The sequence below is a fragment of the Mesorhizobium sp. J18 genome (genome assembly GCF_007829525.1).
In the GTDB taxonomy this organism is placed as follows: domain Bacteria; phylum Pseudomonadota; class Alphaproteobacteria; order Rhizobiales; family Rhizobiaceae; genus VLJP01.
Genome location: NZ_VLJP01000045.1, coordinates 1 through 57671, shown reverse-complemented (window position 1 = coordinate 57671; position 57671 = coordinate 1). Strand labels below are relative to the sequence as shown.

Sequence of the window (57671 nt, the reverse complement as noted above, 5' to 3'; positions counted from 1 at the left end):
GCGGGGACAGGGGCATATCTTGTCCTGCTCGACGAGAAGCTCAATCAGCTTATGAATACGCGAGTGCCGCTCGGGGAGGAGCTCCCGGCGATCTCGGATCCAGGCTCCGCAAGTCATGCCTTCAAGACGCGCGGAACGGTCATTTCGGACATCGTGTATGACGAGACGGCGGAAAACTGGGTTTTCAACGTCATTCTCCCGCTAGGCACGGAAAACGGCCCGCCAAGGCTGCTGATCATGACGCGGAATGCGGAGGATCTCTCTCGTGCCCTGTCGGAGCAGAATTTGCGCGGTGGCTGGAACGCGTCGATCATCGATTCGAAAGGCGACGTTGTCGCATCGACCTTCATGTCCTCCAATATCGGCAAGCCGTTCTTCCTGCTGCCCGTCGATGGCCAGTCGCGGACCGGCTTCGGCGAGGCGAATTCCGGGGCCGACAAGCAGAGCTACGAAACGATCATCAAGGAATCGAACTACAGCGGCTGGAAGGCGGTGCTTTGGGCGCCGACGGCCAAGGTCGAGGCGCCCATGCGCCGTTCTCTTCGCGCGCTAGTTCTGGGAGGCCTGATCGTGCTCGCAATCGGTGCGGGAGCTGCGTGGCTGCTCGGCAGGCAGGTCGCCAAGCCGGTACGTCGTCTCGCGCGCGACGCCCGGCGCCTCGGTGCCGGCGAGCCGGTGACGGCAATGCCGTATCAGATTGCGGAGGTGGCGACAGTGTCCTCCGCCTTGGCCGAGGCCGCGGTCGACAGGAAGCGCGCGGAGAACGAGATCCGTCTGCTGATGCGCGAGGTGGCCCACCGCGCGAAGAATCAGCTTACGGTCGTTGCCTCCATTGCCAAGCAGTCGGCGCGCAATGCCCGCAGCTTCACGGCATTCCAGGACTCTTTCCAGAAGCGGATTCATGGTCTGGCGCGGTCGACGGACCTCCTGATCGCCGGCGGGGCGGCCGGGGTCGAGCTGCGGGAACTGCTTACCGCCCAAGTCGAACCCTTCAAGCCGGATGATCCCAAGCGGATGGAACTCTCGGGTCCGGCATTCCGCCTTTCGAACCAGGCGGCACAGACCATCGGCCTCGCAGTCCATGAACTCGCCACCAACGCCTCCAAATATGGCGCTTTCGCCAGTCACGAGGGCAGGCTTTCCCTTTCCTGGCGCATCAAGGACGATGTTCTGGAGATCATTTGGCGCGAATATGTCCCACGGCTCGGCAGGCGAAGCCGGAAACGAGGCTTCGGAACGGAGATCATCGAGCGCATGCTGGGCGGAATGCTCGACGCCGAAATCTCGCGCATATTCCATCGCAACGGCCTGGAATGCGTCATATCCATTCCGATCGGGCGTCTTCTGCCCGACGGACCGGAGCAGGGTGCTGCCTTGCGTGAATACTGAGCCTCGGCACTGCCGACATATTTATGCTGGCAATTGTCCACCGTTTCCATTATATGCGCGGCAGCATTGCGCTTGGCGCCATGCAATCCAGGCCCCCGCTGGACGACATCCCGGCCGTGGGCGTCCCATTTCCTCCACATGAGAAAGGAATGTCCGATGTCGATTACGGCAGAGCGCAAGCAGGAACTTTTGAAGGAATTCGCAACGGCCAAGGACGATACCGGTTCTCCGGAAGTCCAGGTCGCAATTCTTTCAGAGCGCATCAAAAATCTGACCGAGCATTTCAAGGACCACAAGAAGGACAATCACTCCCGTCGAGGTCTGCTCAAGCTCGTCTCGCAGCGCCGTCGCCTCCTTGACTATCTCAAGGGAAAGGATGAAGGCCGCTACCAGACGCTGATCGAGAAGCTCGGATTGCGTCGCTAGCATTTCGACCGGCGGGTCCAGCAAGGGCCCGCCGGTTGATCATTGGGCCGATGCCTGACGCGCCGGCCCACCGGTTCCGGGTAAGGAAAAGGGTTCAGTTCCGGAACCATTAATGGACAGGTCATGGGGCAGGATTGCAGGACGCTTGCGGCCGGCCACGCCCCCGGCAGATTGGTCAAGCCTCCTGTTGTCTTGCCCATGGCTCGTCCGCCAAACGAAGCTGGAGCGAAGGCGTTTCCGGCGTCACGGGATGTGGCGCGGGCCTTCGCCAAAGAAGGACAAGACATGTTCAAGCACCACAAAGTAGAGATCGAATGGGGCGGTCGTCCGCTCATCCTCGAAACGGGCAAGATAGCCCGCCAGGCAGACGGCGCCGTCCTGGCCACCTATGGCGAGAGCGTCGTGCTCGCGACAGTCGTTTCCGCCAAGGAACCGAAGCCGGGCATCGACTTCTTCCCCCTGACCGTCAACTATCAGGAAAAGACTTTCGCGGCCGGCAAGATCCCCGGCGGCTATTTCAAGCGCGAAGGCAGGCCGAGCGAAAAGGAGACCCTGGTCTCCCGCCTGATCGACCGCCCGATCCGTCCGCTTTTCGCCGATGGCTACAAGAATGACACTCAGGTCATCGTCACCGTCCTGCAGCACGACCTGGAGAACGACCCGGACATCCTGTCCATGGTCGCCGCCTCCGCGGCGCTGACGCTTTCGGGCGTTCCCTTCATGGGACCGATCGGCGGCGCCCGTGTCGGCTATATCGGCGGCGAATATGTGCTCAACCCGCATATAGACGAGATGCCGGAATCGAAGCTCGACCTGGTGGTCGCCGGCACGTCCGAGGCCGTGCTGATGGTCGAATCGGAAGCCCAGCAGCTCTCCGAAGAGATCATGCTCGGCGCAGTCATGTTCGGCCACAAGAGCTTCCAGCCAGTCATTGACGCCATCATCAAGCTCGCCGAGGTGGCGGCCAAGGAGCCGCGCGATCACCAGCCGGAAGACTATTCCGAACTCGAAGCCGAGATGCTCAAGCTCATCGAGGCCGACCTTCGCGCCGCCTACAAGAACACCGTCAAGCAGGAACGCTACGCGGCGGTCGATGAGGCCAAGGCCAAGGTGAAGGCGCATTTCCTGCCGGAGGGCGAGGAGAATCCGCGCTGGAACGCCGAGCAGGTCGCTGCGGTGTTCAAATCCCTGCAGGCGAAGATCGTCCGCTGGAACATCCTCGACACAGGCAGCCGCATCGACGGCCGCGACCTCGCGACCGTCCGCCCGATCGTGGCCGAAGTGGGCGTCCTGCCGCGCACGCATGGTTCCGCGCTGTTCACGCGCGGCGAGACCCAGGCGCTTGTGGTGGCGACGCTCGGAACCGGCGAGGACGAGCAGTACATCGACTCGCTCACCGGCACCTATAAGGAAACCTTCATGCTGCACTACAACTTCCCGCCCTATTCGGTCGGGGAGACGGGCCGCATGGGATCGCCGGGTCGCCGCGAGATCGGCCATGGCAAGCTTGCCTGGCGCGCCGTCCACCCGATGATGCCTGCGTCGGAGCAGTTTCCCTATACGCTTCGCGTGGTCTCCGAGATCACCGAGTCGAATGGCTCCTCGTCAATGGCGACCGTCTGCGGCACCTCGCTGGCGCTGATGGATGCCGGCGTTCCGCTCGCCAAGCCGGTCGCTGGCATCGCCATGGGCCTCATCAAGGAAGGCGAGCGTTTCGCGGTGCTTTCCGATATCCTCGGTGACGAGGACCATCTCGGCGATATGGATTTCAAGGTCGCAGGAACGGATAGCGGCATCACCTCGCTGCAGATGGACATCAAGATCGATGGTATCACCGAAGAGATCATGAAGGTCGCGCTGGAGCAGGCAAAGGACGGCCGCCTGCACATCCTCGGCGAAATGAGCAAGGCCATTTCCCAGAGCCGCGGCGAGCTCGGCGAGTTCGCCCCGCGCATCGAGGTCATGCACATCCCGACCGACAAGATCCGCGACGTGATCGGCACCGGAGGCAAAGTCATCCGCGAGATCGTGGAAAAGACCGGTGCCAAGATCAATATCGAGGACGACGGCACGGTGAAGATTGCTTCGTCCAACGCGAAGGAGATCGAGGCTGCCCGAAAGTGGATTCACACGATCGTGGCGGAACCGGAAGTGGGCGAGATCTATGAAGGCACGGTCGTCAAGACCGCCGATTTCGGTGCCTTCGTCAATTTCTTCGGTCCCCGGGACGGTCTGGTGCACATTTCCCAGCTCGCGCCCGAGCGCGTCCAGAAGACGACGGATGTCGTCAAGGAAGGCGACAAGGTCTGGGTCAAGCTCATGGGATTTGACGAGCGCGGCAAGGTTCGCCTCTCCATGAAGGTTGTAGACCAGGAGACCGGCAAGGAAATCGTGCACGAGAAGAAGCGCGAAGATGCCGAGGAAGAGGCGGAAGCCTGATCCGGGAGCATCGGGAGCCGGCCCCAAAAGAGCGGGCCCGGTTCGAAGAGAACAGATGATGAGGGCGCGGCCAAGGCCGCGCCCTTTTTCATTCCAAGCTTCGCAGAGCTATGCCGCGAATGGATAATCGATCAGCCCTTGCGCGCCGCCGCCATAGAAGGTTTCCTTCCGCGGCTCATTGAGCGGGAGCCCTTCCTTGAAGCGGCGCACCAGATCGGGATTGGCGATGAAAAGCTTGCCGAAGGCGACCATATCGGCATGACCGCTCGAAACTGCTTCCTCGGCGAGCTTCTGGTCGTAACCGTTGTTCACCATCCATGCGCCGGTTCCGCCCGCGTTTCGGTAGGCGGACTTGAAGGCCGCATAGTCGAACGGTTTTTCACCCTGCTGGAAGGCACGATCGCCACCCGTGGCGCCTTCGATGACATGAATATAGGCCAAACCGTAGGTGCCAAGCCCTGCCGCGACGTGCTCGAACAATGGCTGCGGGTCGGGATCGGAGGCATCATTGGCGGGCGTCACCGGCGAAAGCCGGATACCGACTCGGCCGCCACCTATTTCGTCGACGACCGCCTCGACGACCTCGAAAAGAAAACGCGTGCGATTCTCGATCGAGCCGCCATACTGATCCGTGCGGTGATTGCTGCCGGAGCGCAGGAACTGGTCGATCAGATAGCCGTTGGCGGCATGGAGTTCGATGCCGTCGAAGCCGGCCTCTTTCACCGCGGCGCGGGCGGCACGCCGATAGTCCTCAACGATGTCGGGGATTTCGCTGGCCTCGAGCGCGCGCGGCTCGGATGTCTCTGCGAAGGTGCCGGTGCCATCGGCGTTGACGAGATAAGTCTTCGATTTCGCCCGGATTGCCGAAGGGGCGACGGGTTTGCTTCCTCCGGGCTGCAGGCTTTCATGCGAAACACGCCCGACATGCCAGAGCTGGGTGACGATCTTGCCGCCCTCTGCGTGAACCGCATCGGTGACCTTGCGCCAGGCTGCGAGCTGTTCGGGCGCATAGAGACCAGGTACGTCGGCATAGCCCTGACCCTGTGGGCTGATGGCGGTTCCTTCCGTAATGATCAGACCTGCCGTGGCGCGTTGCGTATAGTAGGTTACGGAAAGCTCGGTCGGCACCGCATTGGGAGAACGGTTTCGGGTGAGAGGCGCCATGGCGAAGCGGTTGGCCACTTCGATATCGCCAATCCTGAAAGGGTCGAAAAGGGTAGTCATCAAAAAGCCTTTCACGTTGAGGGAGGAAGTCAGATGTCGTCCAGAGAGGAGCGGAAGGCAGCGATCGTGGCTTCGTCGCGCTTGTAGAAGACCCACTGCCCGACGCGCCTGCTGGTCAAGAGGCCTGCTTCCGTGAGCACGGCAAGATGGGCGGACACGGTCGATTGGGACAGCTTGCACTTCTCGAACTGGCCGGCACACACGCCCATTTCGAGGGGGTGCTCCTGTTCCTTGAAATGCTTCTCCGGCTCCTTGAGCCAGGCGAGCATGTCACGACGCACCGGATGCGCCAAAGCTTTGAGGATCGCGTCCTTGTCCATGGCCCCTCACATTGAAGCATTCCGATATATAAATCGCCAAGTAACGATATGAAGGGATATTGCGATCGTTTTCACTTTTGGCCTCGAAATTCCATTCCCTGCGCGCGGCGTCCTTCCCGCGAAGAACCCGCTTTGCCCGCTTGATTTCCGGCACATGAGCGAGAATGAAGCAGGCAATCGGCTCCAGACAGGGGGAAGTTCGTGACCGAAGGATATGCGAGAACGCTCTTTTATCCGTTCGAAGCCGGCATGCTGCCGCTTCCGGAACCGGCGGAGCGCGCCCTCGTCTTCAATCCTCCGCCCGGATTCCGTCCGCCACCAGGCTTTGTAGCCGACCTTGCCCTGGTTCAGGATTTCCGGCCGTATTTCCTCGATCTGGAAAGAGCGGGCTACCGGGTAGCACCGGAAGCCGGCGGTGACGGCTACGACCTGGTGCTAGTGCTGTGCGGGCGTCATCGCGGACAGAATGAGCGCTGGATCGGCGACGCTTTGCGGCGGGTGAAAGCCGGCGGGAGAGTGCTCGTCGCCGGCGGCAAGACGGAAGGGATCGCAAGCCTTCGCAAGCGTCTCGGCGCATTGCTGGAAATCGAAGGCCATGCCTCGAAGCACCATGGCGTCGTCATCTGGCTACAGCGACAGGAGGGACCCATAGATCTTTCGGTGCCGAAAACTGCGGATACGGGACTTGTCGGGGGAGCTTACGAGACGGCGCCCGGCATGTTCTCGCATGACCGGATCGATCCGGGTTCCCGGTTGCTCCTGGAGAACCTGCCGCTCGACATTGCGGGTCATGTGGCGGATTTCGGGGCCGGCTGGGGGTATCTGTCTGCCGAGGCGGCGGCACGTTTTACCGGCATAAAGGCCATCGACCTTTACGAGGCGCACTACGCTTCGCTCGAAGCGGCAAGGCGCAATGTTGCTGCGCGGCATCCCGATCTGCCGGCGCGTTATTTCTGGCACGATCTCCTGGCGGAACCGCTGAGCGAGCGCTACGACGCGATCGTCATGAATCCGCCCTTCCATCAGGGGCGGGCGGCCGCGCCGGATATCGGCAAAAACTTCATCAAGGCTGCTGCGGGAGCCCTGAGCCGGGGCGGACGGCTTTTCCTCGTCGCCAATAGCGGCCTTCCTTATGAGGAAACTTTGGCGGCCAGCTTCTCCGCCTATGGCGAAACCGTCCGGAACGCCGGTTTCAAGATCCTGTGGGGGAGGAAATAGCCAGGAGCCGTCATTTAAAGATGAACGCCCCTAATCCTGCCCCTCACCTGTGCGCTTCAACTCGTCCAGGACCGGCATGGAAACGATATTGTAGCCAGAATCCACATAGTGGATCTCGCCGGTCACTCCCGACGACAGGTCGGAGAGGAGGTAGAGAGCCGATCCGCCGATCTCGTCTATGGTGACGGTGCGGCGCAACGGCGAATTACGCTGCTGGTAGGAAAACATGTAGCGCGCATCGGAAATGCCTGCTCCGGCCAGTGTGCGCACGGGGCCCGCCGAAATGGCGTTCACCCTTATGCCACGTGGCCCGTAGTCGTTCGCCAGATAGCGCACGCTGGCCTCGAGCGCCGCCTTGGCAACACCCATGACATTGTAATTCGGCATGACGCGGACCGAGCCGGCATAGGTCATGGTGATCATGGAGCCGCCCTTGTCCATCAAGGCAGCGGCCTTGCGGGCGACTTCCGTGAAGGAATAGCAGGAGATCACCATGGTGCGGATGAAGTTTTCGCGCGTGGTATCCGCATATGGTCCCTTCAGTTCGTTGCGATCGGAGAAGCCGATAGCGTGGACGACGAAGTCGACCGATCCCCAGGCATCCTTGAGCGCATCGAACACGGCATCTATCGAGGCGCTGTCCTCGACGTCGCAAGGCAGGACAAGCGATGCGCCGACCTGATCCGCAAGCGGCTTCACGCGGCGCCCGAAGGCCTCGCCCTGATAGGTGAAGGCCAGTTCGGCGCCCTGGTCCGCCAGCTTCTTCGAGATGCCCCAGGCGATCGAATGGTCATTGGCGACCCCCATCACGAGGCCGCGCTTGCCCTTCATCAATCCATCCATGCGTAGAATATCCTATGCCGAATAACGCTGGAAGACGAGCGTCGCGTTTGTGCCGCCGAAACCGAAAGAGTTGGAAAGGACGGTGTCGATCCTGGCGTTGTCGATGCGCTTGCGCACGATGGGCACGCCCTCGAATTCGGGATCGAGTTCGTTGATATGGGCGCTCTCGCCGATAAAGCCTTCCTGCATCATCAGGATCGAGTAGATCGATTCCTGCACGCCGGCCGCGCCGAGCGAATGGCCGGTCAGCGATTTGGTCGATTGGATATGCGGGATTTTTTCGCCGAAGACTTCGCGGATAGCGCCGATTTCCTTGGAATCCCCGACCGGTGTCGAGGTGCCATGAGTGTTGATGTAATCGACGTCGCCATCGACCGTGGCCAGCGCCTGCCGCATGCAGCGCACCGCGCCTTCTCCGGACGGGGCGACCATATCGTAGCCGTCCGAGGTCGCGCCGTAGCCGACGATCTCGGCATAGATCTTTGCGCCGCGAGCCTTGGCATGTTCGAGCTCTTCGAGAACCAGCACGCCTGCACCGCCGGCGATGACAAAGCCATCGCGGTCGACGTCATAGGCGCGCGAGGCCTTTTCCGGCTGGTCGTTGAACTTGGAGGACATTGCACCCATTGCGTCGAACAGGTTCGACATGGTCCAGTCCAGATCCTCGTGTCCTCCAGCGAAGATCATGTCCTGCTTGCCCCACTGGATGAGCTCGTAGGCATTGCCGATGCAATGCGCCGAGGTGGAGCAGGCCGACGAGATGGAATAGTTCACGCCGTGGATCTTGAACCAGGTGGCGAGCGTCGCCGAGGCGGTGGAGGACATGGCCTTCGGCACGGCGAAGGGGCCGATGCGCTTCGGTGAGCCTTTTTCCCGGGTGGTGTCTGCGGCTTCCACGATCGTTCGCGTCGAAGGACCGCCGGACCCCATGATGATGCCCGTGCGCTCGTTGGTAATGTCCGCCTCGCCAAGACCGGCATCGGCGATGGCCTGTTCCATGGCCACGTGATTCCAGGCTCCGCCCTTGGATAGGAAGCGGAGAGCGCGGCGGTCGACGATCTCGGTCGGGTCGAGAGTCGGTGCTCCCCAGACCTGGCAGCGGAAGCCGTTATCGGCGAAATCCTGAGCGAAGCTGATGCCCGATCTGGCATCGCGCAGCGAAGCGGCGACTTCCTGCGCATTGTTTCCGATGGAGGATACGATGCCGATGCCGGTGACTACGACGCGTCTCATATAGCACTCCTGGGCCGGCGGATGCCGGCGATCCGTATTGGATTATCGATGGTCCTCAAGCCGCTTCCTGCTTCGCCAGGCCCACCCGGAGGTCGGAAGCCTTGTAGATGGGCTCGCCGTCCGCCTTCAGCCAGCCGTCGGCGATGCCGAGAACGAGTCTGCCACGCATGACGCGCTTGAAATCGACACCATATTCCACTTTCTTGACAGAAGGGGTGACCATGCCCTTGAATTTTACCTCGCCGGTCGACAGGGCCATGCCTTTGCCGGGCTCGCCCAGCCAGCCAAGGAAGAAGCCGGTCATCTGCCACATGGCATCAAGACCGAGGCAGCCCGGCATGACCGGATTGCCGATGAAATGGCAGGCGAAGAACCACAGATCCGGCTTTACATCCAGTTCGGCGCGAATGAAGCCTTTGCCGAATTCCCCGCCTTCGGCGCTGATTTCCGTGATGCGATCGAACATGAGCATCGGCGGATAAGGCAGTTGTGCATTCCCCGGGCCGAATAGCTCGCCGCGGGCGCATGCCAGAAGGTCCTCGTAGTCATAGCTGGATTTTGCTTGCGCCATATATTCCAATCCCGTTCACCGCCCCTCACGGCCGGTTCGTTTTTCCGAGCCCTCCCTATCACAGCTTGTTTCTTCGTGGAAACCGCTTGAATGCCGTTATCCCATATACGGTAGAGAGGGCGCAGGTCCCTGTTTTGAGCTGCTATTGATCGGTATGGCGCGAAAGAATATATGTCAAAGGAAGTCTATGCGCATCGAGCGCGGCAAAAAACACGTTCGAAAACGGATCAGGAACAGCTTAATTGAAGGCTGCGACCCATAACAGGCAACCATCAAACCTTGAAAAGCGCGTACGCGCTGCCGGTCTGCGACCGACCCGTCAAAGGGTGGTGCTGGCAGAGCTGCTCTATGCGGCGGGCGATAGGCATATTTCGGCCGAAGAGCTGCATGAGGAGGCGCTCGCCGCCGGGTACCGCGTTTCGCTAGCTACCGTCTACAACACCCTGCACCAGTTCACCGAAGCGGGGATGCTGCGAATCCTCCCGGTGGAAGGCGCCAAGACCTATTTCGACACCAACACCTCGGACCACCATCACTTCTTCCTGGAGCATGAGAACCGGCTCGTGGACATCATCGACGGTCAGGTGACGGTCAACAATCTGCCCGAACCGCCGGAGGGGATGGAAATCGCCAATGTCGATATCGTTGTGAGGCTGAAGCCACGCGGTTCAGGCTAGAACGGCAGCAACCGGCCGTCAGCCGCATTTAGGTTCTGCCTTAATCCTCGATCGTTTCTCCGGGATAGGCTCCCCAAATGAGCGACTGGCTGATCCAGCCCGCATGGCCGCCGAATTCCATTTCACACCAGTCGCCGTTGCACATCCTGATTGAGCCGATCGCACCCGGTTCCAATTTCGCTACCGTCCGGGAGCCTTCCTTCGGTTCCGACAACAATAGCATTGGGGCATCCTTGCCTTTGAACCAGGGAGCGGCGATGCCTGTCCGCCGGCCCGACAGGAGCGCCTGGTTGATCCAGCCTTCGGCTCCGTCGGGGTCGCGCACCTTGCGCCAGTTGTCATATTCCTGGATGACCTCCATCGGCAGTCCGGATTTGAGATACATCCAGTCGACGGCGTAGTTGACGCCGGGGCCGACGCGCATGTTCACGCGCCCGGATTTCAGGCTGACGAAGCGCGGCAACGGAAGCCCGCTTGGGCCGCGGGTCACGCCGGCGGCAGGATTGGCCAGTACTTCGGGAACGGCCGTGAGCGCCAGCATGGCGGCTCCGGCAAACAATGCGGCCAGCATCCGGCGGCGTGGCGCAAAAGGCGGCATTCTCGCGACTCCTGCCAGTATTCTCTCAGACCCTTGAATTGGGCCGGACAGCCCGTATTCCTTTTCTTCGCGCGCCGGTCTTGATACACAGGGCCGGGCGCCGATATCGGTTTGAACTATCGCCTGTCTTGGTTAAAGAGGTCTCAACAGGGACCGGATTCGAGGGAACTATGGCCGGCAGGAAGAAGCCTCTCGTCGTCATCACCCGTAAATTGCCGGACCAGATCGAGACGCGTATGCGCGAGCTTTTCGACGCACGCCTCAACCTGGACGACAGGCCCATGACACAGCCGGAGCTTGTCGCCGCGGTCAAGGAAGCCGATGTCCTCGTCCCGACGATCACCGACAAGATCGACGCCGCGCTGATCGAGCAGGCAGGCGGAAACCTCAAACTGATCGCCAATTTCGGCAATGGCGTCGAGCATATCGACGTGGCCGCTGCGGCCAAGCGAGGCATCACGGTCACCAATACGCCGAACGTCCTGACAGAGGACACGGCCGACATGACCATGGCGCTGATGCTGGCCGTCCCCCGGCGCCTCACCGAGGGGGCGAATGTGCTGCGCGGGGACGGGAAATGGGCAGGCTGGTCGCCCACCTGGATGCTCGGCCGACGCATCTGGGGAAAGCGGCTCGGCATCATCGGCATGGGGCGCATCGGGACCGCGGTCGCGCGCCGGGCGAAGGCTTTCGGCCTTTCGATCCACTATCACAACAGGCATCGCGTAAGCCCCGCGATAGAGGATGAACTGGAAGCCACTTATTGGGACAGCCTCGACCAGATGCTGGCGCGCATGGACATCATCTCGGTCAACTGCCCCTCGACCCCGGCCACATTCCACCTGCTTTCGGCGCGGCGGCTGGCCCTGCTGCAGCCGTCCGCCTATCTCGTCAATACGGCGCGCGGCGACATTGTCGACGAGGATGCGCTGATCCGCATGATCGAGACGGGAAAGCTTGCCGGTGCGGGTCTCGACGTATTCGAACACGAACCGGCGGTCAGCCCGAAGCTGGTGAAACTTGCCGAAAAGGGCAAGGTCGTCATCCTGCCGCATATGGGGTCGGCGACGATCGAAGGCCGCGTCGATATGGGCGAAAAGGTGCTGATCAATATCCGCACCTATTTCGACGGCCATCGTCCGCCGGACCGGGTGCTGCCGAACCGGATCTGAGGCATGGCTGCTTTAGAGCCGTTCATCTTCAAATGGAATCGTTTGAACGCCGGGATTTCATGTCCCGGCTAGGAGCGCTGGGCTAACGGTATGAGTACCGTTAGCCGCGCGCGACGCCGTCGGGGGCGCGAAAGACCAGATTGAAACGATTACGGTTGGTTCTTCAATATCAATGCTTCGGTTCCATTGCGGCTTGGCGGTCTTCTGCGCGCCGGCAATGTCGAAATCCTCGCACGATATTCATATCGCGCTGCGGTGTTCTCCTCGCCGGCGCGCAAAATCCCTGCCATCAAACCGCTTCCATCTAAAGATGAACGACTCTAGGCCGCGGCCCGGATCCCCGTTTGCGGGGAGACTTCGAGGCGTTTGCCGGAGAAGGCTGCATGGATGGCTCGGTCGAGCTTCAGTGCCGCCGGCGCTGGCCAGCCCATTTCCCGCGCCACGATCAGACCGAGAAGCAGGATCGCATCCGGTTCGTGCATGACGATCGCGGCAGGCGCGAGACCGGCACGGACCAGTTCCAGAAGCACGGCCGAAGCTGAGGATGAGCCGATTGTGCCGGGCAGGAAAAGCACGCGCCCGGCAATATTCTCGCCATGCTGCGGATGCTTGGGATCGGCGATCCGTCCTGTTTTTGGATCCACGCCGCCCCAGAAGCTGATGGGCGCGGTCAGGACCAGCGCCTCGCCGGCTGCGGCCGGACCCTCGACCAGAATTTCGCACGGGACCGTCACGCGGCATCTTCCATGAAGATAGGCCGGCCGGCGACGGCGCTCTCGACGCATTCCGCCAGGGAGCCGTAAAGCACCGAATAGCCGGTATTGGCGGGCGCATAATGGGCGAATTTGCCGGAATTCGTCATCAGCACGCCCTTGATGTCGGGCATGATCGGCGTGACGACGACACAGGTATCGGCAACGATAACGATTCCGGCATTTTCCAACGGTTTGCGCCGTCCATTGCGGTCCAATACTGAAAGCACATGCCGGCCTGTGCAGGCATATAGCGGCACGGCGAGCTGTCGGCCCGCCAGCAGCCGCTCCAGCCGGGTAAATTCCTCCAGCGACAGATGCGGGCTGCCGATGGCGACGGCATCGATTGCGGTCGGCCTTTCGACCGTCGAAAGCCGTGCCCTGGCTTCGGCCACCATTGCCGGCGTGACGACGATGCGGCACCTGGAGGCTGCCTCATGGAATTCGCCGGCATTCAGCCGCGCTTCCGGCGTGACGCCGGCGATATGGAAAAGCCCCACCGCTCCCGACGATGCGGCTGCGGCACCGAATGCCTTGAGAGCATCCTCGCCGGGATCGGCATCGATACCGGTCACCAGGCCGACAACATTGCCGATCTCGCGGCCATAGAGACTGCCGAGAACCGGCCATGCGATCTCGGTTGCGAGGAAAGAGCGCGGCAAGGCTGCGACATCGAAGGTAATCGAAGGCAAACGGTTTTCCGGTTTGTGCAGGCCGTAATCCGGCGCCTGCCCGGTGATTGCGCAGGCGATGTCGAGGAAATCTCCGTACCGGTTGGTACGCGCGCCGAGGATCGAGTTGCAGAAGACGACCGCATTGGATTCTCCCCACGCCACATCCGTACCGAATGCGGGCCGGTGCCCGACCTGATAGGGTGCGCAGGTCCATGTCGTCTCGCAGCCAAGCGCCCGATAGGCTTCCATCATGCGCCGCGCCATGGAGCGCTGCGGATCGGCCAGGCGGATTTGCGAGCAGCCGGTTAGATCGAGCGCGCCGACATTGAGGGTCGAGCGTATTGCGACCCTTGCGCCGCCCTTGACCAGTCTTTCGGCGAACAGCGTACCGGAATCGCCGTGATAGAGCGCGCCGTCGATATGGGCGGAAGCGATCGGAATAAGCCTCTCGGCTCCCATCAGACGCGCGGCTTCGGCGACGATGCGCATGGCGATTGCCGTGCCCGAGCCGTCGCGGCCCGATGCGATTGCCTGCTCCTCGGCTGTCAGCCGCACAGTCATCCGCGGTGCTTCCGGGCACTATAGCGCATGGTCTCGAACCGGGCCGAAAGAGCGTCGTAGAGAAGGATACGGCCGACCAGCGGCTCTCCGATGCCGGTGATCAGCTTGATTGCCTCCATGGCTTGCAGGGTGCCGATGACGCCTGTCAGCGCGCCGAGAATGCCGGCTTCGGCGCAGGAAGGCACGACTCCTTCCGGTGGAGCTTCGGGGAACAGGTCGCGATAGCTTGGCTGCGATGTTCCGTCGGGCCCGCTTTCATAGGGTTTGAGGACCGTGACCGATCCGTCGAAACGGCCGACGGCACCGGTCACAAGCGGCCGCGCTTCCGCCGCACAGGCGTCGGCGACCGCGTAGCGGGTCGCAAAATTGTCCGAACCGTCAACCACGAGGTCATAACGGGCCACCAGTGGGCCTGCATTTTCCCGGTCGAGCCGCAAATGATGCGGCTCCACCGTCACATGAGGATTGAGCCTTTCGATGGAGTTTCGCACGCTGTCGATCTTCAACATGCCGACCGAAGCCGTATCATGGATGATCTGACGCTGGAGGTTTGAAAGGGACACGGTATCGTCGTCGATGATACCGAGCGTGCCGATGCCTGCCGCTGCCAGATATTGCAGGACCGGCGCGCCGAGCCCGCCGGCACCGATAACCAGCACGCGGGCCCGCTTCAGCTTCTGCTGCCCCGCTCCGCCGATTTCAGGCAGCACGATATGGCGTGCATAGCGTTCCAATTCGTCGGCGGAGAGAGCGGCGAGGGATTCATGTTTGTTCATGGAGCAAAGATAAGGCGTGGCGGCGGATTTGTCAGTCCGGTGTGGGCAGGACGGTGCCGGACGAAACCGTCAGGAACTGCGCCCTGCCTAGCAGGCTGGAAAAGAGCGACGCCTCCGTCCCGGTCATGAAGGCCTGGCAGTTCAGCTCCTCGAGAATGTCGAAGAGGGCGGCCCGCCTTTCGGCATCGAAATGGGCGGCGATCTCATCGAGCAGCAGAACCGGGGCAGAACCGGTCAGTTCACCCGTGAGCCTGGCGTGAGCAAGCACGATACCCACAAGCAGAGCCTTCTGTTCGCCCGTCGAGCAGCTTGCGGCAGGCATGTCTTTCGGCCGGTGGCTCACCAGCAACTCGCTGCGATGCGGCCCTTCCAGAGTGCGTCCCGCGGCACGGTCGCGCCCGCGCCCAGCGCGCAATGCGGCACGAAAGTCCTCCTCCATATCGACCGCCGCGCGCGTGCCGACTGCCACCTCCAGCGGCCCCTCCACCGCCAAATCCGCCTTCGGGAAAGGGCTGTTGGCCAGACGGTCGGTCATCGCGCCCAAGAGCCTGATCATCTCGGCCCTTGCCGCCGCCAAGGCCACGCCGGTTTCCGCCATCTGCGTCTCGATCGCGTCGAACCATGCATCGTCACGCGATTCCTCCGCCAGCAGCCGGTTTCGCGAGCGCATGGCCCGTTCGTAGTCGGCGGCGCGGCGGCCATGTGCCGGGTCTATCGTGAGGACCAGACGATCGAGAAAACGGCGCCGGTCCGATGCGGGCCCGGTAAAAAGGGCATCCATGGCAGGCGTGATCCACATGACCCGAAGCCATTCGAGCATTTCGTCGGCTGATCTTGCGGTCGCGCCATTGATGCGCACCTTACGTCCGGTCTCCATGCCATCCGCGGATATGGCAGCCGTCCCGGTGCCGATTTCGGCTGTGCCGAAGGGGCCTTCGATCCGTGCGTGAACGGCAAAACCCGAAATGCTTCCGACGCGGGCGACGTCGCCATAGGCGGCGCGGCGCAAACCGCGGCCTGGCGTCAGGAAGGAAACAGCCTCCAGAAGATTGGTCTTGCCCGCGCCGTTCTCACCGGTCAATACCACTGCGCCGGCCCGCAGGTTCACGCTCAACTGCGCATAATTACGGAAGTCGCTGAGACTCAAGCGAGTCAGACGAACCTGAGCGGGCTTCTCGCTCCTTGCATTGGGCAGATCATCGACCAAGATGCCACTCGTCACACCCGCATAGGCATGAGCACATAGAGTACGCGTTCATCCGAGATATCCTGGATGAGCGTTGGCGACCCGGCATCGGCAAGCAGGAAACGTGCTTCGCTGCCAGAGAGCTGGCCGGCGACGTCGAGCAGATATTTCGCGTTGAAGCCGATCTCCAGCGGGTCCGCGTCGTAGTCGGCGGGGATTTCTTCGGTAGCGCTTCCGGAATCGGGATTGTTGACGGCCAACGTCACCTGCCCGTCGGCTATGGTGAGCTTCACGGCGCGGCCGCGTTCGGAGGAGATGGTCGAGACGCGATCGACCGCGGAAGCGAAGCTTTGCCGGTCGATTGTGAGCTTCTTGTCGTTGCCGACCGGAATGACACGCTGATAGTCAGGGAAGGTGCCGTCGATGAGCTTCGAGGTCAGCACCACGCTGCCGATGGTGAAGCGGATCTTGGTATCGGAAAGCTCCACCGTGACGGCCACATCCGGATCGTCCACCAGCTTCTGCAATTCACTGACCGTCTTGCGCGGAATGATGATGCCCGGCATGCCTTCTGAGCCGGCCGGCGCATCGATCTCGGCGCGGGCCAGGCGATGGCCGTCGGTCGCCACGGCGCGCAGCCGCAGGCCACCGCTTTCCTCATGCGTGTGCAGGAAGATGCCGTTGAGATAGTAACGGGTCTCCTCGGTGGAGATCGCGAATTGCGTCTTCTCGATCAGGCCCTTGAGGGCTGCCGATTCCATGCGGAAGATATGCGAGAAGCTGCCCGCCGAAAGCTCCGGAAAATCCGACTGCGGCAGGCACTGGAGGCGGAAGCTGGAACGGCCGGATATCACGGCCATGGAATGACCGTTTTCATCCATCTTCAGCATCACTTCCGCTCCATCGGGAAGCTTGCGGACGATATCGTAAAGAAGATGAGCCGGCACGGTCGTCGAGCCGCTCTGTTCGATATTGGCGGCGGTCGCTTCCGTGACCTCCAGATCGAGATCCGTCGCCTTCATCTCGAGGCTCGCACCATCCGCCGACAGGAGCACATTGGACAGGATCGGGATCGTATTGCGGCGTTCCACGACCCGGTGAACGTGGTTGAGCGATTTCAGGAGATTGGAACGTTCAAGAACAGCACGCATGACGGGTCGGTCTCGGTTGGACGGGATGGTTCTTTCCAGATATCGAATATACCTGAAACAGCCGCGAATGGGCTGGAATCCCGGCAAAATGACAGGATTTCACAAAAAATAGCAAGCCGCGAAGGCAGGTTTCATACCTTCGCAGGCGCTCCTGGGGAAAACGCCCGGATCTCCGGGCGTTTCGGCGTCCGTTTCCGACGAGAATCAGGCCTGCTCGCTGATCAGTCGCTTCAGAAGCTCGATCTCCTGCGCGAGCTGATTGTCACCGCCCGAAAGTCCTTCGATCTTGCGCACGGCATGCAGCACGGTCGTATGGTCGCGCCCGCCGAAGCGCCTGCCGATCTCCGGCAGGGATCGCGGCGTCATCACCTTGGCGAGATACATGGCGACCTGCCGCGGCTTGACGATCGTGCGCGTGCGCCGATTGGAGAGCAGCTCCGTCTTCGAGACATTGTAATGGCGCGCGACAATGCGCTGAATGTCTTCGATACGCACCCGCTTCGGCTCTCCGGCGCGGCAGATATGACCGAGGATCTCATCGATACGGTCGACGGTGATCTGCGGCTCGAAGGAATGGCGGAAGAGGAGCTGGTTGAAAGCCCCCTCAAGGTCCCGGCCGCTGCCGGTGACGGTGCGGGCGACGTGATTGAGAATTTCATCGGGAATGTCGAGGGAGCTGTCCTCGATCTTGGCCGCGGCGAGGCGCTGGCGCAGGATGGCCACGCGCATCTCGAAATCCGGTGGCGACATTTCCAGCGAGACGCCGCCATTCAGGCGCGATTTGACCCGCGGTTCGAGGGATTCAAGTTCCGATGGCGGACGGTCGGCCGCCACGACGACCTGACGGGCGCTGTCGAGCAGCATGTTGAGAAGGTGGCAGAATTCGTTCTGGATCGACTTGCCCTGCAGGAACTGCATGTCGTCGATGATGAGCAGATCGATGTCGCGCAACTGCTCCTTGAAGGTCAGCGCATTGTTGTCCCGGATGGCGGTGGCGAAGCGCCACATGAAATATTCGGCTGTGAGATAGACGACGCGCGATTGCGGATCGCGCCTCAGCGAGGCAGCCGCGATCGCCTGCAGAAGATGCGTCTTGCCGATGCCGACCGAGGCATGGAGAAAAAGCGGGTTGAAGCGGACTGCGTTCGATGCCGACTCGGCCACGGTACGGGCGGCCGCATAGGCGACCCTGTTGGAAGGGCCCTCGACGAAGGATTCGAAAGTATAGCGGCTGTCGAGCGGAGAGCCGAGAACATGCGAACGCGCCTCCGCTTCCACATTGACGCTGCGCGGCGATGCGGCCGGTTTGTCCGCCCGCGTGGCTGCAATCATGCCTGATCCCAGGGCCGTCTGAGCCGGATTTGATACCTTGCGCAAGGGCGCGGCATCATCCTCGGACCGGAGCCGCATATTGCGGGTCGCCGTACGCACCACGATCTCGACCTTGAGGATTTCAGGATCCTCCTGTCTCCACAATTCGGAGATCAGGCCGAGATAATGGCCATTGATCCAGGAACGGAGAAAAGCCGTGGGAACGGAAATGCGGACGATGCCCTTGGATGCTTCCGCAAGCTTCATGCGACCAAACCAGCTGGAATAGACTTCGGTGCCGAGACGGGCTTTCAATTGCGCCTTCACGCGTTCGAAACTGGCGTTTGCCTCGCTCGCCTCCGTCATCCCCATCCCCTCGGTGATTTGATTATGAAAAGAAAAGCCCCGTATGGCTTCTCTTTCAGCGCCGCTTTGCATTTTTCGCTTCCCTGCCTTTACAATTTGCCTGGCTGTTCATGGCCCGCAATATGAGCCATTCGCCTTTTCCTCGTAGTCAGCCTGCGCCTTATCTGCTTGCATCCCTCCTTTCTGTTCTCGACCACCATTGACGTGTCCTGACAGGTCATCCTAGTGCAGGCCAAAGAAACCACCTTCCGGCCCGGAAGCCGGATGCACCATCATTTCGATCAGCAAGAACGCCCGATCCTGTTATATGCGACAGGGCAAAACTGTAGCGTCCACGGAATCGATCCGCGCCGCAGCGTCTGCCGATTTATGGCTGTCAATCAGGCCGTCAGCCTGCCCTCTCGATGGGCTGACATTACCGAAATCGCTGTGGAAAGGGCAAGGCCGACTCTAACGCTTTTTTTACGAATCAGCCTTGTCCGACTGAACCTCGGCGGTGCCCTTCTGCCGCTGAAAAGCTGTAAATCGTTTTGAATCAAAACCTTTTTCGACTGCCGTTTCGAAGACCGGCGGGCGAAAAAAAATCCCAAAAAAATTGCTTGACAATCAACGTCATCTTTGTCCCGGCCCCCGGTATGAACAACCTGTGGATGACCTCGGATAATCTATTGAATATAAATAGAAAAATTCGCTGAAGGCAGAAATGCCGGAGTCTTTCTGCGGCGCAAATTAAATGAGGAATCGTGCATATGCCGGCAAAGTAAAAAGCCGCCCTCGACACCAGCCGAAGACGTTAGCCATGCAAACTATTGTGCGGCAAATGAAAAACCCGGCACCGTAATGCCGGGCGCAGGACTGGCCGAGGATGCTCAGGCGCTCAGCGACTTGACGCGCTGGGCGAGTCTCGAAACCTTCCGGGAGGCTGTATTCTTGTGCATGACGCCGCGGCTGGCGGCGCGCATCAGCTCCGGCTGTGCGGCCTTGAAAGCTGCTTCCGCACTCGCCTTGTCGCCGGAAGCCAGGGCTTCCTCGACCTTGCGCAGAAAAGTGCGGACCCGCGAGCGGCGGTTCTTGTTGATCGCGGTGCGGCGGGCAATCTTGCGCACCGCCTTTTTGGCCGAAGGCGTGTTGGCCATATTTCCTCTCTATCCTGTATCCGAAGCCCGGACCGCAGTCTGACGGGCGCAAAAACAAAAGGGCAGCCGGACGGCCACCTCAGTCGTGGGGGCTTATAGTGGAGGTTTCCGCTTCCGTCAACGCTCAACGGTTCTTGAAATTGGCTGATCTTTTCTCATTGAAGGCGGCCATGCCTTCCTTCTGGTCGTCGAGCGCAAAGAGGGAATGGAACACGCGCCTTTCGAAGCGCAGGCCCTCGGCAAGCGTCGTCTCATAGGCCCGATTGACCGATTCCTTGGTCATCATGACGGCCGGCAGGGAGAATTCGGCGATTTTTGTCGCGATCTTAAGGGTTTCCTCGATCAGCTCTCCGGTAGGGACCACGCGCGAAACCAAGCCAGAACGCTCGGCTTCGGCAGCGTCCATCATGCGGCCTGTAAGGCACATATCCATCGCCTTGGACTTACCGACGAAACGGGTAAGGCGCTGCGAGCCACCCATGCCGGGCATGACGCCAAGGGTGATCTCCGGCTGGCCGAACTTGGCGTTCTCCGCCGCCACTATGAAATCGCACATCATCGCCAGTTCGCAGCCGCCGCCAAGCGCATAGCCGGCCACCGCGGCAATGATCGGCTTTCTGACGCGCGTGAACTGCTCCCAGCCGCCGAAGAAGTCTTCCATATAGACGTCGATATAGGCCTTGGGCTGCATCTCCTTGATATCGGCGCCGGCCGCGAACGCCTTTTCGGAACCGGTCAGAACCATCGCCCCGATCTTTGGATCCTGGTCGAAAGCCTCGGCTGCGGCCACCACCTCCTTCAGAACGGTGGAGTTCAGCGCGTTGAGCGCTTTCGGCCGATTGAGCGTGATGAGGCCGACGCGGCCGCGGGTCTCCACAAGGATCGTCTCGTAAGCCATGAAATTCCTCTCCTGATAGTGCCGCTGGATGTCTAACAGGTTTCTTCCTTACTTTGTGTGGTTCTTGCAACGGCAAACGCAGGAACCTGGACACGATCGACAAAGGCGGCAATTCCGGCCACTCGGTGGCAAAGGCTTTACGGCCTTTGGCTCCAAAGATTCTTGGCGGATGAATATGCCTTTTCCCACATCATGGCGTCTCCCTCCAGCAGTCCCAAACCTACGGCAGTAGTGGTGGAGACCACTTCGACGGCATGTTCATCCCTCGCAGCCCCTTCCCAAACGGCTTTCCAGAATTCCATTGTATTCAACCCGGTCTTGGCTTGCCGAGGCGGTTGCGGAGCAGATTTGATGATGGTCTCCCGAGGTTCGCCGCGCACAAGCCGGATCAATTCAGTAGTCCGGAACGGGGTAAATTGTGCGACATCACGGCTGTTGGCGATAATCGTAAGATTCTGCCACCCAAGAAGTGCGGCGGCATCCCGCATGATTTCTCGATAAGGCTGCGCCGGTACGCCCAAAAGACTGGATCGCGCTCCAAGCGGGTTAAGCAGATGCACGAGCAAATTGAGCGGCGAGCGCATTTCGAAAAGCGCGTAGAGGCCGACAAGGGCGCGCAACTGCGCCGAAACAGCGCCGATACCCAGGAAGGCGATCCGCTCTTTCTCCAAGCAGGATCGAGCCTCCATGATTGAACCGCATATCGGGATGCCCAGAAACTTCAGCCCTTCACTCAAGTAGCCTTCGTCCCCACCGAAACCGTGCAGCAGGACCTTCCTTCCCGAATTTGCGAGCAGCTTGGCTGAGAACAGAAACCAGGGTGCGCTGCCGCGGCGCGGAGAAAGATAGGCGGGCCAATCGAGGTCAGCACTCCCATCACCAAATGGAAGAGCCCCTGCCTTTCGTTGCGCGGCCCGAGCCAGGCCTGCAAGCTCGGGGGCAACAATGCCGCGATACTGCATGGCAATGAAAAGCGCGCCAATCTGTATCGGGTCTGCTTTACCATCAAGGATTATGGACATGGCCTCATCCGCCTCGTCCATGGTTAGCGGCCGGGATCGTCCGGCCCCGCCGCCAATGGTGGCAATGTGCTTTGCAAGCCGCCGCTGCGGTTCGGCATCCGCCGATATCTCGTTCAGTCTGCGTGCGAGTTGTTCCGGGCTTGGCTCACCTTCCAGCGAGACGGTCCGGCGCATCGCGAGCGGCGGCGCTTTCAGAAGCGGCCTTGACAAAACCTTGCTGGCAGGAGCGGAACCGTCGAGCCCTGGCGTGCCGGTGGACTCGAGCAATGCCTCGGCCTCTGTTGCGAGGGCTCGCAGCCTCAGCCGCAGCTGTTCCGCAAAGGGAGTCGGCACCATCGTCCGGCCTCGGCGCAGAAGGATGGGGTCGCCATAGGTCTCACGGATTTGGGCCAACAGGCGGCTCATGGCGGGCGTGCCCATAGCCAGCCTTTCCGCGGCCTTGCTGACGCTTCCCTCAACAAGCAGCGCGTCAAGGGCAATGAGCAGCCTCAGCCGCCCCATGCGGCCAGCGGAACTTGCGCCACCTTGCCCTTGTTCGTTTGCCGATTCCGCGCGCATTGCGCTCCGATGTTTTGGAGGGTTCGTCCGCGGATCCCGCATGCGGTCCGCCTTGGCGGGAAGTTGCTCCGCTGCGAATTTAGAATTGTTCTCAAAGATCATCGTTGACCGGCTTCCAGGCAAATTTAATAGGAGTTGTGTTCTCATGTTTTAGTCGGACGGGCAACACTATGATCTGCGTCAGCACTTCACGTACGAGAGGAATTTCGCGCTGCAGAGACAGGCGTAACTGGATACTGGGTACGAGCCTCGCCTTCCTTATCCCGTCCCCGATGTGGGCCCAGGAGCAGGCACCCGTTGTAACACAGCTTCAGGAGGTGGTCGTCACTGCTGCGGGATTCGAGCAGAATGTCGCCGATGCCCCCGCGAGCATTACGGTCATCACGCGGGAAGATCTCGAAAAAGGTTCTTTCCGCGATCTGACCGACGCCCTGAAGGAGGCGCAGGGCGTTACGGTGACCGGCCCGGCCAATGAGAAAGACATTCATATCCGCGGCCTGTCTGGAGCCTATACGCTGATCCTTGTGGACGGTAAGCGTCAGAACACCCGGGAATCGCGACCGAACGGCAGTGCCGGTTACGAACAGAGCTTCATTCCGCCCATCACTGCCATAGAGCGGATCGAGATCGTACGTGGCCCGATGTCCTCGCTCTATGGTTCGGAAGCCATGGGTGGCGTGATCAATATAATCACCCGCAAGGTTTCTGACGTATGGTCCGGCAGTGTGACCGTAGAAGGCACTGCGCAGCAGCATTCGCGATACGGCAATTCCGGCCAGTCGTCATTCTATGTCAGCGGCCCGGTCGTTGACGATCTGGTTGGCATTCAGGTCTGGGGTCGCGGGTTCCTGCGTGAAGAGGATTCGTATGTTGGCGGCGTCGAGGAGGCGAAGGAGGGCAATATCGGCGGCCGGTTGACCTTCACGCCCAATGAAGATCACGACATCTATCTCGAAGGCTCTTTAACGCGGATGCGGCGTCTCAGCCATGTCGGCGAAACGGTCGAAGCCGGAGGCAGAGACCCGCTCGATTCATATCGTGACTTCGACCATGGCCGCTGGGCCTTGACTCATGTCGGACGTTGGGGGCCGACAACTTCCGAATTTTCCATTCAGCAGGAGTTCGGGCGAAGAGCCAGCTATTCGTCTGCTGCCGGAGCCGATGACTGGGATAAGACCGATCGCATACCGCGCGTGCGCAACACGGTTCTGGACGGCAAGTTTACGACCCCCTTCGATGCTTTCGGGCAGCATGTCCTGATTACAGGCGGCCAGTACAATAATGGACGGTTGACGGATCATGATGACGATCCGGTCGACCAAACCTATTCCATCGACCAGTGGGCCTTGTTCGCGGAAGATGAGTGGAGCATCACGGACACTTTTGCACTTACCGGCGGCATCCGCCTGGATCACCATGAAATATACGGGTCTCATACGAGTCCACGTCTCTATGGGGTATGGCACGCTACCGACAGCCTGACGGTCAAGGGCGGTGTTTCCACCGGTTTTCTTGCGCCCGAGATAAGATCGATCGCACCGGGCTACTACTATCCGACCCAGCGTGGTGCCGGCGTCATTGTTCCGAACCCTGACCTGGTCCCCGAGGAAAGCGTCAGCTACGAGATAGGCGCCGTATGGGATTCCTACCAGGGCCTGACCCTCGGTGCGACGTTCTTCTACACTGACTTCAAGAACAAGCTGGGCAACGCCAATTCGGATCTCATCATTGATACAAGTACCGGGGCGATCAGAGACCCGGGGCAAGAATGCACCGCCGACATAATTAGCGGGACGGAGAAATGCCTTTGGGAACGCTACAATATCGAAGGCGCAACGATCAAAGGCGTGGAGTTGACCGCTACCTGGGACGCAACGCCGACGCTCTCCTTCCGCGGCAGCTATACCTACACGGATTCGGAACAGACTTCCGGCGAGTTCAAGGGCCTTCCGCTTACCCGCACGCCTGAGCATCAGGCCAGCTTGCGGGCCGATTGGCAGGCAATGGAAAATCTAGACGTATGGGCTCTGGTCACCTATCACGGTTCCCAGATCAACGCATCAACGCGCGGCGGCGTGAGCGAGTATCCAGACTACACGATCTTCGATGTCGGTGCTGCCTATGCCTTCAGCGACAATGTCACACTGAAAGGGGCCGTCTACAACGTGTTCGACAAGCGGGTCGACCCGGATGATTTTGGCACCGAGACGGAAGGCCGGCGCTTCTGGGTTGGTCTTACCACGACTTTCTAGGCCCTGGAGAACAGGATTGGACAATTTGCCTCAAGGCGATCTGCTGCAGGCTGCCCTCCGTCGAGGGCGGCCGAAACTGCCCTCCTATACTGTTGCTGTGGTCGAAAGCTTTGATGCGCCATCGAACATGCGTCGGGTGGTGCTGTCACTGCCCCAAGGCAGCGGTTTCGATTATCTGCCCGGTCAGGCGGTGGTGATGATGATCCCCACCGGTGAGGGGGAGTTTGGACGCCGGGACTACACGATCCGCACCATGGACCGGCAGGCAGGCACAATTTCCGTCGACATACTGAAGCATGGCGAGACGCCGGGGCCGCGATGGGCGCTTTCCGCCCGTCCCGGGGACAGGATCGATATTCGCGGCCCGCGCGGGCGGACGGTTTTCCAGAAGGACGCCGACTGGCATCTCTTTACCGGCGACGAGACCTGCATTCCGGCAATCGCGCATATCGCCGAAACCATGCCATCCGATGCGAAGGCATTCATCTTTCTCGAGGTCGAAGGTTCCGACTACGAAGTGCCCCTGGAGAGTGCCGCTGACCTGGAGGTCCGCTGGCTCCACCGGCGAGGCGAACCTGCAGGGCCGAGTAATCTCATGGCCAGTGCGATCGCGGATTTCAGCCTGCCAGCCGGCCGCGGCCAAGCCTATCTGATCGGAGAAACGAGCAATGTGCGCAGGCAAAGGCACGACCTGATCGCACGGGGTCTCACTCGCGAGCAGATACTGTCGGAAGGTTATTGGCGACCCGGCCGCATTGGCGGCCATGATCATGTGGACGACTGAGACTTAACTATTCGACAAAGGCAAGAACAATGAACAAGCCGATGATTTTTCTGACTGCTTTGGCCCTTGCGGTGGCTGCGGCGGTCATTCCGACGCGAGCGCAGGATCTGACGATCAAGCATGCACAGGGTGAGACCACCGTTTCCGCCAATCCCGAAACCGTGCTGGTGTTCGATCTTGCGTCGTTGGACACACTCGATGCTCTCGGCGTTGAGGTAGACGGCGTGCCGGGCGGGGCAAAGCCCGAATATCTGGCCAAGTACAGTGACGGCGCCACGGCCGAGATTGGCACCCTTTTCGAACCCGATTACGAAGCGGTCAGTACGCTTGAACCGGATCTCATCATCGTCGGCGGCCGCTCTGCGGCCAAATATGCGGAGATTGCCAAGCTCGCGCCAACCATCGATCTGAGCGTCGATCAAACAGACTATCTGAACAGCATGCGCTCCAATGTGGAGACGCTGGCACGCATCTTTGGCAAGGAAACGGAGGCGAAAGAAAAGCTTGCTTCCCTGTCAGCCGATATCGAAAAGCTCAAGGAAGCAGCCAAGGATGCCGGACGCGTGCTGGTTGTATTGACGACCGGCGGACGTATGAGCGCGCATGGTCCGGGCGGGCGCTTTGGCATCATCTACGGCGCCTTTGGCTTTACACCGGCCGCCGAAGGATTGAAGACCGGCACCCACGGACAGGCGATCTCCAACGAGTTCATTCTCGAGAACAATCCGGACTGGCTGTTCGTGCTCGACCGGGATGCGGCAATCGGCCGGGAAGGGCAGTCGGCTCAGCAACTGCTCGACAACGATCTTGTACGACAGACCACCGCGTGGCAGAAGCAGCAGGTCGTCTATCTTAATGCACCGAACTGGTATCTCGTCGGCGGTGGCCTGACGGCGATGCAAATGAATGCTAGGCAGATCGCCGAAGCGCTTTCCGGGAACAACTGATCTTCGCCATCAAAAGGCGTTCGCGGTCGGTGTCCCATCCGGCCGCGAAGCTTTTCTGCCCCTCGCCAGTGTGAGCGAAATTCTGTGAGTCCTTTCTCGCCAGCCAGCCTTGCGGCAGCCAGCTTCTTGCTCCTGGCCCTTGTCCTGACGAGCCTTTTCGTTGGCGTGTCGGACGTTACGGTGGGCGGTCTCGTCCAGGGCGATGCACATGCCCGTGAAATTTTACTGGCCAGCCGGATTCCACGAACGCTCGCACTGGTGCTGGCCGGCATGGGCATGGCGGTGGGGGGGCTCATCATGCAGATGCTGGCGCGCAATCGCTTCGTCGAGCCATCGACGGTGGGCACGGTGGATTCGGCCACGCTCGGCATGCTCGTCATGATGCTTGTCGCGCCGGGTGCGTCAGTGATGGTCAAGATGCTGGTAGCAGCTCTTTTTGCACTCGCGGGCACGGCGCTTTTCCTGCGCATCCTCAGAACGATCCCGCTTCGTTCGACACTCATGGTGCCCCTTGTCGGCATCATGCTTGGCGGAGTGATAGGGGCCGCCACCACATTTCTCGCTTTCCGCTTCGACCTTCTGCAATCCATCGGCGCATGGACGACGGGAGATTTTTCCATCGTGTTGCGCGGCCGCTATGAGCTTTTATGGATCGTGGCAGGCCTGACCGCCCTTGCCTATCTGGCGGCTGACCGCTTCACCGTTGCCGGTCTCGGGCAGGAATTCACCACCAATCTTGGCCTCAATCACCGGCGTGTCCTTTCACTCGGTCTGGCGATCATTGCCCTGGTGAGCGCCGCCGTGGTGGTGACCGTCGGCACCATTCCCTTCCTTGGGCTGATCGTGCCCAATGTCGTCAGCATGATGATGGGAGACAATATCCGCCGCTCTCTTCCCTGGGTGGGACTGATTGGGGCCGGTCTCGTGCTCATATGCGATATCGGCGGTCGCCTCATCATCTACCCATTCGAGATTCCGATCGGCACGATGATGGGAGTGATAGGCGCTGTCTTTTTCCTTTTCCTGCTCCTGCGGAGGAACGCTCGTGTCGCCTGAGGCACGGCGGAAAAGAACACGAATGGCGATGATCGTGCTGGCGCTGCTGGCACTGACCGCCTCAATCGCCTTCATGACGCTCGGCGCGCGCGGGAACTGGAGCTTCATCATCCCCTTCAGAGGTGCCAAGCTGCTGGGGCTTGTGCTTGTCGCTTATTCCATCGCCGTCTCCACGGTGCTGTTTCAGACAATCACGGGAAACCGGATCCTCACGCCCTCTATCATGGGTTTCGACTCCCTTTATATTCTCATCCAGACGGTTCTTGTTTTCTTTGTCGGCGCTTCGCGGATATCGGCCGCCAATCCGCATATTCTTTTCGCGCTCGAGGTCAGTGTGCTCGTCGTCTTTGCCGGATTGCTCTATCGGTGGCTGGTTTCAGGTGCGGTCCGCAGTTTGCACCTCCTGATGCTGGTTGGAATCATCTTCGGCATTCTGTTCCGAAGCACGGCGAGCTTCCTGCAACGGGTCATCGATCCAAGCGAATTCCTTGTCCTGCAGGACAGGCTCTTCGCAAGCTTCAATTCGATCGATAGCACCCTTTTGGGCCTTTCTGTCGTAATGGTGATGGCGGTCAGTCTTGCTGTCATGCGCATGCTGCCGGTATTCGACGTACTCGCGCTGGGGCGCGAAAATGCAATTGTTCTTGGTGTCGAGCATCGGCGCGTCGTCACCCTGGGGCTGGGGATGATCACGCTTCTCGTGGCGGTTTCGACGGCGCTGGTGGGTCCGGTCACCTTCTTCGGGCTACTGGTCGCCAACCTTGCCTATCTGTTATTGCCTGCGTCACGGCACGCGATCCTTCTTCCGGCAGCGGCGCTCATTGCCATTGCTCTTCTTGTCGGCGGGCAGGTGGTCCTGGAGCGCGTCTTCGGCCTCGATGCCGCATTGTCCATGATCATCGAATTCATCGGCGGCATCTTCTTCATTCTGCTCGTGGTCAGGGGAGCGGCCCGATGATTGAGATTGAGAAAGTGACAAAATCCTACGGCGAAACTGTTGTCGTGGACGATATCTCCATCACGCTTCCTTCGGGCGGGGTCACTTCCATCATCGGCCCCAACGGCGCCGGCAAATCGACGCTGCTTTCCATGATCGGCCGATTGCTGTCCCCCGACGCCGGGTCGATTCAGGTCGATGGGCTGGATGTGTCGAAGACGCCGAGCGACGTGCTGGCCAGGAGACTTTCCCTGCTCAGACAGGACAACCACATGGCCGCACGGCTCACCGTGCGTGATCTGGTGACTTTCGGCCGATATCCTTATTCCAAGGGGCGTTACACGGTGGAGGATGAACGGCACGTAGGGGATGCCTTGAGGTTTCTGGGTCTTGAAGCCTGTGCCGACCGCTTCCTGGATGAACTGTCCGGCGGCCAGCGCCAGCGCGCATTCGTGGCGATGGTGATGTGCCAGAATACCGATTACGTGCTGCTCGATGAGCCGCTTAACAATCTGGACATCAAGCACGCCGTCGAAATCATGCGTCTTGTCCGCCGGGCGGCGGACGAGTTCCGCAAGACGGTGATCGTCGTCCTGCATGATATCAACATGGCATCCGCCTATTCCGACCATATCATTGCCATGAAGAACGGCCGCATCGTCGCCCACGGTGCTATGCAGGAGGTCATTCAGCAAGATCTTCTGAGCGAAATCTACGAGACCCAGATCGCCGTCGAGTCGCTGAATGGTCGCAGAATTGCAGTATATTGAAAGGAAACACCTAGATATTTGATCCCAGGCTTTGATGGTGCAGTCTTTTCGCAAGACTGGAAGGATGCGTCATGTCCTTCATCCACCTCGACATGGTGTCCCGGACCAGCGTCCTTGCGGTCATCACATCGTCGCCAATGCAGCGATCAGCTTGAGATTGTCCTCACGGCTCCGTAACGAGACGCGGAGCATGTTGTACCGCTCGAGGCCGCGGAAAGACGTTGCATCCGCGACCACAATTCCCTTGCGGGCAAGCCACTCGGTCGTCTCGGCGGCGTTGCGCTCGCCAAGGTCAAGAAGCAGCATGTTGGCATTGGCTCCACAGATCGAGATGGCGGGCAATGCCGAAAGCCTCTCCCTGAAATAGTCAGTCTCTTCGCGAAACAGTGCCTTGCAAGAGGGTAGAAAGGTCTCATCATCGAGGGCCGCCGTTGCCGCATGCATGGCTGCAACTGCCATGTTGAACGGGGGCCGGCCGACTTCGGCTACCTTCATCAGTCGCGCATCCGCCACCGCGTAGCCGATACGCAGGCCGGCAAGGCCGAAATATTTTGAGAAGGTGCGCATGACGCAAAGATTGGAAAGTGTCGTGCACAAGGGGATCGCCCCTTCCTCGAGCGGGTAGATCAGTGCCTCGTCCACGACAAAGATCGTTTCGGGCCAGGCTCGCGCCAAGCGCTCGATGTCGGCGTTCGTAACGGTCGCTCCCGTCGGGTTGTTCGGCGTACAGATAAAGGCCAGGGCGATCCCGCCAGAGGCCAGAGCCTGCTCTATCCTCGCTACGTCAATCTGCGTTGGCGTTTCGCTTTCAACGCAGACGACGTCGCACCCTCTCAGGCGCGCCTCCAGTTCGTAGCGTGGAAAGGTCGGAAGATGGACGAGAACCTTGTCGCCTTCGCTCACCCACGCCTGAAGCACCAGCTTGATGACATCGTCGAGCCCTGCACCGAAGAAGAAGCAGTTCTCCGCAATCCCGTGCCTGCGGGCAAGTGCCGAACGCAGGATGCCGAAATTCAGGTCGGGATAGACATTGGTGGTGGCCAGCGCCTGCTGCGCGGCCGCGATGGCGCCGGGAGGCGATCCCAAAGGGTTCACATTGAGCGAGAAGTCGATGACATCCGCAACGGCGAGCCCGTACCGCTCCGCGACGAGCTCCGGGGATGTCTCGGCCTCGTAGAGGCGCATGGAGGCCAGGCGCGCGCTTTGCACATTGATAGTCATTGCGTGTATATCCTGCCCCGCATTTCTGTATCCTTGCTGCTCATCTGTGTTCAGGCGTGAAGCGCGCCACCAGCGTGTGGCTGTCGCCGGGATAGGTCAGCCGCACGAAGGTGACCGGGCCGGCATGGCTCCAGGTGCGCCGCTCGACCACGAGGCATGCCGTTCCTCTGGGCTGTTTCAGCAGGCGCGCGATCTCGGCGGAAGCGGTTATCGCCTGAATGCGGTTTTCGGCTGCGCTCCACGGCACCTGGGCGATCAACCAGCCGCCGGGCGCACTCACCGTGAAATCGGTCGCCGTCGCTTCGGGAACGACACCGGCATTGATGCGGCGCTCCTCGACGCAGAACGGCTTGCCTCCGGCGCGATGCACGGCAAGCAGTTCGATCATCGGCGTGGCATCCGCCAGTTCCATCAGCCGTCGGTCTTCCGCATTGGAACGGCGTTCCTTGCGGGAAACGAGGTTGTAGCTATAGGGCAGGCCAAGCGACTTCACCTCGGTCTCGATGTCGTGCAGTTCCAGCACGGCGGACTGCGCACGTGGCTTGGTGACGAAACTGCCGGCCCTGCGGTGGCGCTCGATCAATCCAGCCTTGGCGAGTTGGGTCATGACCTTGTTCACGGTCATGCGCGAGCAGCCGTAATGCTCGGCCAGTTCGACCTCGAAGGGCAGGCGGAAGCCGGGCTGCCATTCGCCGGACATGATGCGCCCCTCGATCTCGACCAGGATCGTCTGATGAAGGGTCGCATCCTTGCCGTTACCGTTTGCCACGTCGCCTTCGCTCTTGATGTGTCCAGCGTTCTCTAGCCCATCGGGGCGAGAACCGGAATCAGATTCGTAACGCACCCCATTTTGCGAGTCCGCCATCATAGGCGCAGAGCGCCTGGTCACAACGGCAACACCCTCTGGGCATCGAATATGTATGTACAAATAATGGTTGCGGCATTCTCTTTTTCGGTCAAAACTCCTGGCACCGCCCGCCCCTAAAAATACCGGCAGGATTTTCCTCTCCAGTATGTCCAAGGCGTCGCGTCCCACAGGAGCCTTGCTGATGACTGAGCAGCCGAACATATACCGCCTTTTGGAAAACCATTTCCTCACCTATCGCGAGCTCGCCTCCGTACCGGTGGAAGACTGCGGCGAAGCCATGGTGCCGATCGGTCCGGAATTCAGCGGGAAGGTGCTGGTCGTGGACGAGCAGATGAAGGCCTATACCGGCGATCGGATCTATGTTCGCGAAGCATTGGTCGATCGGCTGGAAAAGGCTCAGCAGACCCTGAAGACGGTTATGCCCGACTGCGACCTGCAGGTTGTCTATGGCTATCGTCATCTGAATATCCAGACATTCAAGTTCGAAAGCTACAAGAAAACCGTCCTGGAAAGGCAGCCGGAACTGGAAGGCGTGGAGCTGAACGAGACGGTACATCGCTTCAGCGCCGTGCCCGAGGTGGCTGGGCATCCGACGGGAGGGGCGGTCGATCTCCATATCGTCGATGCCAGCGGCAAGCCGCTGCCCTTCGGAACGCCGATCCACAAATATGACGACGATACCTACGTCTTCTCGCCCTTCATAGACCGGGAATCCGCCCGCAACCGTCAGATCCTGCGCTATTGCATGCAGGTAGCAGGCTTCGCACCCTTCGACGGGGAATGGTGGCATTTTTCCTACGGCGACCGGGAATGGGCCTTCTACTATAGTCAGCCGAAGGCGATCTATAGCCAACTCAACTTCTCTTCCGTCGAGACGGCTGCTTAGAGCCGTTCATCTTTAAATGATTGCGGTCTGTTCCTGAATGCCAATGCCTTGGATTCCATTCCGGCTTGGCGGTCTTTTGCGCGCCGGCAGTGTCGAAATCCTTGCACGATATTCATATCGTGCTGCGGTGTCATCCTCGCCGGCTCGCAACATCCCTGCCATCAAACCGCATTCAAGTTTCGGACGTGGCGCGTCAACGACGGCGGCTCTCTACCACTGGTTATAGCCGGCCGCGAGGTGCCTGCCGGCGAGTCCGGTTCAGGCGGCCACGAAATTGTTGCGATCGAAGAAATTCTTCAGGAAGCGCACCAGCCTGGGATTGTCCTTGTTGAGCAGGACATCGCGCGGCTTCCCCTCGACGGCGATCACGCCCTGGTCGATGAAGGCGATCCGGTTGGCCACATGCGCTGCAAAACCCATTTCATGCGTTACCACGGCCATGGTCATGCCCTCGTCGGCAAGATTGCGCATAACCTGCAGAACTTCTCCGACGATCTCGGGGTCGAGTGCCGAAGTCGGCTCGTCGAACAGAATGATATGCGGTTCCTTGGCAAGTGTGCGGGCAATGGCGACCCGTTGCTGCTGGCCGCCGGAAAGCTGGATCGGATAGCTTGAGAGCTTGTCCGCCAGGCCTACCTTCTCCAATGCCGCGGCGCCCCTCTCCCTCGCTTCTTGACGGCTGCAGCCTGCAGTCAGCCAAAGAGGCTTGGCGACGTTTTCGAGCGCCGTCATGTGCGGCCAGAGATTGAAATGCTGGAACACGAAGCCAACATTGCGCCGCGTCTCGGCAATGCGGCTGGAGGACGCCCTTTGCCGGATACCCTGGTTTTCGACATAACCGAGCAACTGGCCCTCGATCTCGATCCGTCCGCCTTCATAGGTCTCCAGGAAAGCCATACAGCGCAACAGTGTGCTCTTGCCCGAACCGGAAGCACCGATGATGCAGGTCACCTGCGAACGCTCAAAGTCGAGCGAGACACCATTCAGGACCGTCGTGCTCCCGAAGGTCTTGATCAGGTTAGAAACCTTGATGATCGTGTTGTCGGACATATGCAGTTCCCTTGCCTGCCGGCATTCTAACGAATGAGATAACGGCTCGCCCGTCGTTCGAGCACGCGGCCTGCCATCGTGACGCATTCCAGCAGAATCCAGTAGAACGCAGCCAATGCGAACAACGTCTCTGCGAAGGCGTAGGTGGTTGATCCGATGCCGTTCAGGACGGCGGTGAGATCGGGGATCGAGATGACAGACAGAATCGCTGTCTCCTTGGTCATGATCACGAACAGGTTCACCAGAGACGGCACGATGATGATCAGCATCTGCGGCAACTCGATATGAACAAGGATCTGGAAGCGATTCAGCCCCGAAATCCGGGCTGCCTCTATCTGGCCGCGGGGGACGGATTCGAAACCGGCTCGAAATATTTCCACAAACTGGGCGCTGCTGTAGATCGTCAGCCCCAAAAGACCGGCTGCAACCGGTGACAGGACGAAGCCGATCGATGGCCCGCCGTAATAAAGCAGGAAGAGCTGGATCAGTAGCGGGACGCCCCGGAAGACCGCGGAATAGCCCCGGATCGCATGCCACACCACACCGATGCTGTTCACCTGGATCGTGGCCAGGAGCAGCCCGAGGGCAAGCCCGGACAGGGTGCCCCCCAGCCACAGTTTCAAGGTCAGGACGAGGCCGTTCAGGATTTGCGGCCAGTTGTCGGTGAGGACGGAGAAATCCATGGCTAGCGCCTCCCCGCCGCCATGCGGCGTTCGAGCCAGCGCCCGCCCGTGGCGACGCTCATCGTGATGACCAGATAAAGAGCCCCGGCAACCGTGTAAAATGTCAGTGGCTGATACGTACTGGAGGCGACGTTCTGGGCCGCCCGCGTCAGGTCCAGCACTCCGACCACAGAAATCAGCGACGAGGCCTTGACCATGGCCACGGCTTCATTGACGAGAGCCGGCAAGGTCAGGCGTACGGCCTGCGGAACCTGAATCCACAACAAGATCTGCCGTCGTGTCAGACCGGAGATCTGTGCCGCTTCGATTTGTCCGTAGGGGATTCCGAGAAAGCCGCCGCGTAGAATTTCCGCCATATAGGCTGAGGTGCAGATGGCCAGGGTGAAGAGAGCGGCCGCCCACGGCGCTACATTCACCCCGAGTACAGGCAGACAATAGAAGGAAATCAGCAACTGAACCATCAGCGGAACGCCGCGCAGGAAGCTGATATAGACGGTCGCAAGGGCTTTAAGGGGACCGATCGTCGACATCCGCATCGCACAGATCAGGACGGCGATTGGAAAACCGACCACGAGGCAGCCCAAGGCATAGAAAAGTGTTGCCTGGATTCCGTCGACGAAGACGGGAAGCGCTTCTGTAAGGAAGAGATCGATCATCGCCTCAAAACGGCATTCATATAGGATTGGTCAGGAAGCGAGGCGATTGAAAGCCCGTCAGACGACCTGCGCAAGGGCCTGACGGGCTTTTGATCTGCGGCTTATTCGAAGGTCGGTCCCTGATCCGGCAGGTCCTGGGCCTTGCCGAACCACTTTTCCTGGATTTTCGCCATGCGGCCATCATGCTTTATCGTCAGCATTGCCTCGTTCAGGAGGTCGAGCAGGGCCTTGGAGTCATCATCCTTGCGACCGAGAAAGCTCGAATAGCTGGTCGCCCCGAAACCCTCGGCGATAACGGCAAAGCTTTCGGGACGCTGTGCGGCTGCGTAAAGGGCATTGTTCGACATGTTGGCGACACCGTCGAGACGGCCGGCGGCAAGGTCCGCATTGGCCTGGCTGTAGTCGACATATTCGGTGACAACAGGTGGCTCCGACAGGGTTGCGGCATAGCTCGCAAGTTCTTTGGAAGCGGTGGCAGCCCGTTGGACGCCGATTTTCTTGCCGGCGATGTCCTCGGGCTTGGCAATGCCATCATAGTCGGTGCGGATCATGATGGTCGTCTGGCTTTCGGAAATAGGGACGAGGAAGCGGAAACGTTCCGAGCGTTCCTCCGTGATTGCAGCCGGACCCGCGACAACGTCATATTTGCCCGCTTCCAGTCCCGGCAGCACGCTGGACCACGGCAGATCCGTGAATTCCACCTTCAGGCCGATTTCCTTCGATATCTCGTTGAAGAGATCGACATTATAGCCCACATGCTGGCCGCCCTGCAGGAAGTCGTAGGGGGGATATTGCATTTCCGTAGCAACCTGCAGAACGCCAGCCGACTTGGCCCGTTCCAATGCATCCTGGGCCTGGGACATTCCTGTCGAGGCGAGAGAGAAAAGAACGGCGGATACCGCCGCAAAAAGCATGGACTTACGGATGAAGTTCCCCTTTGTTGATTTATAAGTCTATACAAAAGGGGGAACGGGATCACCCGTCAAGCCGAAAAATGATGCAGGATTCCAGATTTGCAGGGTCTGCATAATTTATCGGCTGCCCGGCTGGCGAGACAGTCGGCGCCGATCGAATTCGACTTCGTGAAGGAAGGCAAGCGACATCAGCCGAATGCTCCGTCTCTACGCCCGCAAAGCCTGCCGCGGGCGGTCGTCGCAGGCATAAGGTCCGCTTCGGCAACAAGCCGGAAGATGGCGAGTTGCAACTGCGGCCCCTTTGTGCCGCTGAAGTGTATTTCTATCCCAGTTCAAGCGTCGTCACACCGAAAACGCCAGCTTGTTTCGTCTGCTGGACCGGGCCTCGATACATGCGCATCGTCTCAAATCCCATTGACATGCCGCCCGACGACAAAAAGCGGCTGAAGGTCCGGTTTGCCTCGGGCACGTCGATATGAATATTGCCGTCACAGGCTTCCGCGAGCGCACCGAACAGGGCAGTCGCTGCTTCTTCATCTCGCGCAAAGAGCGGGCCGAACTTGAAGCCTTCGCGGCATTGACGGGCGACGCCGTAGCCGCGGACTTCGTCGCTGTCGATGTCCATCAGTGCGACATGCGGAGGTCCAAGCCATGCCTGCAAGAAGGAAGGCCGTGGGGCGGGGAAGAAACGTCGGTCGAAGGCGGCGATGATGGGCAGAAAGTCCGGCGTGATTGGTCGGATGCTGCCGGGCACATCGATCTGCGTTTCGAGGCGGCCGCTGAACCGGAACGTGCGGTAGGCTGGAATAAACCCCATACTGCGATAGTTCGCCTGCTGTTCTCGAACACCGTCGAGACCGATGACGCGTCTCCCCAGCCGCTCCATTCCGGCGTCCCAGACAGCCTTGCCGATCCCCCTGCCGCGCATATCCGGCCGGCAGATATAGAGGCCGATGAAGCCGAAATCCTCTCCGTAGGCGACGGCCGAAATCCCCGCGACCATCTCGCCGCCGACGAAAGCACCGAGAAAGCCCTGCTCGTCGGCAGCGTGGAAGGTTGCCGCATCGTGAAGGCCGGGGTTCCAACCCTCATCAGCCGCCCAGCCGACCAGTATTTCGACCTCGGCCAAGGATAGCGTGCGTATCGTGGCCGCCGTCACGATCATCAGGCGACCGCTCTGCCCGGCGCGAAATCGGCAAGCAAGCCGGCGAAAGACTTTTCTGCGGGCATGGCATACGCACCGCGCTTGCTTGTGGAAAGGCCCAGCGCTAGCAGCGCCTCGGCCTGCTTAACCGCCGCCCCGACCCCGTCGATGACCGGAACGCCGAAATCCCGCCGAAGAGCGCCCGCTAGGTCGGCCATGCCGGCGCAGCCGAGCACGATCGCTTCCGCGTGGTCTTCGTCAAGCGCGCGGGCGATCTCGCTGCGCAGCCTCGTCACCGCTCCCGACGATGGGTCTTCCAACTCCAGAACCGGAATCCCTGCCGCTCTTACCAGCGCCCGCCCGCCCATGCCGTAGCGGTGGACCAGTTCTTCGACCGGCACCAGCGAACGCTCCGACATCGTCACCACGCTGAAGCGCCGAGCGATGAATGCGGCCAGCGTCAGCGCGGCCTCGCAGATGCCGATCACCGGGATAGACGCCATGGCACGGGCGGCATCCAACCCGGTGTCGTCGAAGCAGGCGATGACGGCCGCGGCCGCGCCCCGCCGCTCGCCGCGCGCGATCTCCGCGAGCAGGCCGGGCACGGCGAGCGCCTCGTCGTAATAGCCTTCAATGGAAGCAGGCCCCATGGTCGAGGTGATGGCCTCGATCACTGTCGGCGCGACCGCCGCGGCGCGTGCGGCCGCCGCGATCGTTTCCGTCATCGTTGGCGTAGTGTTGGGATTGACGACAAGAATGCGCATGTCTGGAACCGTCTTAGACGCGCGCACGGCGCCGGCCCAGCCAGACGATGACGCCCAGCATAACGGAGATTACAAGAAAGGAGAACAGCGTCGTCACGGTGCCGAGGGCATAGAGCACAGGCGTGGTGACGTTGGTTGTCATGCCGTAGATTTCGAGCGGCAACGTGTTGTAGGTACCGGCCGTCATCAGCGTTCGCGCGAACTCGTCGTAGGAGAGCGTGAAGCCGAACAGGCCGACACCCACCAGCATCGGTGCGATCATGGGCAATACCACATGGCGGAAGGTCTGCCACGGGGATGCGCCGAGGTCGCGCGCCGCCTCCTCGTAAGCCGGGGAGAAGCGGTTGAACACGGCGAACATAATCAGCACCCCGAATGGCAGCGTCCAGGTCAGATGTGCTCCGAAGGCCGAACCATACCAGGACGGCCGGATGCCGATCTGCTGGAACATGACGCCGATGCCGAGCGAGATGATGATCGACGGCACGACAAGGCTGGCTACCGCCAGATAAAATAGCGGGGTCGCGCCGACGAACCGGCGCCGGAAGGCGAGGCCGGCAAGCAGCGACACCACCACCGTCACCAGCATCACCATGACGCCGAGTGTGAAGGAGCGGCGGAACGAGCCGCCGAAATCGCCCACCGCCTGCTGCTGAGTCAGGTTGCGGAACCAGTGCAGGGACACGCCGTTCATCGGAAAGGTCAGGCCGCCGTTGGGGCCCTGAAAGGATAGGATCAGGATCGCCGATAGCGGCCCGTAGAGGAACAGCACGAACAGGGCGAAGAAGATCGCGAGGACCCAGAATTCGCCAGAGCGTCTTTCTCCGTTCATGTCACAGCTCCTTGCGGATGTCGACGACGCGCAGGATGCCTGCCACCATCATCAGAACGAGCACCAGCAGCACCACCGCGTTGGCGGCGGCAGCCGGATATTGCAGCAGCGACATCTGGTTGCGCATCATCAGGGCGACGGACGCGCTCTGGCCACCGGACATGACCAGCACGGTGATGAAGTCGGCCATTACCAGCGTAACGACGAAAATGGTGCCGATCGCCATGCCGGGCTTGGCCAGCGGAAGGATGACGTTCCACAGAATCTGCCAGCCCGTTGCGCCGGCATCGCGGGCGGCCTCTACCAGCGAGCGGTCGATGCGCATCAGCGTGTTGAAGATCGGGGTGACCATGAACAGCGTGTAGAGATGCACCATGGCGAGCACCACAGCGAAGTCGGAATAGAGCAGCCATTCGACCGGCTCGGAAACAAGCCCCATCTCGATCAGCGTCGAATTGACCAGCCCGTTACGGCCAAGCACGGGTATCCACGAGATCATGCGGATGATGTTGGAGGTCAGGAAGGGCACGGTGCAGACGAGAAACAGCACCATCTGCATAGCGGAGGTGCGGATATGGAAGGTGAGGAAGTAGGCGACCCAGAAGCCGATGAACAGCGTCAGTGCCCAGACAATGACCGCGTATTTCAGCGTGTTGAGATAGGTCCGCCACGTCACCCACGAGCCGAGCGTCTCGGCGTAGTTGGTCAGCACGAAATCGGGATAGAGCCGGGCGAAATCGTAGTCCCAGAAGCTGACCACCACGATCATCAGCACCGGGGCGAGCAGGAAGAAGCCGAGGATCAGCGCCAGGGGCGCGACCTGCAGGTAGGAGGCCAGGGCGGAGAGGGAGAACGGGCGGGCCCGTCCCCTCTGTGCCGCCGGGGCGCCCGTCGCGGCGGAGTCGTCGACTGTCGTCGTCATGGTGCGGCTGCTCCGAGGCCCTTTGCATCGCTGGCGCGCCCCGCAGGGCGCGCCGGGAGTGACGGCTATGCCGCGATAAACTCGTTCCAGCGGCGGACCATGTAGCGGTCCTCGTCCATGACCGAGTTCCAGCAGGCGACCTTGCCCATGCGCTCCTCGAACGAGCCACCGTCACGCACAGCGCCCGCCTTCTCCATCACCTGCCCGTCGGGCGACAGGATGTCTCCCTGCGCCGCTTTGCCCTCGACCCAAAAACCCCATTCGTCGTCGGACATGTACTGCTTCGCCGTCTCCATGGCGGCAGAGTAGTAGCCCTGCCGGTTGAGATAGGCGCCGACCCAGCCGGAAGTATACCAATTGATGTACTCGTAGGCCGCGTCGAGCTTGGCTCCCGACAGATGTGCGGCCAGCCCGAGTCCGCCGCCCCACGCGCGATAGCCTTCCTTCAGCGGCTGGTAGACGCAGGGAATGCCGCGCGAGCGCACCGCAGCGACGGCCGGCGACCACATCGACTGGATAATGACTTCGCCCGACGCCATCAGGTTGACGCTCTCGTCGAACGACTTCCAGAAGGCGCGGAACTGGCCCGCACGCTTGGTCTCGATCAGGAAGTCGATCGTCTTGTCGATCTCCTCCGTCGTCATGTTGCCCTTGTCGGCATAGGTGATCTCGCCAGCGGCTTCCATGATCATCGCGGCGTCCATGATACCGATGGACGGTATGTTGAGGATCGATGTCTTGCCCTTGAATGCCGGGTCGAGAATGTCGGCCCAAGTGGTGATGTCGCGGCCGACGAGGTCGGGGCGGATGCCAAGCGTGTCTGCGTTGTAGATCGTCGGCACCATGGTGAACCATTGGGTAGGCTCGGTCGCGAAGGTTTTGGAATCCTGCGATTCCACGAAGCCGACAGTGTGCGGCGCGGTGCCCTGCGCGATCTCGCTGTCGGGCGTCAGCTTGCCGGTGATGAAGAGCGGGACGAGCTTGTCGTAGTAGGTCAGCTTCGACGTATCCATCGGCTGAATGACGCCGGCCGGGAACACCTTTTTCAGAATCCAGTATTCGATGTCCGCGATGTCGTAGCTGTCCGGCTGGGTGACGGCGCGCTGCGCGGCAGCGTCGGAATCGGTCGCCGTCATCTCCAGAGTGATGCCGAGATCTTCCTTGCACTTCTCAGCGATCGCATTGAGGTTCGACACGCCGGTGCCGAACTGGCGCAGCGTGATCGGATTCTGAGCCCAGATTGTCGGGAAGCCAGTGATGACGCCGGAGCCCGCGGCGAGGCCGGCGGCGGCGGCACCTGTCTTCAAAAGCGAGCGGCGTGTAATTCCCGATGCTCCGATGCCCGGCTCTCCAGATATTTTCTTGGTCATGGCCTGTTCCCCTGTTTTCATTGTTGCGGATGGTTCATGAGTCGAGACGACCGAGGACGATCGCGTCCTCGGCATCCCATGCCAGCGGCACGGTTTCGCCGACCGAGACCGGCTCGGCATAGAAGGCGGCTTCGCCGACGATGGCCGTGAAGTCCTCGATGCCGGCGCCGGCGACCGATAGCTTCACCGACGAGCCGCGATATTCTATGTTGGTGATGATGCCGGTGAAGCCGAGTCCGGGCGCGGACGGCTGCCCGACACGGACGCGATCGGTTCGCACGGCTATATCGACGCCCTCACCGATCTCGCGTGTGCCGCCAATGGCAGCGAATGTGCCGCCGCTATTGACGTCGAGGGTGACGGAATTGTTCATCACCGATGTCACGCGCCCCGAAATGACATTGTGGTTGCCCATGAAGCGGGCCACAAAGGCGGTGGCCGGTCTTGCGAAGACTGTGCGGGGCGCCCCGGCCTGCTCTATGCGACCATCGTTCATCACCACGATCATGTCCGCCAGCGCCATCGCTTCCTCCTGGCTGTGGGTGACGTGGACGAAGGTGATGCCGAGCGAGGTCTGGAGCTTCTTGAGTTCGGCCCGCATCCTGATCTTGAGGAACGGGTCGAGGGCGGAGAGCGGTTCGTCGAGAAGCAAGGCCTCCGGGTCGGTGATCAGCGCGCGGGCCAGCGCCACGCGCTGCTGCTGACCACCGGAAAGCTGTGCCGGACGGCGGGAAGCGTAGGCGTCCATCTGTACAAGCTTCAGCATCTCCAGCGCCTTCGCCCGCCGCTCGTCCTTCGGCACGCCCTTCATCTTCAGGCTGAAGGCGACGTTGTCGATGACGTCGAGGTGTGGAAACAGGGCATAGGACTGGAACATCATCGCCGTGCCACGCCTGGCAGGCGGCAGGTCGGTGACGACCGTATTGCCCAGCCTGATATCACCGGACGAGATATTCTCGTGGCCGGCGATCATCCGCAGCGTCGACGTCTTCCCGCAACCGGAGGGACCGAGAAGACAACAATAGGCGCCGGCCGGAATCTTGAGGCTGATGGCGTGGACGGCCGTCGTCGTGCCATAGACCTTCGAGACGGAGGCAATGTCGATGGCGGCAGCTTTGCTCATATGGCTTCCTTCTGCTTACAAGAAGCAAGCATCACCCGTGCCAATTGAGAGGCGGTGCCTCAACCGATTGATTCGATAGGTTCTTTTGGAAGTTCTCTTCGAAGTTGGGGGATCTGCCCGTGTTGCGATGCACAAATTTTAGGCGATTGTGAGCTATCAATCGCTGGAATCGTATGCAATCTTTGGTGACGTTGCCAGATGCGGCTCTTCCATAGGGCCTGTTTCAGGATAAAAGGAGCCATTCTAACGTGGCCACCATGAACATCGAACACCTCAAGATCATCAGAACCGGTGGAAGCGTGGAGGATCGTGCACAGACCATTCGCGATCATCTGCGCGACGCGATCGTCGACCGGCGTCTGGCGCCTGCCGCGAAGCTTTCCGAAAGCGAGGTCGGCGCGCTGTTCAATGTTAGCCGCACGATCGCGCGAGCGGCCCTGCAGATGCTTGCTTTCGAAGGTCTGGTGCGCATCGAGCGCAACCGCGGCGCGTTCGTCGCCAACCCCTCACCGGAGGAGGCGCGCCAGGTGTTCGCCTCGCGCCGGCTGATGGAGCCCGGAATCGCCGCTGTCGCCTGCGAACGGGCAACAGCGCGCGACATTGAGGCGTTCCGCGTGCAACTCGGCGAGGAAGCACGTTTCATCGGCCAGCGTGGCCCCGCCGCCCGCCGTGCCGAGATCAAGGCGTCCGGCGATTTCCATCTCCTCCTCGCCTCCGTCGCCGGCAATGCTATCCTGCTGCGCTTCATGGAAGAGCTGATCGCGCGCTCATCGCTCGTTATCGCCCTTTACGGCAAATCCGGCGCATCGAGTTGCGGCCATAGTGAGCACGTCGACATTCTGGACGCGCTCGAGGCACGGGACGTTCCACGCATGAACAACCTCATGATTCGTCACCTCGATCATCTCGAAGCCGATCTTGACCTGCGGCTGAAAGAAGGTCTCGGACTGAAGGAAGCCCTCAATCTTCCGGGCTGATCGGCCGAACGCCCTAGGTGCAAGGATGGGTTTCTCACTTTGCACGCGCAATGCCGCCGCGTCATACAAATTGTGGAACAGCCGGCTAACGTTGGCACGCCGGACAATGGAAGGTCGAGCGGCCACTTTGCACGATCCGTTTTATGGTGCCGCCGCATCCCGGCCTGAGGCAAGGCTTGCCTTCACGATCGTACACACTGAAACTGTGCTGGAAATAGCCGAGGGATCCGTCCGCTTGCACATGGTCGCGCAGCGATGAGCCGCCGGCATCGATCGCTTCGGCAATCACTGCTCGGATGGCCTCTGCGAGCCTGTGGCAGCGTTCGGGCGTTCTGCCCGGCCTCCCTGCGATAGATGAGGCCGTGCGCTTCGGCGACAATGCGGCCCGCCAGAGCGCTTCGCATACATAGATGTTGCCCAAACCAGCGATAAGACCCTGATCCATCAGGGCAGCCTTCAGCGGCGCGCGCCTGCCGCGCATGAGGTTGGAAATCAGTTCGCCGTCGAGCGCATTTCCCGTCGGCTCCACGCCAAGCCCGGCTAGCAGCGGATGGGTTTCCAGTTCAGTCATGGTGGAAAGCAGCATGAAGCCGAAACGGCGCGGATCGTTGAAGATGATGCGCGCATCACTGCCGTCCTTGCGGCGCAGATGGAACACGGCATGATCGTGTTTCTCATCCTTGGAGCGGGCATGATGAAATTCGCCGGGGATGTTTTGCCTGTTTCCATGTTCGACGCGGAACGATCCCGACATGCCGAGATGGCAGATCAGCACCGCATCGTCGTCGAGATGAACGGTCATGTATTTGGCGCGCCGGCCTAGGGCGAGGATGTCCCTTCCGGCCAGACGTGCCGCGAAATTCTCCGGAAAAGGAAAGCGCAAATCCGGACGTCTCTGCTCCACCGCAAGGATATGCGAGCCTTCCATGACAGGCTGGAGGCCGCGGCGGATGGTTTCCACCTCAGGTAGTTCGGGCATGGTCGTCCAACTGGTCGAGGAAGGAAGTTCCGTGGCGGCCGGCAGGCAGTCCCAGATGAGCCGCGACCGTCTCGCCGATATCGGCATAGGTCCTGCGCAGGCCGATCGAACGTGGAGCCAATCCAGGGCCGGTACCGATGACGGGAACCCTTTCACGCGTGTGATCGGTGCCCCGCCAGGTCGGGTCGCAGCCATGATCGGCGGTCAGGATGAGCATGTCGCCGTCACGCATCCGTGCCATGGTTTCCGGCAGGCGCCGGTCGAAGGCTTCGAGTGCCGCTGCATAGCCCGCAACGTCGCGTCGGTGACCGTAGAGGGTGTCGAAGTCGACGAAATTGGCGAGGACAAGGTCGCCGTCGCGTGCATCGTCCATGGCCTCGAGCGCCTTATCGAGTAGTGCCATGTTGCCTGACGCCCTGCGGACTTCCGTCACGCCTTTATGGGCGAAGATGTCCCCGATCTTGCCGATGCCGAAGACACGTCCGCCGGCAGCCTCCACGCGGTCGAGCAGGGTGGGTTCGGGCGGCGGCACGGCATAGTCTCGGCGATTGGCCGTGCGCTGGAAAGTGTCAGGTGTTTCCCCCGCGAAGGGCCGGGCGATGACGCGCCCTATGTTGAGAGGATCGACCAGCCGCCGCGCCGTCTCGCAAAGCCGGTAGAGTCGACGGAGGCCGAAATGCTCTTCGTGAGCCGCTATCTGCAGAACGGAGTCGGCCGATGTGTAGCAGATCGGCTTGCCGGAGCGGATATGCTCTTGCCCGAGGCGAGCAATGATTTCGGTGCCGGAAGCATGACAATTGCCGAGAATGCCGGGAATTTCGCCCTGGGTAATCAGCTTTTCGGTGAGCTCCGCCGGAAAGGCCGGAACGATCTCGGGGAAATAGCCCCATTCGAAGGGTACCGGGACAGCGGCGATTTCCCAATGGCCGGAGGGCGTATCCTTGCCGTTGGAAACTTCCTCCGCCGCTCCGAAAAAGCCGGCCGGAATCACATCGGCGGGCAGCGGTCTGCCAGTGGCAATGGCAGCGGCATGTCCCAGCCCAAGCAAGCGCATGTGTGGAACAGCGAGCGGCCCTTGGCGGAGGTTCCCCCGGTCCGCCTCGCCTGCGGCGCAGGCTGCCTCTATGTGGCCGAATGTATCGGCACCGGCATCGCCGAACCGCTCCGCATCGGCCGCGCCACCGATGCCGAAGGAATCAAGAACGAAGAGAAACGCGCGTGCCATGCCGGGATCAGTTTGTCCTGTATTCTCCAAAGACATATGAGGGATGCGGCGGCTTGGCAATTCGGCCCTGCTTGCCGGTGCCGCCTTAGCAGTCTCCGCAGAGGATCTCCTCGCTATCGCGCCCGCGCCCGGTTGCACTTTCGCGGCGATTGATGAACATGCCCCAGACCCTTGTCGGCCCGCTCGGTCAATGACGGCCCGCTGTCGGAGACGAGAAATATTTCCGTTAACTCCGACGAAAGGTAAGACCGCCGTGTCTTTGCAACCAGAGGAAAATTTCTAATGCCCCTTGAGCTGATAGCCCGAAAAAAGAACTCCTGCCTGCCTGTTTTTCTGGTCCGGGGCGACGGGCTGGAAAGGTCGGGAGCAGATGCCGGTGCCTTGTCCTGGGCCAAGGCCAACGGGTTCAAGGGTGACGATGGCAGCCTGCTGACCATTCCAGGGGAGAACGGCGCGCTGGCCGGGGCATTCTTCGGCATGGGTTCAGGAACCGCGGCTTCACCGCTGGCGACCGGGAAGCTTGCGCGGCTGTTGCCGGAAGGCGATTGGCACTTCGCGAGCCGGCCGGATGAAGCGGAGCTGGCCGCATTGGGCCTGGTCCTGGGTGCCTATGCCTTTACCCCCTACGGCAAGAAACAGGGCAGGAATATCCGTTTCGCCGTTCCGGACGGCGCCGACCTTACCCGGATAAAGAGGATTGCGGATGGCGTCTATCTCACGCGCGATCTCATCAACACACCAACCAATGACATGGGACCGGAGGCGCTTGAAAAATCCGTCCGGGAGCTTGCCGACCGGCACAAGGCGAAAGTCTCCGTTGTGAAGGGCGACCAGCTTCTGAAGAAGAATTTCCCGTTGATCCATGCCGTGGGACGAGCCTCGGCGGAAGCTCCCCGACTGCTGGACCTGTCCTGGGGGCCACGCTCCGCTCCGAAAGTAACGCTGGTCGGCAAAGGCGTCTGCTTCGACACGGGCGGTCTCGACATAAAACCGGCAAGCGGCATGCTGCTCATGAAGAAGGATATGGGCGGTGCCGCGAATGTCCTTGGCCTTGCGTCCATGATCATGGAGGCTGGACTCAAAGTGCGGCTGCGCGTCCTTGTTCCGGCCGTCGAGAATGCCATTTCCAGCAACGCGTTCCGGCCTGGCGACGTCTTGACCAGCCGCAAGGGCATCACGGTCGAGATCGGCAATACCGATGCGGAAGGCCGCCTCGTACTGGCTGACGCGCTGGCCCTTGCGGACGAGGAGGCGCCGGAAATGCTGATCGACATGGCGACACTGACGGGTGCCGCCCGCGTAGCATTGGGGCCCGATCTTCCGCCCTTCTACACGGACGACGATGGGTTTGCCGGCGAGCTTGCAATGGCCGCCGATGCGGCTGCCGATCCGCTCTGGCGCATGCCGCTGTGGAAGCCTTACGATCCCAAGCTGCGCTCCAAGATCGCCGATGTGAACAACGTCACCTCCGATGGCTTTGCAGGTTCCATAACGGCCGCACTCTTCCTCCGCCGCTTTGTCGAGAAGGCCAGGCTATGGGTGCATTTCGATATTTACGGCTGGAACCCGAACGAAAAGCCACATTGCCTGATCGGCGGCGAGGCACAGGGGATCCGCGCGCTGGAGCGTGTTCTGAGCGATCGCTACGGTGCTTGACCAGCTTCCGTCTTGCCATCGGATCGTCGGTCGTATTGAATGGTACGGAGCCGAAATGATACCGGATTTCGTCCATGTCTATCTTCATGCGCCCGAGCCAGGCGCTGCGGCTATGGCAGCAAGTGAGTCTCGCCGAAGTCCGGGCCGACACGCCGGATCTGACGATGCGGCAGATGGCGATCCTGCTTACGATCTATCTCGACCCACCGCCGCATACCGTGCGTGGCTTGGCTGCCAAGCTTGGCGTTACAAAGCCCGTCATCACAAGGGCGCTTGATACAATGGGTTCGCTCAAGCTCGTCTCCCGTCATCGTGACGAGCGCGACCGCCGCAACGTGCTGGTCCGCCGTACCGTTGAGGGCGCTCTTTTCGTGGAGCGTTTCGGCGACGTAATCATCGCGAAATCCGCTGAATTGCCGCTATGAAGGTCCTCGACCCGCGTCTTCATGCCTTCCGGGAGGATATCGCCGATGAGCAGTTGCGGGGCCGGGTCGAAGCTGCTCGCTTCGTGGCCGGCCGTCCTGCCCGCATTGTCAGCGCGGTCGCGGACGTGCATGCTGCTCCGGACTTGCGCTCTGGCGTGAATACCCAGTTCCTGCACGGGATGGATGTCACTGTCTTCGAGCAGGGGGAAGAATGGGCCTGGGTTCAGGCGGACTATGACGGCTATGTGGGCTATGTCCTGACACGAAGTCTGGGCGAGCAGGGTCCGTCCGCAACCCATATTGTCCAGGCCGCCCGCACCTTCGTCTATCCCGAGCCGGAATTGAAGCTGCCGCGCGCCGGCGAGCAATCCATGGGCGCACTCGTCACGATTGTCGACTTTTTCGAAAAACGTGGAACGCGATACGCCATCCTGCCGGACGGCGCGGCGATGATCGCCAGCCATCTGAAACCGATCGGCGAGGCAGAAGAGGATTACGTTTCCGCAGCCGAAAGGCTGATCTACGCGCCCTATCTCTGGGGCGGTACCAGCGGCTTCGGCATAGACTGTTCCGGCCTCGTGCAATTGGCTATGCGCATGGCAGGCAAGGTCGTGTTGCGCGATTCCGACATGCAGGCGGCCTCGACCGGGGAGGTGATCGAGCCGGGAAGGGATTACGCCGGGCTTCGGCGTGGCGACCTCGTTTTCTGGAAGGGGCATGTTGCGATCATGGCGAGCGCGACAGAGGTCCTCCATGCCAATGGCTCAACAATGATGGTGTCGCACGAGCCGCTGTCATCTGCGATCGGCCGTATCGAGCCGCTTTTTGGAAAGCCCATCGTGTTTCGCCGCCCGTGATGCCACGGCGGCGACCGCAAAAATTTGCAGGAGGTGTCGGGAGGACGGCCCCTCGATCGTCCTTTTGGCCGAACGACTGAAAAGGAGATGGGAAGATGACTGCAAATGCCGATACCAATCCCGGACACGAGCTCGTTCTTACGCGCATCATCGACGCGCCACGCGAGAAACTGTTTCGCGCCTGGACCGATCCGGAGCTGATGAAGCAATGGTTCGTGCCCCGGCCCTGGACGCTGTCGAAAGTGGAGATCGACGTGCGTCCCGGAGGCTCCAGTCTGGTTGTCATGCGTGACCCCGAGGGTAACGAATATCCCAATCCCGGCGTCTATCTGGAAGTCGTGGAGAACGAGAAGCTGGTCTTCACGGATGCCTATACCGAGGCGTGGATGCCGTCCGGCAAGCCGTTCATGACGGCGATCGTCACATTCGAGGACGAAGGGGGCAAGACGCGTTACACGGCTCGCGCACGCCATTGGACGGCGGAAGATCGCGAAACCCACGAGAAGATGGGTTTCCACGAGGGCTGGGGCCAATGTGCCGATCAGTTGGCGGAACTCGTTGCCAGGATCTGACACCTGCAGGCGTAGGGATGGCCGCATGGGCCAACCCTACGGCGATCAATAACCCTCTTCCCGGTTCACCACGTTCCGGAGCGGTTCGCCCCGTTCGAAGGCGGTCATCTGCTCGAGAATCAGCGGGACAAGATGATGGGGGTCGGAAGTCGCCGCCGCATGAGGGGTGACAAAGACTTTCGGATGTGTCCAGAAAGGGCTTTCGGGCGGCAGGGGTTCTTCCTCGAAAACGTCGAGACTTGCCTCCTTGAGAATGTCATCGTCCAGAGCGCGAAGGATGTCGTCGCCGCGTTGCAGCTTGCCCCGGCCGGCATTGATCAGACACGGGCCGCCAAGCTCTCCGTCGCGGCGGAGCTTGCCGAGCAGATCGTAGTTCACGATTCCCTCGGTTGCCGTCGTATAGGGCAGCAGGACGACAAGGATATCCGTGGCGTTGAGGAACGGCGTCAGGCCCTTTTCGCCGTGCCAGGTGGTCACTCCATCCATCCGGCGCTCCGTCCGGCTCCAACCGTTGACCTGAAAGCCCAACGACAGCAGGGCTTTCGCGGCAGCGCGTCCAAGCTGGCCCAAGCCCATTATGCCCACCGACACGTTTTCTGCTGGCGGTTGAGGGGGTTCACGCCAGAGTTTCCGATTCTGATGCGAGCGGTAAAGGGCGCCCTGGCGATGATGATCGAGCACTCGCCATACCACATATTCTGTCATGTGCTGCGTGAGATTGTCGGCCACCATGCGGACGATTGGCACATCCGGCAGATCAGGATCGGCAAATATATGATCGACACCCGCGCCGATCGAAAAGATGGCCTTGAGATAAGGCAGGCGCGCGAGCAGGCCGGGAGGCTGCTTCCAAACGACCGCATATTCGATCGTCGGATCGTCGTCGCCATCCGGTTCGAGCACGACGGGACGCTCCGCGGACAGGAGATCGTACCAGAGTTGCGGCCGGAAACCGGTAGTCGAGAGCAGGATTCGGCCGCCGGGTCTGTCGTTCATGCACCTTCTCCGGAAAATCTGCGCTATTCGCTTACGACGCCGCGTGGTGCCGTGGCAATGTCGAATGCGGCGGCAATCAGAGCGCGCGTATAATCGGTCTGCGGATTCTCGAATACCTGCTCGGCCGTGCCAGTCTCGACAACCTTCCCGTCACGCATGACAATGACATTGTTGGCGAGCGCGCGCACCACCTTCAGATCATGGCTGATGAACAGATAGGCCAGATCGTGCTTCTGCTGCAGGTCGCGGAGAAGATCCACCACCTGCGCCTGTACACTCATATCCAGTGCTGAGGTGGGTTCGTCCAGCATGACGAAGCGCGGCTTCAGAACCATGGCGCGCGCGATCGCGATGCGCTGGCGCTGGCCGCCGGAAAATTCGTGCGGATATCGGAAACGCGTTGCCGGATCGAGGTCCACCTCTTTCAGGACATCCACCACCATGCGGTCACGCTGTTCCTCCGAAAGCTTCGGCTGATGAATGCGCAGTCCTTCCTGGATGATCTCGGCAATCGACATGCGCGGGCTGAGCGAGCCATAAGGATCCTGAAAGACGATCTGCAATTCGCGCCTGAGCGGCCGCATCTGGCGGAAGGAAAGCGCGCCGATATCCCTGCCAGTGAAGTTGATCCTGCCTTCGGAGGAGATCATCCTGGCAAGGGCGAGACCGAGGGTCGTCTTGCCTGAACCGGATTCGCCCACGACGCCGAGCGTCTGTCCCTCGCGCACCGTGACGTCGATACCGTCGACGGCCTTCACGTGGTCCATGGTGCGGCGGAAGAACCCCCTCTTGATCGGGAACCAGACCTTGATATCCCGGCCTTCCATCACCGTGTCAGCGCTGTCGTCGGCTTTGGGGGGGTGGCCCTTGGGCTCGGCGGCCAGGAGATGGCGGGTATATTCATGCTGCGGGTTGTCAAAGATCTCCCGCGTCGGCCCGGTCTCCACGATCCTGCCTTCAGTCATGACACAGACGCGATCGGCGATCTTGCGCACGATGCCGAGGTCATGGGTGATGAACAGCATCGACATGTCGTTCTTCTTGCGCAGCTTCGCCAGAAGCTCCAGAATCTGTGCCTGGACCGTTACATCCAGCGCGGTGGTGGGCTCGTCCGCGATTAAGAGTTCCGGTTCGTTGGCGAGCGCCATGGCGATCATCACACGCTGGCGCTGACCGCCCGAGAGTTGATGCGGGAAGGCATCGAGCCGCTTCTCCGGATCGCGGATGCCGACTTCCTTCAGGAGTTCGAGAGTGCGCGCCCGCGCCTTCGCATCGCCCATGCCCTGGTGGATCTTCAGAATTTCGCCGACCTGCCGCTCGATTGTGTGCAGCGGGTTGAGCGAGGTCATCGGCTCCTGGAAGATCATGGTGATCTTGTTGCCGCGTATGCGGCGCAACTCCCGCTCGTCGCGGGAAAGCAGATCCTTGTCACCATAGAAGATGCTGCCGGATGGATGGCTTGCCGCCGGATAGGGCAGGAGTTTCAGCACAGAAAGTGCAGTAACGGATTTGCCCGAGCCTGATTCACCGACCAGCGCGACCGTCTCGCCACGCCCGATATCAAAGGAAACGCGATCCACCGCAAGTGTCTCCCGTCCTTCCTGATGAAAGGCAACCGTGAGATCGCGAATCGAGAGGAGAGGTGCATTTGTCATCTGAACGCCTTGCGCGGATCGAAGGCATCACGGGTCGCTTCGCCAATGAAGATCAGAAGCGAAAGCATGATCGACAGGGACAGGAAGCCTGAAATGCCGAGCCATGGCGCATTGAGGTTGCGCTGGCCCTGCCGCAGCAATTCTCCGAGCGAGGGCGAACCGGGCGGCAACCCGAATCCCAGGAAATCGAGCGAGGTGAGCGTCGTGATCGAACCGTTCAGGATGAAGGGCAGGAATGTCAGCGTCGCCACCATGGCGTTGGGAAGGAGATGCCGGAACATGATCGTGCGGTTCGGTACGCCGAGCGCGCGGGCGGCGCTGACATATTCGAAATTGCGCGCTCGCAGGAACTCGGCTCGCACCACACCGACAAAGGCCACCCAGGAAAACAGGAGCATGATGCCGAGCAGAATGAAGAAGCCCGGCGGCAGCACGGCGGCGATGATGAGGATGAGATAGAGAACCGGGATAGACGACCATATCTCGATGAATCGCTGGAAAAGAAGATCTGTCCAGCCGCCGAAATAACCCTGAACCGCGCCGGCCGACACGCCGATGACGGCCGAAAGCGCCGTCAGGATGAGGCCGAACAGCACCGATATGCGAAAGCCGTAAATGATGCGGGCGAGCACGTCCCGGGCCTGGTCGTCGGTTCCGAGCCAGTTCCAGTTGCCGGGGGTGCAGTTCACATCGTTCACCCCTTCCGGATAGCGCGAACAGCGTGTTTCCTTGTCATAAAGCCAGGAGGGCTTTGCGGGGGCCGCCTGGGGGATTTCGTTATTGACCGTCCGGTAGGAATAGCGGATCGGCGGCCATATCATCCAGCCATTTGCCTCGATCTCGTCCTGAATCACCGGATCGCGATAGTCGGTGACGGCGAGAAAGCCGCCGAATTTCTGTTCCGGGTAATCGATCAATACGGGAAAGAGGAGTTCACCGCGATAAGAGGCGACGATGGGCTTGTCGTTTGCCAGGAATTCCGCGAACAGGGAAAGCACGAACAGGACCAGGAAAACCCAAAGCGACCAGTAGCCACGCCGGTTTGCCTTGAAGTTGCGCCAACGCCGCTGGTTGAGTGGCGAAAGCCAGGGGCGCGCCACTTTTTCCCGAACCAGTTCGACCTGTGCCTTGGATTGGATATCGCTCACCCGACATCCCTCCGCTCGAAGTCTATGCGCGGATCGATCATCGTATAGGTGAGGTCCGAGATCAGACTGACGATCAGCCCGATCAGCGAGAAGATATAGAGATTGGCAAACACCACCGGGTAATCGCGGTCAAGCACCGAGCGAAAGCCGAGCAGACCGAGGCCGTCGAGCGAGAAGATACTCTCGATCAGGAGCGAGCCCGTGAAGAAGGCCGAGATGAAGGCGCCTGGAAAGCCAGCGATGATAAGAAGCATCGCATTACGGAAGACATGGCCGTAGAGCACCTGCCGTTCCGACAAACCCTTGGCTCGCGCCGTGATCACATATTGCTTGCGGATCTCGTCGAGGAAAGAGTTCTTTGTAAGAAGCGTCGTCGTGGCGAAGGCGGACAGCACCATGGCCGTCAGCGGAAGCGTCAGATGCCAGAAATAGTCGACGATCTTGCCCCAGAGCGACAGTTCGCTCCAATTCTCGGAAGTAAGGCCCCGCAACGGGAACCAGTCGAAGAAGGAGCCGCCGGCAAACAGCACCATCAACATGATGGCGAAAAGGAAGCCGGGAATGGCATAGGCGACGATGACAACGCCGCTGGTCCAGATGTCGAAGGTGGAGCCGTCCTTTACCGCCTTGCGTATGCCGAGGGGGATCGAGATCAAATAAGATATAAGGGTGATCCAGATGCCGAGAGAAATGGATACCGGCATCTTCTCCAGGATGAGATCGATGACGGAGATATCGCGGAAATAGCTCTCGCCGAAATCGAAGCGGGCGTAATTCCACAGCATCAACAGGAAGCGTTCCAATGGCGGCTTGTCGAAGCCGAACTGCTTTTCCAGATCGGCGATGAACTGGGGATCGAGGCCTTGTGCGCCGCGATAGGTGGAATCGGTGGTGGCGAAGTTCTGGTTGCCGATATCGGCTCCGCCGCCTGAAATGCGATCGCCTCCACCCTGTCCGGTCACTTCTGCAATGACCTTCTCGACAGGTCCGCCGGGAGCAAACTGTATGACGATGAAAGAGACGGTCATGATCCCGAGCAAAGTCGGGATCATCAGAAGAAGCCGGCGAAGAATATAGGCTCCCATCAGCCTGTCGCCTCGTTGCTGTCAGTCACGTGGCTGTTACCCCTTGCCAATCGCCTTGGCTTTTTCTTCGTCGTACCACCACATCGCTTCCACCGGGAAACCGTAATCCGGCTTCGGCTCCTTGAAGCCGAACATATCCCAATAGGCTGCCCGGTGATTCGCCGCATGCCAATTTGGAATCCAGTCGCGTCGCGCGCGCAAGACCCGGTCCAGCACACGCAACACCACAGTCAGCCTGTCGCGGGTTTCTGCGCGGCCTGCCTCGTCGAGCAAGGCGTCGACTGCCTCGCTCTTCGTTCCTGGAAGGTTGCGGGTGCCCGGGATGTCTGCTGCGCGCGAGTGACAGAAACGCTGCAATTCGTCACGCGTAGGCGTGGCACTGAACGAGGCGGCGATAACGACCATGTCGAAATCGAAGTCGTTGATGCGCGCCTGATACTGCGACGGGTCCACCATGCGGATGGTGGCGGCTATTCCGACGGCGCGCAGATTCTCGACAAAGGGCGAATAGACCCGGACGAAAACATCGTCATGGACGAGCAGTTCGAGCGTCAGTTGCCGCCCCTCGCGATTGACCACAAATTGCGGGTCGGGAAGCTGTTCGCCCAGGCCGACAAGATTGAGTCCGCGCTCCCACAGGCTCGGCGCTTCGGGGCGCACCCAGCCTGCCTGCGCCAGCAGCTCGCTAGCCCGCTGCAGCAGTTTGCGATCCCTGCCGGAACCATCGGATTCCGGCATCGTGACCGGTTCGCCGAAGGCTTCCTGGGGGATTTCGCCCGGCAGGCGCGCGAGCAGTTCGACCTCCTCGGGTGAAGGCGCGCCTTCTGCCTTGTAAGCGGAGCGTTCAAACGTCGATTGCGACCGTTCATAGGCGTCGTAAAACAGATTGCGGTTCGTCCATTCGAAATCGAAACAAAGCGCGATGGCTTCGCGAATGCGCGGATCGCGAAAACGCTCCCGCCGCTGGTTCACCGCCCAGGCCTGCATGGAAGGGTTCAATTCATTCGGGAATTCGCGCTTGACGACCTTTTTGTCGGTGACTGCCGGGAAGTCATAGTCCTGCGCCCAAAGCCGTGAGGTGAATTCCTGCCGGTAGTGTACGTTGCCTTTCTTGAAAGCCTCGAAGCCCGCATTGCGATCACGGTAGAATTCAATACGGATGCGATCGAAATTATTGAGCCCGCGATTGACCGGCAGATCGCGTCCCCAATAATCGTCAACGCGTTCATACTCGATCGACTGACCGGCCGAGAACCGGCCCACTCTGTAGGGCCCCGAACCAAGCGGGGGCTTTAGTTGTGAGCTGTCGAAGGGGTTTTCCGTGAAAAAGGCCTTCGAGAGGATCGGAAACAGCACGATATCCAGAATCGTTCGGGAAGCCTGCTTGCCGTTGAAGGCGATATAAAAATCATGCTCACTGAGGGCGAGGGCGTCCGTCATTTCGGTCAGAGGCAGAAGAAGGCTCGGATGGCCCTTCTCCTTGAAGAGCTTGTAGGTAAAGGCGACATCTTCGGCTGTCAGGGGCGTTCCATCGTGGAAACGAGCTTCCGGACGCAGGCGGAACGTGAAGGCGTTTCCGTCGCCGGAAATCGTCACGCTTTCCGCGAGAAGGCCGTAGACGGCATCGGGTTCATCCAGAGACCGGGTCATCAGGGAATCGAAGCACATCTCCATGCGCGGCGGTGCATCGCCGGTACGCACGAAAGAGTTCAGCGTATTGAAGCTGAGCACGTTCTGGTTGAAGCCCCAGTTCGGAGGGGAAAAATTGAACATGCCGCCTTTCGGTGCTTCCGGGTTCACATAGTCAAAATGTGTGAAGCCGGGGGCATATTTCAGGTCTCCGAAGGCGGACATGCCATGCAGCGGAACGCCCGCCTCCAATGCGCGGGCGCGCAGGGGGAGCATGGCAACCGCGACCGCAGATGACGAAAGAGCCAGAAATGCGCGGCGGGAGAACAACGTCGCGCGCCTCAATTCCTTCCTCCGTATTTCCTGGCCAGAGCCTTTTCTTTTTCTTCATCGACCCACCAGGATTCGATGTCGACACCGATATAGGAAGGCTGCCCGTCGGGAATGCCGAATTTGTTCCAATAAGCGACCCAGATCTCCGGCAGATGCCATTGGGGGATCATATAATAGTTCCACAACAGGACACGATCGAGGGCATGGGTTGCTGCGACGAGCTCTTCCCGGTCCTTGGCATAGATCACCCTTTCGATCAGCGCATCGATGGCTTCGTTCTTGATCCCGGCGAGGTTGCGCGAGCCGGGAGTGTCTGCCGCTTCGGAGCTCCAGAAGTCGCGCTGCTCGTTGCCGGGCGATTGGGATTGTTGCAGGACGGTCGTCAGCATGTCGAACTGGAAGTTGCGATAACGGTTTATGTATTGGTTGGTATCGACGATCCTGAGGGAGGCGTCGATGCCAAGCCGCCGCAGATTCTCGATATAAGGCGCCGTCACGCGATTGGCGGTCGGGTCGTTGCCGAGGAACTCGATCGTGAAACGCTTGCCTTCCTCGTTTATGCGGAAGCGTTCGTCGGGCAAGTCCTCACCGAAGCCAATCCAGGCGGCGAAGCGCTGCCACAGACTTGGATCAGGCGGCAGGTTCCAGCCGGCTTCGGAAAGAAGCTGGTGGGCACGTCTCAGATAGTCACGCGCCGCTTCCGGCTTGTCATAGACCGGCAGCTTGAACTCCTCGGTGAAGACTTCTTCCGGGACCTTGTCCTTTACCGTATTCAGGATCTCCAGTTCGAGCCCTTCCGGCAATCCGCCCGAAGCGAGCTCCGAACCTTCGAAATAGCTGTCGGTACGGGTATAGGAATTGTAGAAGAGCGTGCGGTTCATGCTTTCGAAGTCGAAGGCAAGGGTAAGCGCCTCGCGGACGCGCCTGTCCTGGAATTGCGGGCGGCGCGTGTTCATGACGAAGCCCTGCATGGGTTCGCCGGAATTCGTTTCAAACTCTGCCTTGAGAACGTCCTTGGCTTCGAAGGCGGGAAAGTTGTAACCGGTCGCCCAGCGCTGCGATCGGTTTTCCATGCGGATGTCCTCGAACCCGCCTTTCGTGAAGGCCTGCCAGGCTGCATTGTCGTCCTGGAAATAGACGTATCTGCGACGGTCGAAATTGTAGCGGCCTACATTTACCGGCAGGTCGGCAGCCCAGTAGTCCTCCACACGCTTCCAGACGATCTCCGAGCCAGGCTTGAAACTTTCAATGGCATAGGGTCCTGATCCAAGTGGCGGCTCGAGCGTAGGCTGGCTGATATCGCGCTTCCTGCCCGAAGAATCCGTCCCTTCCCACCAGTGTTTCGGCAGTACGGCGAGATCGCCCATGATATGCGGAAGCTCGCGGTTTCCCGTCTGGTTGAAGCGGAATTCCACCTCGCGATCGGAAACGGCCACGGCCTCGGTCACATTTGCATAATATTGGGTGTAAAGTGGGCTTTGCTTCTTCAGAACGTTGAAAGACCATACGACATCTTCCGCCGTGATCGGCTTCCCGTCATGCCACCGGGCCTCCGGGTTGAGGCGGTAGGTCGCAGATGAATAATCTTCCGGATAGGTGAAGGCTTCAGCGATCAGCGCGTGGCTGGTGCCTGCCTCGTCCGTCGACTGCTGCATGAGCGTGTCGTAAAGAATGCCTCCGAAGCCGGATAGGCCAGCGGCGGGCGTGCCGCGCACGACAAAGGGATTGAAGCTGTCGAAGGTGCCGATCGTGCTCGAATTGAGCGTACCGCCCTTTGGAGCCTCGGGGTTCACATAGTCGTAGTGCTCGAACGCCTGGGTCTCGATATCCGGGTCGATGAGCGAGGAGGATATGCGCCATTGGCGGGTGTCGGTGCCGTCGGCTTCCGCATCGTTCCCTCCATCCTGTCCCACGGGGGGCGGCGTGGTGGCGGCTTCCTGGACGGTTGGTGCCTGCCCGGCTCCACTCTGCTGCGCTGCGGCGAAGCAGACACCTCCCGCGATGACAATCGCCGCAAACGCGAGTTTTTTTGTTGCGTCGCGGAAAACCCTTGCCATCTGGTACCTCTTTGCGTCGGATCGAATCTCGATACACACTAGGTCCTGACCCTAGAGATTTGCGTGCCGAATGAAACCGCCTGCCGCGAACGGTCGCAGCCACGGTTGAATCACAGCCAACAAAAAAGCCGGGAGAACCCGGCTTTTTCAAGATTTGGCGACATTAAATCTTTGTCACTCATTGGCCGCAGGAGCCTGCTCTTCGCGCGGAGCGTCGGTCTCTTCCCCGCTCGAGGGCGAGGTCTCCGACTGCGGCTCGCTTGCAGCATCACCGTCCTCGGCAGGAGCAGCCTGCTCATCCTCCGCCGGTGCGGCTTCCTGATCCTCTTCCGCCGGCGCAGCACCCTCATCGGCAGGAGCCGCCTCTTCACCTTGCTCGGCCGGAGCAGCACCTTCT

At 60.6% G+C, this 57671-nt stretch carries 55 protein-coding genes (1 of these 55 running past the window's edge); 19 read left to right on the top strand and 36 right to left on the bottom strand.

Going from position 1 to position 57671, the window contains the following annotated elements:
- The 3 genes from L598_RS15520 to pnp form a co-directional block, all read left to right on the top strand.
- Positions 1-1389, top strand: partial view of a sensor histidine kinase gene (locus L598_RS15520; protein WP_246658777.1) — the 3' portion only. The gene continues 228 nt to the left of window position 1, outside the view; the window shows 1389 of its 1617 coding nt (coding positions 229-1617); its start codon lies off the left edge, out of view; the stop codon is at positions 1387-1389.
- Positions 1390-1440: 51 nt separating this feature from the next.
- The gene (rpsO, locus tag L598_RS15515) at positions 1441-1815 is read left to right on the top strand and encodes a 30S ribosomal protein S15 (protein ID WP_281407404.1); all 375 of its coding nucleotides are present in this window, start codon (positions 1441-1443) and stop codon (positions 1813-1815) included.
- A 285-nt stretch (positions 1816-2100) separates the two neighbouring features.
- Positions 2101-4254 carry a polyribonucleotide nucleotidyltransferase gene (pnp, locus tag L598_RS15510; protein ID WP_144863950.1) on the top strand — a complete coding sequence of 718 codons (2154 nt, stop codon included), beginning with the start codon at positions 2101-2103 and terminating at the stop codon, positions 4252-4254.
- 108 nt (positions 4255-4362) lie between these two features.
- On the opposite strand, the gene L598_RS15505 is transcribed toward pnp, so the two are convergent.
- Together L598_RS15505 and L598_RS15500 are read right to left on the bottom strand one after the other, a co-directional pair.
- Positions 4363-5478, bottom strand: a complete 1116-nt coding sequence (locus L598_RS15505) for an alkene reductase (protein WP_144863948.1) — start codon at positions 5476-5478, stop codon at positions 4363-4365.
- 29 nt (positions 5479-5507) lie between these two features.
- Complete coding sequence (locus tag L598_RS15500) at positions 5508-5798, bottom strand: metalloregulator ArsR/SmtB family transcription factor (RefSeq protein ID WP_144863946.1); 291 nt, start codon at positions 5796-5798, stop codon at positions 5508-5510.
- A gap of 201 nt (positions 5799-5999) precedes the next feature.
- Here L598_RS15500 and L598_RS15495 point away from each other — a divergent pair, with 201 nt between their 5' ends.
- Complete coding sequence (locus tag L598_RS15495; RefSeq protein WP_246658776.1) at positions 6000-7016, top strand: class I SAM-dependent methyltransferase; 1017 nt, start codon at positions 6000-6002, stop codon at positions 7014-7016.
- 30 nt (positions 7017-7046) lie between these two features.
- Here the strand turns inward: L598_RS15495 and fabI are convergent, their stop codons facing one another.
- Genes fabI through fabA form a run of 3 tightly spaced genes read right to left on the bottom strand, consistent with a single transcriptional unit; the run spans position 7047 to position 9663 of the window.
- Positions 7047-7859 (bottom strand): enoyl-ACP reductase FabI, encoded by an 813-nt coding sequence (gene fabI, locus L598_RS15490; RefSeq protein ID WP_144863944.1) that lies wholly within the window; start codon positions 7857-7859, stop codon positions 7047-7049.
- Positions 7860-7871: 12 nt separating this feature from the next.
- Positions 7872-9092, bottom strand: coding sequence for a beta-ketoacyl-ACP synthase I (fabB, locus tag L598_RS15485; protein ID WP_144863942.1), 1221 nt, complete (start codon positions 9090-9092; stop codon positions 7872-7874).
- Positions 9093-9147: 55 nt separating this feature from the next.
- Complete coding sequence (fabA, locus tag L598_RS15480) at positions 9148-9663, bottom strand: 3-hydroxyacyl-[acyl-carrier-protein] dehydratase FabA (protein WP_144863940.1); 516 nt, start codon at positions 9661-9663, stop codon at positions 9148-9150.
- 242 nt (positions 9664-9905) lie between these two features.
- Between fabA and irrA the strand changes: the two genes are divergently transcribed.
- Positions 9906-10340 (top strand): iron response transcriptional regulator IrrA, encoded by a 435-nt coding sequence (gene irrA / locus L598_RS15475; protein ID WP_144863938.1) that lies wholly within the window; start codon positions 9906-9908, stop codon positions 10338-10340.
- A gap of 40 nt (positions 10341-10380) precedes the next feature.
- Here the strand turns inward: irrA and L598_RS15470 are convergent, their stop codons facing one another.
- Positions 10381-10938, bottom strand: coding sequence for an SH3 domain-containing protein (locus tag L598_RS15470; protein ID WP_144863937.1), 558 nt, complete (start codon positions 10936-10938; stop codon positions 10381-10383).
- A 170-nt stretch (positions 10939-11108) separates the two neighbouring features.
- Between L598_RS15470 and L598_RS15465 the strand changes: the two genes are divergently transcribed.
- Positions 11109-12110, top strand: a complete 1002-nt coding sequence (locus L598_RS15465) for a D-glycerate dehydrogenase (protein WP_144863935.1) — start codon at positions 11109-11111, stop codon at positions 12108-12110.
- A 320-nt stretch (positions 12111-12430) separates the two neighbouring features.
- On the opposite strand, the gene L598_RS15460 is transcribed toward L598_RS15465, so the two are convergent.
- The 6 genes from L598_RS15460 to dnaA form a co-directional block, all read right to left on the bottom strand.
- Positions 12431-12844, bottom strand: coding sequence for a DUF126 domain-containing protein (locus tag L598_RS15460; RefSeq protein WP_246658775.1), 414 nt, complete (start codon positions 12842-12844; stop codon positions 12431-12433).
- Positions 12841-14097, bottom strand: a complete 1257-nt coding sequence (locus tag L598_RS15455) for an aconitase X catalytic domain-containing protein (RefSeq protein ID WP_144863931.1) — start codon at positions 14095-14097, stop codon at positions 12841-12843. The genes L598_RS15460 and L598_RS15455 overlap by 4 nt, the downstream gene beginning before the upstream one ends.
- Entirely contained in the window at positions 14094-14873 is a 780-nt protein-coding gene (locus L598_RS15450; protein WP_144863929.1) for a molybdopterin-synthase adenylyltransferase MoeB, read from the bottom strand. Before L598_RS15450 ends, L598_RS15455 begins: the two co-directional genes overlap by 4 nt.
- Positions 14874-14904: 31 nt before the next feature.
- Positions 14905-16080 (bottom strand): DNA replication/repair protein RecF, encoded by a 1176-nt coding sequence (recF, locus tag L598_RS15445; protein ID WP_246658774.1) that lies wholly within the window; start codon positions 16078-16080, stop codon positions 14905-14907.
- 11 nt (positions 16081-16091) lie between these two features.
- The gene (dnaN, locus tag L598_RS15440; protein WP_144863927.1) at positions 16092-17210 is read right to left on the bottom strand and encodes a DNA polymerase III subunit beta; all 1119 of its coding nucleotides are present in this window, start codon (positions 17208-17210) and stop codon (positions 16092-16094) included.
- Between the two features lie 204 nt (positions 17211-17414).
- The gene (gene dnaA, locus L598_RS15435) at positions 17415-18887 is read right to left on the bottom strand and encodes a chromosomal replication initiator protein DnaA (RefSeq protein WP_246658773.1); all 1473 of its coding nucleotides are present in this window, start codon (positions 18885-18887) and stop codon (positions 17415-17417) included.
- Between the two features lie 264 nt (positions 18888-19151).
- On the opposite strand from dnaA, the gene L598_RS15430 reads away from it, so the two are divergent.
- Positions 19152-19421, top strand: a complete 270-nt coding sequence (locus tag L598_RS15430; RefSeq protein ID WP_144863923.1) for a hypothetical protein — start codon at positions 19152-19154, stop codon at positions 19419-19421.
- Positions 19422-19756: 335 nt separating this feature from the next.
- On the opposite strand, the gene rpsT is transcribed toward L598_RS15430, so the two are convergent.
- The 3 genes from rpsT to L598_RS15415 form a co-directional block, all read right to left on the bottom strand.
- Positions 19757-20023, bottom strand: a complete 267-nt coding sequence (rpsT, locus tag L598_RS15425; protein WP_144863921.1) for a 30S ribosomal protein S20 — start codon at positions 20021-20023, stop codon at positions 19757-19759.
- A 124-nt stretch (positions 20024-20147) separates the two neighbouring features.
- Positions 20148-20921: an enoyl-CoA hydratase gene (locus L598_RS15420; protein WP_144863920.1), complete on the bottom strand. Its 774-nt coding sequence runs from the start codon at positions 20919-20921 to the stop codon at positions 20148-20150.
- Positions 20922-21058: 137 nt separating this feature from the next.
- Entirely contained in the window at positions 21059-22444 is a 1386-nt protein-coding gene (locus L598_RS15415; protein ID WP_246658784.1) for a glycosyl transferase family protein, read from the bottom strand.
- Between the two features lie 329 nt (positions 22445-22773).
- Here L598_RS15415 and L598_RS15410 point away from each other — a divergent pair, with 329 nt between their 5' ends.
- The 6 genes from L598_RS15410 (at position 22774) to L598_RS15385 (ending at position 29247) form a co-directional block, all read left to right on the top strand.
- Positions 22774-24753 (top strand): TonB-dependent receptor, encoded by a 1980-nt coding sequence (locus L598_RS15410; protein WP_246658772.1) that lies wholly within the window; start codon positions 22774-22776, stop codon positions 24751-24753.
- 16 nt (positions 24754-24769) lie between these two features.
- Complete coding sequence (locus L598_RS15405) at positions 24770-25537, top strand: siderophore-interacting protein (protein ID WP_246658771.1); 768 nt, start codon at positions 24770-24772, stop codon at positions 25535-25537.
- Between the two features lie 41 nt (positions 25538-25578).
- A complete protein-coding gene (locus L598_RS15400; RefSeq protein ID WP_246658770.1) occupies positions 25579-26484 on the top strand; it encodes a siderophore ABC transporter substrate-binding protein in 906 nt (301 codons plus the stop codon).
- A gap of 84 nt (positions 26485-26568) precedes the next feature.
- Positions 26569-27540 (top strand): ABC transporter permease, encoded by a 972-nt coding sequence (locus tag L598_RS15395; protein WP_144863910.1) that lies wholly within the window; start codon positions 26569-26571, stop codon positions 27538-27540.
- Positions 27541-27562: 22 nt separating this feature from the next.
- On the top strand, positions 27563-28498 hold the full coding sequence (locus L598_RS15390) for an iron chelate uptake ABC transporter family permease subunit (RefSeq protein WP_144863908.1): 936 nt from the start codon (positions 27563-27565) through the stop codon (positions 28496-28498).
- Positions 28495-29247 carry an ABC transporter ATP-binding protein gene (locus L598_RS15385; RefSeq protein ID WP_144863906.1) on the top strand — a complete coding sequence of 251 codons (753 nt, stop codon included), beginning with the start codon at positions 28495-28497 and terminating at the stop codon, positions 29245-29247. The genes L598_RS15390 and L598_RS15385 overlap by 4 nt, the downstream gene beginning before the upstream one ends.
- A 123-nt stretch (positions 29248-29370) precedes the next feature.
- Here the strand turns inward: L598_RS15385 and L598_RS15380 are convergent, their stop codons facing one another.
- Together L598_RS15380 and hutC are read right to left on the bottom strand one after the other, a co-directional pair.
- Entirely contained in the window at positions 29371-30468 is a 1098-nt protein-coding gene (locus tag L598_RS15380; protein WP_144863904.1) for a histidinol-phosphate transaminase, read from the bottom strand.
- A gap of 40 nt (positions 30469-30508) precedes the next feature.
- Positions 30509-31237, bottom strand: a complete 729-nt coding sequence (gene hutC / locus L598_RS15375; RefSeq protein ID WP_246658783.1) for a histidine utilization repressor — start codon at positions 31235-31237, stop codon at positions 30509-30511.
- Positions 31238-31517: 280 nt separating this feature from the next.
- On the opposite strand from hutC, the gene L598_RS15370 reads away from it, so the two are divergent.
- Complete coding sequence (locus L598_RS15370; RefSeq protein ID WP_186445061.1) at positions 31518-32222, top strand: M15 family metallopeptidase; 705 nt, start codon at positions 31518-31520, stop codon at positions 32220-32222.
- A gap of 258 nt (positions 32223-32480) precedes the next feature.
- Here L598_RS15370 and L598_RS15365 read toward each other — a convergent pair whose 3' ends face one another.
- From L598_RS15365 to L598_RS15320, 10 genes are all read right to left on the bottom strand, one after another.
- The gene (locus L598_RS15365) at positions 32481-33272 is read right to left on the bottom strand and encodes an amino acid ABC transporter ATP-binding protein (protein ID WP_144863898.1); all 792 of its coding nucleotides are present in this window, start codon (positions 33270-33272) and stop codon (positions 32481-32483) included.
- A gap of 26 nt (positions 33273-33298) precedes the next feature.
- Positions 33299-33955, bottom strand: a complete 657-nt coding sequence (locus L598_RS15360; RefSeq protein ID WP_144863896.1) for an amino acid ABC transporter permease — start codon at positions 33953-33955, stop codon at positions 33299-33301.
- Positions 33956-33957: 2 nt separating this feature from the next.
- Complete coding sequence (locus tag L598_RS15355) at positions 33958-34611, bottom strand: amino acid ABC transporter permease (RefSeq protein ID WP_144863894.1); 654 nt, start codon at positions 34609-34611, stop codon at positions 33958-33960.
- 101 nt (positions 34612-34712) lie between these two features.
- Positions 34713-35474: a transporter substrate-binding domain-containing protein gene (locus L598_RS15350; protein WP_186445060.1), complete on the bottom strand. Its 762-nt coding sequence runs from the start codon at positions 35472-35474 to the stop codon at positions 34713-34715.
- 373 nt (positions 35475-35847) lie between these two features.
- Positions 35848-36690, bottom strand: coding sequence for a GNAT family N-acetyltransferase (locus tag L598_RS15345; RefSeq protein WP_144863891.1), 843 nt, complete (start codon positions 36688-36690; stop codon positions 35848-35850).
- Positions 36690-37433, bottom strand: coding sequence for an aspartate/glutamate racemase family protein (locus tag L598_RS15340; RefSeq protein ID WP_144863889.1), 744 nt, complete (start codon positions 37431-37433; stop codon positions 36690-36692). Before L598_RS15340 ends, L598_RS15345 begins: the two co-directional genes overlap by 1 nt.
- 13 nt (positions 37434-37446) lie before the next feature.
- A complete protein-coding gene (locus L598_RS15335) occupies positions 37447-38265 on the bottom strand; it encodes an ABC transporter permease (RefSeq protein ID WP_144863887.1) in 819 nt (272 codons plus the stop codon).
- A 1-nt stretch (position 38266) separates the two neighbouring features.
- Positions 38267-39187 carry an ABC transporter permease gene (locus L598_RS15330; protein WP_144863885.1) on the bottom strand — a complete coding sequence of 307 codons (921 nt, stop codon included), beginning with the start codon at positions 39185-39187 and terminating at the stop codon, positions 38267-38269.
- 65 nt (positions 39188-39252) lie between these two features.
- Positions 39253-40557 (bottom strand): PotD/PotF family extracellular solute-binding protein, encoded by a 1305-nt coding sequence (locus tag L598_RS15325; RefSeq protein ID WP_144863884.1) that lies wholly within the window; start codon positions 40555-40557, stop codon positions 39253-39255.
- Between the two features lie 34 nt (positions 40558-40591).
- Complete coding sequence (locus tag L598_RS15320) at positions 40592-41680, bottom strand: ABC transporter ATP-binding protein (protein WP_144863882.1); 1089 nt, start codon at positions 41678-41680, stop codon at positions 40592-40594.
- A 257-nt stretch (positions 41681-41937) separates the two neighbouring features.
- On the opposite strand from L598_RS15320, the gene L598_RS15315 reads away from it, so the two are divergent.
- Positions 41938-42657, top strand: a complete 720-nt coding sequence (locus tag L598_RS15315; protein WP_144864135.1) for a GntR family transcriptional regulator — start codon at positions 41938-41940, stop codon at positions 42655-42657.
- An 85-nt stretch (positions 42658-42742) separates the two neighbouring features.
- Here L598_RS15315 and mutM read toward each other — a convergent pair whose 3' ends face one another.
- Complete coding sequence (mutM, locus tag L598_RS15310) at positions 42743-43636, bottom strand: bifunctional DNA-formamidopyrimidine glycosylase/DNA-(apurinic or apyrimidinic site) lyase (protein WP_144863881.1); 894 nt, start codon at positions 43634-43636, stop codon at positions 42743-42745.
- Complete coding sequence (locus tag L598_RS15305; protein WP_144863880.1) at positions 43620-44861, bottom strand: phosphopentomutase; 1242 nt, start codon at positions 44859-44861, stop codon at positions 43620-43622. The genes mutM and L598_RS15305 overlap by 17 nt, the downstream gene beginning before the upstream one ends.
- A 282-nt stretch (positions 44862-45143) precedes the next feature.
- Between L598_RS15305 and L598_RS15300 the strand changes: the two genes are divergently transcribed.
- From L598_RS15300 to L598_RS15285, 4 genes are all read left to right on the top strand, one after another.
- Positions 45144-46517: a leucyl aminopeptidase family protein gene (locus L598_RS15300; protein WP_144863879.1), complete on the top strand. Its 1374-nt coding sequence runs from the start codon at positions 45144-45146 to the stop codon at positions 46515-46517.
- Between the two features lie 74 nt (positions 46518-46591).
- Complete coding sequence (locus L598_RS15295; protein ID WP_144863878.1) at positions 46592-46942, top strand: MarR family transcriptional regulator; 351 nt, start codon at positions 46592-46594, stop codon at positions 46940-46942.
- Positions 46939-47799, top strand: a complete 861-nt coding sequence (locus L598_RS15290; protein WP_144863877.1) for an NlpC/P60 family protein — start codon at positions 46939-46941, stop codon at positions 47797-47799. Before L598_RS15295 ends, L598_RS15290 begins: the two co-directional genes overlap by 4 nt.
- Before the next feature lie 95 nt (positions 47800-47894).
- A complete protein-coding gene (locus L598_RS15285) occupies positions 47895-48371 on the top strand; it encodes an SRPBCC family protein (protein WP_144863876.1) in 477 nt (158 codons plus the stop codon).
- A gap of 45 nt (positions 48372-48416) precedes the next feature.
- Here L598_RS15285 and L598_RS15280 read toward each other — a convergent pair whose 3' ends face one another.
- The 7 genes from L598_RS15280 to L598_RS15250 all read right to left on the bottom strand — a co-directional run.
- Positions 48417-49367 (bottom strand): glyoxylate/hydroxypyruvate reductase A, encoded by a 951-nt coding sequence (locus tag L598_RS15280; protein WP_144863875.1) that lies wholly within the window; start codon positions 49365-49367, stop codon positions 48417-48419.
- Positions 49368-49390: 23 nt separating this feature from the next.
- A complete protein-coding gene (locus tag L598_RS15275; protein WP_144863874.1) occupies positions 49391-51022 on the bottom strand; it encodes an ABC transporter ATP-binding protein in 1632 nt (543 codons plus the stop codon).
- Complete coding sequence (locus L598_RS15270; RefSeq protein WP_144863873.1) at positions 51019-52170, bottom strand: ABC transporter permease; 1152 nt, start codon at positions 52168-52170, stop codon at positions 51019-51021. Before L598_RS15270 ends, L598_RS15275 begins: the two co-directional genes overlap by 4 nt.
- Positions 52167-53255, bottom strand: a complete 1089-nt coding sequence (locus L598_RS15265) for a microcin C ABC transporter permease YejB (RefSeq protein WP_144863872.1) — start codon at positions 53253-53255, stop codon at positions 52167-52169. Before L598_RS15265 ends, L598_RS15270 begins: the two co-directional genes overlap by 4 nt.
- Positions 53256-53291: 36 nt before the next feature.
- Positions 53292-55160: an extracellular solute-binding protein gene (locus L598_RS15260; protein ID WP_144864133.1), complete on the bottom strand. Its 1869-nt coding sequence runs from the start codon at positions 55158-55160 to the stop codon at positions 53292-53294.
- A 65-nt stretch (positions 55161-55225) separates the two neighbouring features.
- Positions 55226-57274 carry an extracellular solute-binding protein gene (locus L598_RS15255; RefSeq protein ID WP_144863870.1) on the bottom strand — a complete coding sequence of 683 codons (2049 nt, stop codon included), beginning with the start codon at positions 57272-57274 and terminating at the stop codon, positions 55226-55228.
- 174 nt (positions 57275-57448) lie between these two features.
- Positions 57449-57671, bottom strand: a 223-nt coding sequence (locus L598_RS15250) for a hypothetical protein (protein ID WP_210245006.1), incomplete at its 5' end; no start/stop codon positions are given.

Excerpts from the sequence above, each read along its gene's own strand:
- pnp (WP_144863950.1), top strand. The coding sequence starts at position 2,101 with ATGTTCAAGCACCACAAAGTAGAGATCGAATGGGGCGGTCGTCCGCTC.
- L598_RS15505 (WP_144863948.1), bottom strand. The coding sequence starts at position 5,478 with ATGACTACCCTTTTCGACCCTTTCAGGATTGGCGATATCGAAGTGGCC.
- L598_RS15500 (WP_144863946.1), bottom strand. The coding sequence starts at position 5,798 with ATGGACAAGGACGCGATCCTCAAAGCTTTGGCGCATCCGGTGCGTCGT.
- fabI (WP_144863944.1), bottom strand. The coding sequence starts at position 7,859 with ATGGATGGATTGATGAAGGGCAAGCGCGGCCTCGTGATGGGGGTCGCC.
- fabB (WP_144863942.1), bottom strand. The coding sequence starts at position 9,092 with ATGAGACGCGTCGTAGTCACCGGCATCGGCATCGTATCCTCCATCGGA.
- fabA (WP_144863940.1), bottom strand. The coding sequence starts at position 9,663 with ATGGCGCAAGCAAAATCCAGCTATGACTACGAGGACCTTCTGGCATGC.
- L598_RS15470 (WP_144863937.1), bottom strand. The coding sequence starts at position 10,938 with ATGCCGCCTTTTGCGCCACGCCGCCGGATGCTGGCCGCATTGTTTGCC.
- L598_RS15465 (WP_144863935.1), top strand. The coding sequence starts at position 11,109 with ATGGCCGGCAGGAAGAAGCCTCTCGTCGTCATCACCCGTAAATTGCCG.
- L598_RS15455 (WP_144863931.1), bottom strand. The coding sequence starts at position 14,097 with ATGACTGTGCGGCTGACAGCCGAGGAGCAGGCAATCGCATCGGGCCGC.
- L598_RS15450 (WP_144863929.1), bottom strand. The coding sequence starts at position 14,873 with ATGAACAAACATGAATCCCTCGCCGCTCTCTCCGCCGACGAATTGGAA.
- dnaN (WP_144863927.1), bottom strand. The coding sequence starts at position 17,210 with ATGCGTGCTGTTCTTGAACGTTCCAATCTCCTGAAATCGCTCAACCAC.
- dnaA (WP_246658773.1), bottom strand. The coding sequence starts at position 18,887 with ATGACGGAGGCGAGCGAGGCAAACGCCAGTTTCGAACGCGTGAAGGCG.
- L598_RS15430 (WP_144863923.1), top strand. The coding sequence starts at position 19,152 with ATGCACCATCATTTCGATCAGCAAGAACGCCCGATCCTGTTATATGCG.
- rpsT (WP_144863921.1), bottom strand. The coding sequence starts at position 20,023 with ATGGCCAACACGCCTTCGGCCAAAAAGGCGGTGCGCAAGATTGCCCGC.
- L598_RS15420 (WP_144863920.1), bottom strand. The coding sequence starts at position 20,921 with ATGGCTTACGAGACGATCCTTGTGGAGACCCGCGGCCGCGTCGGCCTC.
- L598_RS15415 (WP_246658784.1), bottom strand. The coding sequence starts at position 22,444 with ATGGGGCGGCTGAGGCTGCTCATTGCCCTTGACGCGCTGCTTGTTGAG.
- L598_RS15410 (WP_246658772.1), top strand. The coding sequence starts at position 22,774 with ATGTGGGCCCAGGAGCAGGCACCCGTTGTAACACAGCTTCAGGAGGTG.
- L598_RS15400 (WP_246658770.1), top strand. The coding sequence starts at position 25,579 with ATGATTTTTCTGACTGCTTTGGCCCTTGCGGTGGCTGCGGCGGTCATT.
- L598_RS15390 (WP_144863908.1), top strand. The coding sequence starts at position 27,563 with ATGGCGATGATCGTGCTGGCGCTGCTGGCACTGACCGCCTCAATCGCC.
- L598_RS15385 (WP_144863906.1), top strand. The coding sequence starts at position 28,495 with ATGATTGAGATTGAGAAAGTGACAAAATCCTACGGCGAAACTGTTGTC.
- L598_RS15380 (WP_144863904.1), bottom strand. The coding sequence starts at position 30,468 with ATGACTATCAATGTGCAAAGCGCGCGCCTGGCCTCCATGCGCCTCTAC.
- L598_RS15370 (WP_186445061.1), top strand. The coding sequence starts at position 31,518 with ATGACTGAGCAGCCGAACATATACCGCCTTTTGGAAAACCATTTCCTC.
- L598_RS15365 (WP_144863898.1), bottom strand. The coding sequence starts at position 33,272 with ATGTCCGACAACACGATCATCAAGGTTTCTAACCTGATCAAGACCTTC.
- L598_RS15360 (WP_144863896.1), bottom strand. The coding sequence starts at position 33,955 with ATGGATTTCTCCGTCCTCACCGACAACTGGCCGCAAATCCTGAACGGC.
- L598_RS15355 (WP_144863894.1), bottom strand. The coding sequence starts at position 34,611 with ATGATCGATCTCTTCCTTACAGAAGCGCTTCCCGTCTTCGTCGACGGA.
- L598_RS15350 (WP_186445060.1), bottom strand. The coding sequence starts at position 35,474 with ATGTCCCAGGCCCAGGATGCATTGGAACGGGCCAAGTCGGCTGGCGTT.
- L598_RS15345 (WP_144863891.1), bottom strand. The coding sequence starts at position 36,690 with ATGATCGTGACGGCGGCCACGATACGCACGCTATCCTTGGCCGAGGTC.
- L598_RS15340 (WP_144863889.1), bottom strand. The coding sequence starts at position 37,433 with ATGCGCATTCTTGTCGTCAATCCCAACACTACGCCAACGATGACGGAA.
- L598_RS15335 (WP_144863887.1), bottom strand. The coding sequence starts at position 38,265 with ATGAACGGAGAAAGACGCTCTGGCGAATTCTGGGTCCTCGCGATCTTC.
- L598_RS15330 (WP_144863885.1), bottom strand. The coding sequence starts at position 39,187 with ATGACGACGACAGTCGACGACTCCGCCGCGACGGGCGCCCCGGCGGCA.
- L598_RS15325 (WP_144863884.1), bottom strand. The coding sequence starts at position 40,557 with ATGACCAAGAAAATATCTGGAGAGCCGGGCATCGGAGCATCGGGAATT.
- L598_RS15320 (WP_144863882.1), bottom strand. The coding sequence starts at position 41,680 with ATGAGCAAAGCTGCCGCCATCGACATTGCCTCCGTCTCGAAGGTCTAT.
- L598_RS15315 (WP_144864135.1), top strand. The coding sequence starts at position 41,938 with ATGAACATCGAACACCTCAAGATCATCAGAACCGGTGGAAGCGTGGAG.
- mutM (WP_144863881.1), bottom strand. The coding sequence starts at position 43,636 with ATGCCCGAACTACCTGAGGTGGAAACCATCCGCCGCGGCCTCCAGCCT.
- L598_RS15305 (WP_144863880.1), bottom strand. The coding sequence starts at position 44,861 with ATGGCACGCGCGTTTCTCTTCGTTCTTGATTCCTTCGGCATCGGTGGC.
- L598_RS15300 (WP_144863879.1), top strand. The coding sequence starts at position 45,144 with ATGCCCCTTGAGCTGATAGCCCGAAAAAAGAACTCCTGCCTGCCTGTT.
- L598_RS15295 (WP_144863878.1), top strand. The coding sequence starts at position 46,592 with ATGTCTATCTTCATGCGCCCGAGCCAGGCGCTGCGGCTATGGCAGCAA.
- L598_RS15290 (WP_144863877.1), top strand. The coding sequence starts at position 46,939 with ATGAAGGTCCTCGACCCGCGTCTTCATGCCTTCCGGGAGGATATCGCC.
- L598_RS15285 (WP_144863876.1), top strand. The coding sequence starts at position 47,895 with ATGACTGCAAATGCCGATACCAATCCCGGACACGAGCTCGTTCTTACG.
- L598_RS15280 (WP_144863875.1), bottom strand. The coding sequence starts at position 49,367 with ATGAACGACAGACCCGGCGGCCGAATCCTGCTCTCGACTACCGGTTTC.
- L598_RS15275 (WP_144863874.1), bottom strand. The coding sequence starts at position 51,022 with ATGACAAATGCACCTCTCCTCTCGATTCGCGATCTCACGGTTGCCTTT.
- L598_RS15265 (WP_144863872.1), bottom strand. The coding sequence starts at position 53,255 with ATGGGAGCCTATATTCTTCGCCGGCTTCTTCTGATGATCCCGACTTTG.
- L598_RS15260 (WP_144864133.1), bottom strand. The coding sequence starts at position 55,160 with ATGCTCCCCCTGCGCGCCCGCGCATTGGAGGCGGGCGTTCCGCTGCAT.
- L598_RS15255 (WP_144863870.1), bottom strand. The coding sequence starts at position 57,274 with ATGGCAAGGGTTTTCCGCGACGCAACAAAAAAACTCGCGTTTGCGGCG.